This is a genomic window from Fervidicola ferrireducens, from assembly GCF_001562425.1.
In the GTDB taxonomy this organism is placed as follows: domain Bacteria; phylum Bacillota; class Thermosediminibacteria; order Thermosediminibacterales; family Thermosediminibacteraceae; genus Fervidicola; species Fervidicola ferrireducens.
On record NZ_LOED01000002.1, the window covers coordinates 1 to 57671 of the forward strand.

Consider the following 57671-nt stretch of genomic DNA (forward strand, 5'->3'; position numbering starts at 1 on the left):
TTTTATGATTTGGTGTTGTTTGGGGTGGCGAGGTCTTTTTTTCTACGTTTCTATGCCTTTTCCCTTCTTTTCCTACCTACTTAAATTTTACACTGCCTAGCAGACCTAACGACTTTTTCACCTCATTTACCAATTTTACAAACTCGAAATACTTTTCCTGAATTCCTTTTACAGTGAGGGGCCTACCGACGGCTACAAGACCTATTCTCCGAGAAAGAATTCCCCCTACTTTTGTTTTTAAATTCACCAAAGGAATCGTGTCGACAAAGAAAATATCCTTCGTCTCAATTTCGTTGTTCTTTAGGAAACTCAATATTGCATTTTTAACAAGCTGCCGCTGGTCGGTCATTCCGATTATGTAGATCTCGGCTCCTTTTTCGTCTTTTCCCATAAAAAAAGGAGTTCCAATTTCGAACGAATCGGTCTTATCGTAATGCGGCAGGTTTTCAATCTCGTGAACTTCAGGAACTCTGTCCTCAGGAAGCCAGCCGAGATGTATGGCAGCTGCCACCACCGACGAATGAGCGCTGCCGTAACAACAGTAAAATATTTTCATACCATCACCTTTTAAACCGACTTCTTAATACTTTCCACTAAATCCTTCAGTTTTCCAAAACTTTTTCTGATTCCCGCCATCAGGAAGAAAGTACCCGCGCGTTTAAAGTTCAACCTCCGCAACATAAAACATCCCGCTGCAAAAAAGAGGTTTCCGAAGGGCAGCAAATCAACAAACACCACTGACGTTTCTTCCATATTGTAAATTTGCGCAAAACCTTTTAACGCCTTTTCTACAACCCTGCCCGCTTTTTTCGAGCCCATTATGTAAATTTTGCGCCCCGATTTATCTTCTCCAACAAAATAAAGCTTCCCCCATTGGTCTTTCCCTAAATTTCCGAAATAAGGTAAATTTGTAATTTCCCCTGAATCGAATTCCTCCATGAGACCAAGATGCAAGGCGGCAGCTACCGCTGCAAGGTAGCTGCCGTAATAACAAGAGTATATCACATTATTCAAAAGCCATTCCTCCATTAGTGTCTCACTATCACGTACGTACCGTTTTCCAGATCATGTACCATGCCCGAAAGTATGCGAGCAAGATTAAGCGCTATTTTTTCTCTTTCCTCTTCATCTTTAGCGTAAAAAACAGGAACTCCTGAAGCCGGCTGCGTTCCGTCAACCGTCACGATGGCCAGTATAACTTCCGACAACCCTATATTTTCCACAAAACCACCTCTAATCCGCCGCTTCCCTTCCGGCTTTAGATTTAAGGGGTTTTCTTCTCGTACTTTCGAGAACTGGTACCATTTTTACCGCCTCAATTAGCGTCTCCATATCCTTTTCCATTGGGACAATTACAAGGCCAACTCTACCGGTTTTCAAATCTATTCTTACAAGCGGGGTGAAATCTATTTCGTTCACATCCCTTTTCACCCCTAAAAGGGCCGCCACGTCGTGGGCAATCGCCTGTCTCTGGCCGATATTGGAAAGTGAAGCTCTTGCATTGTCATCCTTCGGTTCGATCATCACTGCAAGCCCTTGTTCCAGAAAAATTTTTCTCGAATCCGGGTGACCCACGTTCATAACCTGGATGTTTTCGATGCATAAAATCGAACCATTGAAAAAAATTTCAGCAGGTCTTACAACGGCAATATCTTTGAGTCTTTTTCTCTTTGTAAAGAAGCTCAAAAGAAGAATCACCGTAAATCCTGCGAGAATACCCCAAACCGGATTTTTGGAAAATTCCACCACCGTGCTCGTAATTAAGGCAGTCAGCATAGCAAGGTAATTCCTCGATTCAAAGGCCTTTGCTATGTCCTCTATATACGCCGCCCCGCGGGGAACCAGCTCAGTCACTTCTATATTCCTAAGACTTTCCCTCTCCATATCCCTAATTTCTCTGAACTGTTGGGCGGCAAGGGCAAGGAAGGTAACCGCCGTATACTCCTCTGCCAAAAGGGCGGGGATGGCTACGGCACCAAGGAAAGCTGCGATGAAGCCTAACGCCAGGTGGACCATGTAGCCCTGGGGATAGCTGGGGTACTGCCTGTAGTCGACGCGCAAAAGGTATAATCTACCTATGGTCCCCATCACAAGGCCAGTTAATATTACAGCTACATATCCGCCCATATATCAGCTTTCGTCCCTCTTACCACCATTGTCGTCATCTTTTTTGCCGCGCCTTATGTTTCCCAAGAAGTTAGCAAATTCGGAACCCATAAAACGTTCTATCTTGCTGGAAAGCTCCTTCCATCCACCGGTGCTGATGAGCATATAACCTATAAAACCTACCGCTCCGATGACTACGATGCCGAGGATACTCCTCAAAGCACTTCCTCTTTCTCCGGGAACCTGGGTGGTACTTTCACCTCCCGGCGCGGCTTTCTTCTGATAATCCGTCCCGTAAAGAGTTGTGGCTATAACATCGGCAAGTATTTGCACTCCATCCTGGGCTTTTTCCCTGTAATTCGTGTAGGTACCTGCTTCGATAAGGATGGTCCGCGGAAAGAGGTCCTGATTGTAGTTCCCTTTTCCGTAAAAAATCCCTTTTATCAAACCGGGATATTTTTTATCGGCCACAGCTTTTATCTGCCAAGCAAAATTGTTTATGGTCTTCATCTGAGGATTCTGCCGCCCCACGACCAGCTGGACTTTGGCCACTGGTTGGCCGTTTACATGACCTGCATATTCGTCAGCAGGAACGGCGTCCCTGTGTATATCCAAAATGGCATCGGGATTTTGCTTCAACAGTTCCATAGCAGTCCGGCGTGACCTCTCGTATGCAGCAGCATCGTGGGGATCGTGCGGACGTTCGGAATGTATTACGGTAATTCCTCTTTCCTCCAGAGCCTCCTTTAACGCCTTGCCTACCTTAAATATTCCACCATTGTAAGGTATGCTGGCCTTTCCATCGGTGGGCACGTAAGATTCATCGCTGTGAGTATGGTAAATAGCCACCATTCTTTTTTGCTCGGCGTGGGACGTGGCGAGAGCGCTTTGGTGGTCGGACGTCTGCAGTTCTTTTAAGGCTCTTTCAAGGTCCACTTTCTCCTTAAATACAGCATAAGCTTTGTCGCCTTCAACCCTTACGATTTCGTAAAGATTGTTTTTTTCATCCAAATACTGGTCTCCGATGCTGATCACCCTTGCCGTGGCAAATATCTTCTTGTTGGTTTTTTCCTCGTAGACGGTAAAGTAGCCGTCTGTCCTTTCATCGGTGGCAAGACAAACCTGGGAAAATAGCGTCGAAAACAGAAAGATTAAAAACAAAGCAGTGAGCCCGCGAGCTTTCATTTTTCATCACCTTCTTTTTCTTTGTCAGCTTTTTCTGTGCCTCCCTGAAGTCTTTCTCTTGTCTCCCCTACCAATTCGCACAAAGCAACTCCTATAACGCCCGCTATTATCGCTGCATCGAATACTCCCGCTCCACCTATAGAAGTCTTTACGGGCCGAGTGGTAAGGCCCAGAGCATAAATAATGTCAGAAATCAATATACCCATTACTCCTGCTACGAAAGCTCCCCGCCTTGACCTGCCCAAGATATACGCTATCAATCCCGCAAGAATCGAAAAAACTATCAAGGGGTCCATTAACATGGTCTCCGGTTCGGCAGGTAAAAGCCTGCCCCCTGCATATACCGCAAGCCCTGTTAGCAAGGCTGCTATGATGGCCCTAACTTTTTCTTCATTTTCGTCAGCGGTAGCTATAAGGTAAACAGAAAGGCCGATCGGTACAAGACCGCCTCCTATGTTTATTGAAAGACCCATGCCGAGTGGTATATTGGGCAAAAAAGTACCTACGGCCATGGCTCCTATGAAAAAGAGGGCCGTCTTATCGGACAAATGCATCCTGTCCAGGATTCTTTGCAGGAGCCCGAAATATATCAGTACTGCCAGCACCAGCAGCAAGGTCACCCCTACCGGCATCCATTTCACCTCTTTTAAAATTTTTCTTTTTTATCTTTACCCAAGCTCTCTTCATTTATTCTGAAGTACATCAAAAAAGCAGCCTGTTCGGCTGCTTAAAGTTAATCGTTCAATTCTTTTTTCTCGCCCGTAACGACGTATATTATCCATTCTCCCAAATTTGTAGCATGGTCTGCAATTCGCTCCAAATACCTGCCTACGAACAGCAGTTGGGTGGCCTGCAAAATGGTATTCGGATCTTCCATCATTATGGCCAAGAGTTCCCTGAAAATCCGCGAGTAAAGTCCATCTATTTCGTCGTCGGCATCGCATACTTTCTGGGCTGCCGCTATGTCTTGATTAATATAGGCATCCAGCGCGTTTTTTACCATCTCGCATGTAAGCTCAGCCATCTTAAGTATATCTATCAATGGTTTGATGTATTGCTGGTTTAAAAGCCTTATCGTGGTTCTGGCAATATCAACGGCGTTGTCCGACATTCTTTCCAAATCCGTAGCTATTTTTACTCCAGTAAAGACAAATCTGAGGTCCTTTGCGAGTGGATGTTGCCTTGCAATGAGTTTGACACACTTGTCTTCAATCATATATTCCATGTTATCTACAATGTCGTCATCCTCAATCACTTTTTGTGCCAGCTTTTCGTCCTTTTTTACCAGGGATTCCACAGCATTGTAAATCTGCTGTTCCACCATACTTCCCATTTTCAGGATATCTTGCTGGAGTTCTTCTAACTCCCGATCAAAGCCGGGCCTCATCGTCGCCATTTGTCCTTCCCCCTCAGCCTTAGTTAAGCTTTTTTTAAAGTAAAGATGAATTTACTCCCTTGATTTACCTTGCTTTCGACCCATATATCCCCGCCAAAGGCTTTTACAAGATGCTTTACAATGGCAAGCCCCAAACCACTTCCTCCACTTCCAGCAGAGCGGGTTTTATCCACCCTATAAAACCTTTCAAATATTCTCGGAAGGTCTTCCTCAGGGATGCCCGCACCGGTGTCGCAAACCCTGAACTCTACCACATCTCCTTTCGATTCCGCTTCAATCCAAACTTTTCCGCCACTTGGAGTGTACTTTACGGCATTGTCCATAAGATTGACGAAAATCTGTCTCAGCCAATCAGGGTCGGCTTTAACTTTTGGAAGGTTTTCCTGGAATTTTTCATAATAGGTCAAATCCTTTTCCTTCAGCCTGTTTTCAAAAATTATCATGACTTCCCTTATAATTTCTTCTGCGGAAACGTCTTTAATGTTAAGCTTTAATTGATTCGTCTCTATTCTGGAAAGGTCCAACATATTGTCTGTTAGCCTGCAAAGTCTCCCCACTTCTTTCTCTATTATCTTCAAAAATCTTTTCGCCAGCGTCGGGTCCTGATAGGCCCCGTCAATGAGAGTTTCTACGAAACCTCTTATCGACGTGAGGGGAGTTCTAAGCTCGTGGGAGACGTTAGCTATAAAATCGGTGCGCATCTTCTCAATACGTTTTATTTCCGTCATATCCTTCATCACGATGATACAGCCGGCAATTTTTTCTTTTTTGTTCCTGTAAGGTGTTATGCTTACTTTTAAGGTCTTATCGCTGGGAAGCAAGGTTATCTCTTTGTAATTAGGGATCCCTCGATTTATGGTTTCCTTTACCGCTTCATCCAGTTCGTAATGCCGGATCACGCTGATAAGTTTTTTCCCCTCCGCTCTTTTTGTGTCCGCACCGACAAGTTTGCAGGCTGAGGCATTAACGAATACTATCCTGGTTTCAACATCGACCACCACAACTCCGTCTTCCAAGCTTTTCAGCAATTCACTCATTAAGGTTTTGTTTTCTTCGTTCTCTTCCAGGGTCATCCTGAGTTTCTTCGCCAGCAGATTTAACTCCCTGCTCAACTTGCCGATTTCATTTTGGGAATTGACGTGAACCGTCCGGGTAAAATCCCCCTGGGCAAAATTCCTGGTCACATCAACCATAGTTTCAAGGGGTTTTATCAAGGAGTTGGTCCTTTTCCACATAAAAGTAGAAAATAGCACTCCCAAAAAAGTTAAAACAAAAAATAGCAGATTTATTGACAGGATTTTAGCGATATCTCCGGGCAACAGCCCTACCACAACAGCCAAAGCCGCTCCGTTTTCCAATACAACGGGCACTGCCGCGCGAAATCGGCGGAAAACTCCTATTCGAACCACATCTTTATCCACATACTTCTTGCCATTTAAGACGTCTTTCAAAGGCAAATCCTTGAGCTTGATTTCTCCCGATGAAGCTATTACGTTTCCCCGCCCATCTACTATTGCCAGAGCTTTTGAAAACCGGGAACGAAACGTTGCCGCCACGTTTTGCACTTCCTGATATCTTCCAGAATCCAGGGCTACTTTTATAGATGAGGAGATAAAAGATGCCTCGGCCATCAGGTTCCGCCCCAAATTTTCAACGTAAAAACTGTTTAATGTACAAAAAGCTAAAAACAACAGAGCCAAAACCAGCACCGTTAACAGCCAGTTCCAGCTGAAGTGACTTTTTAGCAAAAAAATCACTCCAGTTCATTAAATTTATAACCGACGCCCCTCACCGTTTTGATGTATTTAGGATCTTCAGAATTTTTCTCTATCTTCTGTCTGAGATGCCTGATGTGCACATCAACCGTTCTCGTATCTCCTAAGTAGTCGTAACCCCATACGTTTTCAAGGAGATATTCTCTGGAAAAGACCTTGCCCGGATTGGAGGCTAAAAGCTTTAATAGCTCAAATTCCTTGGGCGTAAAATCCTTTTTCTTGCCGTCTACAAACACTTCGTGCCTATCTACATCTATCACCACAGGCCCTGCTTTTATTAATTCTTCGGACCTCGCTTTCTTATCGGTTCGCCTAAGTACTGCTCTCACTCTTGCCACGAGTTCACGTGGGCTAAAGGGTTTGGTGATGTAGTCGTCAGCCCCCATTTCAAGCCCCAGGACTTTGTCGATTTCGCCTGTTTTGGCAGTAAGCAGTATGACGGGTATATCTCTGGTTTCTCTCTTAAACCTTAAAGCGCGGCAGATTTCCATTCCGTCTATGCCCGGCAGCATTATATCCAAAATTATAAGGTCCGGGTGTTCCTTTTCAATAAGTTTCAATGCCTCATGGCCATCCGATGCAGTAATTACTTCATATCCTGCACTTTCGAGGTTGAACTTCACAAGCTCTACTATAAACGGCTCATCGTCGACGACCAGTATCTTTGCTCCTGCCATATAAACACCCCTCATTTTAATTCGATTACTGCCGCAAGGCTTCCTGTCACACCCTTATCCCGCCTGTATGAATAAAAAAGGTCGGGCCGGCAATGGGTGCAAAATCCGCTCACCGTAATGTTTTCCGGTTTCACTCCCACATCTTCGAGCTGCATTTTATTGGCTTTTACCAGGTCCAGCAGCCAGCGGCCGTTGCCCTTATATTCCACCAGATCCTCCCAGTACTCAAAAGCATTCTTGAATTTCTCCACCACGGGGTCATCTACTTCATAACAACTGCCGGCTATACAGGGTCCTATACCGCAAAGCAATTTTTCCACTGGAGTTTTGAAAACCTCTATCATTTTTTTCACGGTTTTCATTCCTATCTTTTTTACCGTCCCGCGCCACCCCGCGTGAGCGAGTCCCGCAGCGGGAGTCACCGGGTCCAGGAAGAACAGGGGAACGCAATCCGCATAGTAAGTCACAAGAGCAACTTTTCTTTCTCTTGTTATGAGTGCGTCCTTACCCGTTATATCGGATTTCTTCAAAATTCCCTTACCTCTATCCTCTTTTCCTGCCACGTAAATCTCGCTCTCGTGAACTTGATGGGATGCCACCAGATTCTCCATTTCAATGCCCACCGCATCGCAAAAGACTTGATAGTTTTTAAGTACCGTTTCCCTGTCGTCGCCTTTGTTGAATCCTAAATTTAGCGTCTCGCAATGGCCTACGCTAAATCCACCCCTGCGGGTTGAGAAAGCGTGCCTTACAAGACCCGTTGCTTCAAATGAAGGAATTATTAAATATTCCACGTCGCCTTTTTTCCTCAATTCAAAACTCATTGCAATCACCTTACTTTGTACATATTCTGCATACCCTGCATATTTCCTCTGTACACCTTCGCGTAGTTTTTCCTTCAATTGCTTTTTGGTATTCTCTTATAAAGTACTCCTTAGACAGTCCGATATCTATATGGTCCCAAGGAAGCACCGCATCGAGGGGAAACTCCCTGTGAGCGTAGTATTCAACGTTTTTCCCTTCGACTTCAAAGCGTTTCAATGCCGTCAAATTTCCGCCCGACCGATAAACCCGGTAGAGTAACGTGGCGGTGTCACGGTCCCCACGGGATAGCGCCGCCTGCACCTGGGAAATTCGCGGGCTTTCGTATAACATCCTTATTCCCTTAGGCTTGAGATGGTTCTGAAGCTTTTTTATTTTACCTTCCAATGAAGTCAGATTCTCCATTCCGAGCCACTGAAAGGGGGTGAAGGGTTTTGGAATAAAGGGATTTACGCTTACCGTAAGAATGCCATCTTTATTTTTTCCTTCTGCCATTTTTTCCTTGACCTTTATCAAAAATTCAATCATTTCTTCGATGTCTTCATCCGTCTCCGTTGGCAATCCGATGATATAGTAGAGCTTTATATTTTTTATTCCGTAAATTCCCGCCAGTTTTACAGCATCAAGTACGTGTTCCTCAGTTATGCCTTTATTGATGACGTTTCGAAGCCTCTGAGAACCTGCTTCCGGAGCTACAGTAAGAGTTTTATGGCCGCTGGACGAAAGCCCTTCTATGAGTGATTCGCTTAAAGAGTCGGCCCGCAAAGATGACACTGAAAATTTAATGTCATTTCTGACAAGCTCTTTTACCAATTCATCTATTTTGGGATAATCAGATACGGCAGCGCCTACCAACCCTACCTTTTTGCCAAGTCGTGCTGCAAATTTAGCCCTCTCCAATATCCTTTCCATTTTTCTAGCTCTGGGAACGCGATAACAATATCCTGCCATACAAAATCTGCAATTTCGACCGCATCCCCTTGAAAGTTCAATGAGAAACATATCCTTAAATTCGGTGTTCGGCGTAATTACTGCCGTCTCGGTGCTGAAAGCATCAAGGTCTTTTACCCATCTTCTTTTTATTTTTAGGGGGGCAGGAGGTACGGCCTTAAATTCTTCCACGTCTCCTTTATTGCCGTATTTAACCTCGTAAAAAGACGGAACGTAAACACCGTCAATTTGGGCCATCTTTTCGAGAATGTATTCCTTCGACCTTCCCGTGTTCTCTCTAAAGGTGTCCAATATCTCGTGTATAACTTCTTCCCCTTCCCCTATAACGAAAAAGTCGACAAAAGGGGAAAGGGGCTCGGGGTTGAATGTAATCGCGGGTCCTCCGGCTATGACAATCGGATTATCTCTTTCGCATGCAAATAGGGGAATGCCCGCATCGTCCAAAATTTTTAACAGATTGAGGTAATCCATCTCGAAGGACACCGAAAACCCCACTATATCGTAGCCGGATAGCGGCTTTAAAGCTTCAATGGTGTATGGCGGGAAACCTTTAAATAAAAACGCCCTGTGACACAGTGAATCCCTCCTGGAATTGATCTCGCGGTAAATGGCCTGAAATCCAAGGTTGGTCATCCCAAGTTCGTAGGCATTGGGAAAGACCAATGCCACGTTTACCGGCACCGAACCGAAGCTTTTTTCCGGAACGAAGTTGGTCTCCTGCTCTTTTAACTTTTCCATCTTGAGGCGCAATTTCCAGTTCATATCGTCCTTTTTCCTCCCTCTACCCAAAATTATAATGTTTTTTGAAAAAAATAAAAAGGCTTGTAAAAGCCTTACTCAGAATTCTTCTCAGATCCCCTTTTTCGGTTCGGTAAACTCCGAAAGCTCTATCAGTATCACGTCGCTTCCGATCTTTTTTATTTTTTCCCACGGAATCACGTAATCTCCGCCCTTGCCGAAAACGCTGAAGATTTTGACCGGAGCCGGCACGATGATCGCCCGTATGCGACCTTCTTCCACGTCTATGTCCAGGTCGTTGATGAAGCCCAGTCTCTTCCCGTCGGCTATGTTTATTATTTCTCTCTGCCTGAGGTCCGAAGCTTTTATCACCGCCATCACCCCTCTCACATTATAATTTATATTCATCAGTATTAAAAAATGTAAAAAAAACAGGGCCTAAGAAAGGCCCTATCAGTTTACTTTCATTATCATTTTCCTGACCCGTTCTTCTTCCATCACGAGTTTCAGAGGTTCTTCATGATTAACGTAAACAAGGTTTTTCATATTATAAGCCACAACGGCTTTGGTGCCCAAGAAATAGTAAAAACAGAAAAGGAACGCTACTGTCAATATCACTATAAATATCTTCTTTGCCGTTTCCATAAAAGTTCACCCCAAACTAAATGTATTTTCTCAGATGCTTTAAAGCAGCCTTCTCAAGCCTCGAGACCTGTGCCTGAGAAATTCCTATCTCCTGGGCTACTTCCATTTGAGTTTTTCCTTCAAAAAATCTGAGGGTCAGTATCATCTTTTCCCTTTCATTCAATTTCTGCATGGCTTCTTTTATTGCAATGCTGCTTATCCAATTTTCATCATTATTCTTATCGTCACTTATCTGGTCCATGACGAATATAGGGTCCCCGCCATCATGATAGATTGGCTCGAACAGCGATATGGGCTCCTGAATCGCATCCAATGCCATAACAATTTCCTCCGCGGGCATGTTCATCTCTTTCGCTATTTCATCAATGGAAGGTTCTCGAGAATTTTTGTTTACCAGCGAATCCCTGACCTGGAGCGCTTTATACGCCACATCCCTTAAAGATCTGCTGACCCTTATGGGATTGTTATCCCTGAGATACCGCCGTATTTCTCCTATAATCATCGGAACGGCGTAAGTAGAAAACTTTACGTTTTGACTTAAGTCAAAATTATCTATGGCTTTCATCAAACCGATGCACCCGACCTGAAAAAGGTCGTCGACGTATTCGCCTCTATTGTTGAATCTCTGAATAACGCTCAGCACCAATCTCAAGTTTCCGTGTATGAGCTTTTCCCTGGCTTCCTTATCTCCCTGCTTGACTTTTATAAAAAGTTCTTTCATTTTGCTGTTGGATAGAACAGGCAGTTTGGAGGTATTAACACCACATATCTCTACTTTGTTCAAATTCATAAAATATCCCCCTGTCTTTCCAGTACCTCATTTAAATTTTTGCCACAGGGGGAAGTTTTTATTCGCTTTTTTAAATTACATCATGCGAATTATTTCCTTTTTTAACCTTTTAATAATCCTTTTTTCTAATCTGGAAATATATGACTGTGAAATCCCCAGGAGTTCGGCCACTTCCTTTTGAGTTTTTTCTTTTCCATCGTTCAACCCGAACCTGAGTTCCATTATACATCTTTCCCTCTTAGATAGACGCTTTATGGCTGCATCCAAAAGCTCTTTCTCCACCTCCTCTTCGATGCACCTGTAAATCATATCGCTATCGGTTCCTAAAATATCGGAAAGCAGAAGTTCATTCCCATCCCAATCTACATTTAACGGTTCGTCAAAGGATACCTCGCTGCGGTTTTTATTGTTTCTCCTTAAATACATCAAGATCTCATTTTCTATGCACCTTGAAGCGTATGTCGCAAGCTTAATCTTTTTCCGGGGATCGAAAGTATTAATGGCTTTTATGAGGCCGATTGTCCCGATAGATATGAGGTCTTCTATACCCGCACCGGTGTTCTCAAACTTGCGGGCAATGTAAACCACTAGTCTTAAGTTCCTCTCTATTAATACGTTTTTTACCGATTCGTCTCCCCTTTCCAATTTGCTCAACAAAATGGCTTCTTCCTCGCTGGAAAGGGGAGGTGGCAGGGTTTCGCTGCCTCCTATGTAATATATGACCCTTTTTTCAAGTATTCCAAGCTTTTGTAGTATTTTTATAATCATTACCTTAAAACTAAATTTTCCCCACATTTATTCTCCCTCCATTAAAATTTTTATCTGATTAAAAATTCAGGGTTCAACAAAGCTTCATAATCACCGCAGGGGGAAAGCGCCCTGTTGCAAATTCCAAGCACCACGTTATCAGCTTCATAAACCTTTCCATCCAGCCAGATATAAACTCTATCTGCTTTTAATCCCGCCATTATACCTTTATTTTTTCCGATAGAAGTAAAGGGAATGATTCTAATACGCGTCGCCCACTGGGAATGTAAAACTGATTGTTCCAATTCCTTCAGGTTTTCTATAACTTCGCCTTTCAGGCATTGTTTTATTTTATCGGGCAAGAGTTGTTCCACAGCTGAATACTCCACTATCATCACCGGACTTCCGGAAACCGGGTCTTTTAAATCATTGCCCGTATCAATCAAGGCCCTTATTTTTAATTGTTCCCCGGCGATACCCACTGTTACCGGTACCACGAGGGAATTGGTCAATAACCTTCTAGAAATCATCGACCACACCAATCTAAAGAACGCAAACAAAAAGGTAAAAGAAACGAGTAATATCCACCATGGTACGGAAATATTATTTACTAGAAGGCCCTGCGAAAATGCATCCTCGGTATTTATGAGGTAGAATACGGCAAAGGCGCCACCTCCTACCATGAAAGAAACAAAATAAAACAGGCTTAAAGCTCTTAAAAACTCCGATAAGGTCATGGGATAAAATGCCGCCAAAACCATTAAGACCGATGCAACGATTTTACCAGGAATCGTATTTGAAAACTCACCGTTTAAAAAAAACATATCAAGGAGGAAGAGGTTTCCTAAAAGAGCTGCCATTATGAACCTAAACCTTTTCGACCTTAATTTTAGTATTAATTTTACCAGCCAGAGTATCGCAAGATTCATTATAAAATTTATCGCAAACACTACATCCAAATATATTACCATATAATTCCTCCGGCCATTTCCAGCCTAAATAAATTTATATTCAGCTAATTCTTTTTTTATGATTCAATTATAACGCGAGCCGTTACAAAAAAATGTCACTTCCTGATTAGTCCATAAAAAAAGAGCGCCATTTTGCGCTCTCATTTTTTCCTGCTTTTTCTCAGAAACGCCGGTATGTCAAAATCTTCGTCGTCAAAAGGTTCAATTTCAAAGTCGTCTTCCTGCTTTGCCGGTTTCTCCTTTTGTTCAAAACCTGTCGCTATTACAGTTATCCTTATCTCATCCTGTAGCTTTTCGTCGATAACTGCGCCGAATATTATATTGGCATCCGGATCTGCGGCCGCGGCGATGAATTCGGCCGCTTCGTTTACTTCCAGGAGTCCCAGGTTTGAGCTGCCCGTGATGTTCAAAAGAACGCCTTTCGCACCTTCTATAGACGTCTCCAGGAGCGGACTCGAAACCGCTTGTTTTGCGGCTTCAATAGCCCTGTTTTCACCGCTACCCCGGCCAATTCCCATATGCGCCAAACCGGTATCCATCATAATGGTCCTCACGTCGGCAAAGTCCAGGTTAATCAGTCCGGGAACGGCTATCAGGTCCGAAATTCCCTGCACACCCTGCCTCAAGACGTCATCGGCAATGCGGAAAGCCTCTATAATCGAAGTTTTCTTTTCTGCAATGGTAAGCAACCTGTCGTTAGGAATTGTTATGAGAGTATCCACACAATTTTTCAGATTGGCTATGCCCATTTCCGCGTGGGCCATTCGCTTTTTGCCTTCGAAGCTGAATGGTTTTGTCACAACGCCAACGGTTAGTATACCCAGGTTTTTGGAGATTTCCGCCACCACCGGGGCCGCTCCAGTTCCCGTCCCGCCTCCCATACCGGCGGTTATGAATATCATATCCGCTCCTTTCAGTGCTTCTTCTATCTCCGTGCGGCTTTCTTCGGCTGCTTTTTTCCCGATTTCAGGGTTAGCACCGGCACCAAGACCTTTTGTTAGTTTTTCCCCTATCTGAATTTTTTTATCGGCCTTTGACAAGAAAAGGGCTTGGGCATCAGTATTTACAGCTATAAACTCTACTCCCTTCAATCCCGCCTCTATCATACGATTTACGGCATTGTTTCCTCCGCCACCTATCCCGATGACTTTTATGTTGGCGAATTGTTCCATTGCCACATCAATATCTAGCACCTTATGACCCCCTTCCATCATCCTAAAAAGTATTCGCGCAATATTCGCTTCGCCCTTTCGAAAAAACTTAAAGCGCTTTTATCCCTAACTTCATCCCTATCCCCGAAAGACCTGTTTTTTGAGCCGTAGTAAAGCAGTCCCAGCGCTACCGTAAACGTATGGTCGAAGCCGTACATGTCAGTCTTTGCCGCTCTCACCGGAATCCCCAGCATCTTCTGAGCTATTTCAAGAGCCCCCCTCATATGTAAAAGGCCACCGCCACACAGGACTATTCCCGCAGCCAGCATTTCTCTGTAGTTTACTGTCTTCAGTTCTTTGTGAATAAGCGATATGATCTCCTGAACCCTAGGTTCGATAATCAAAGCCAATTCCTTCTGAGAAATTTTTCTTGGAGAAGCTTCCCCGATGCTGTGTATCTCTATATCGGGTTTGTCGGAGGCAAGGCTCGCTGCGGCGCAGGCGTACTTTCTCTTTATCGCTTCCGCCTGGGAATAAGGCAAGCGAAGGCCAATAGCAATATCGTTGGTAACGTAATCACCTCCAAGCGGGATGAGATTGTAAAGTTCAATATTTTCTCCGCGAAAAACTGTGATTTCAGTGGTCCCCGCACCTACATCGACTAAGGCCACGCCCATATCGACTTCGTCATCGCTGAGAAGTATCTCTTTAGCAGCCAACGACTTTAATATCAAACCCTCCACTTCCAATCCGGACTTTTGCACACATCTTACCACGTTTTGAATTGTCGTGAGCTGCCCTGTTATTATGCTCACTTCAACTTCCAGGCGGGTACCTATCATGCCGACGGGATCCCTTATTCCATCGCATCCGTCTACTATAAACTGTCTTGGAATTACCTCTATGATTTCCCTGTCAGGAGGTATGGCTATAATTCTTGAAGCCTGAAGCACCCGTTCCACATCGTGAGGCGTGATTTCTCTGTCGCTCCGGGGTATGGCAACAACGCCCCGGTTATTCACTATGGTCACGTTAGGACCCGAAACTCCAACTAAAACGCTGTCAATTTTGGCGTTGGACATCTGCTGCGCCTGCAGGACCGCTTCGCTTATACTTCGCACCATTGCCTCAATATTTACTATGTTGCCCTTCTTTATCCCCGTACTAGGTGCCACTCCGTAACCTATTATATCTATTTCACCATTTCGGGAAATTTCACCAACCATGCAGCATACTTTGGAACTGCCCAAGTCAAGACTGGCCACTATGCTGCTCCTCGCCAAAGCTCCACCTCCCTCCCGCGGGCGGGTTCCAATTATAAATTCCACATCCAAGCGTAAGATTCCTTTTTTTTCTACAAATTTTTTATTCATTACTTTTTAAAGAGTCTGTCCAGCATAAGACGCCGGATAATAGCCAGGTTCTGGAATATCCTCACGCCGAATGCAAAAATAGCCGCCATGTATATGGGAATACCCAATTTATCGCCAAGAAAGGCAAGGAAACCTGCAAGAAGGGCATTAATGAAAAAACCAGTTATAAAAATATTTACGTCAAAGTGCCCTTCTCCCAAAGCCCTCAAGCCCCCGAAAACCGAATCTAACGCGGCAAGGATAGCAATCGAAGCATAGGGAGCATAACTTATGGGTATATCTACGGGAACCAACAATCCCACCAAAATGCCTAATATAAGTCCGATAATGGGTATCAGCAATTCATTCACCTGCCTTCACAGGCTTAAAGTACTCAAATTTGATAGGTCCGGTATAGGCCGGCATATCTATTTTGTCCTGCTTTTTTATACTTACCCGAATACCGAATACTTGCAAAGATTCTATTATGCCACCTCTCATCCTCAGCGAACTCTCCAGGTTTTCGGGATTTCCTATTGCCTGTATTACGAAGGGCGGAGCCATCCTCACCGAGTTTATCATTATAGTGGGGCCCACGCATCTTATCTCCGAGGTCGCAATAATTCTCTGGCCGTTTACCGATACGGCTTCGGCACCAGCGGCAAAAAGCTCATTTACAACTTTCAGAATATCTTCATCATGGATTAAAAACAAATTGGGGTCCTCTCCCGGCTGTTGCGGCAAATTGCTGTCGTTCAGCGTTATTACTACTCCCGGTCCGGTGCCTTCCACCAGTCCTGCGGCTATACGGACTTTTTCCAGCTCCCTTTTCATCGCTTCGGTAACCTGACTCACGTCCGCCGCCGAACTTTCATATTCTTCCAGTCTCTTTCTCATTTCCGCTAGCTCTTCCCTCAATTTTTCCCTCTCGTCCATGACAGTTTTCAGCTCTGTCGTGAGTTCCTGTATTCTTTGCAAAGAAGTCAAAGCACTTCCACTTTTTTGAGTGCTTCTAAACTGAGCCACCAGCATTAGGCCTAATAAAAAACATACAAGTGCAATAACAAGGTGGCCTTTTAACTTGTTGTTCATCTGTGTTTCCCCCTTTTTTCACATCAAAAGGCTTTAAATACAGGCGCCTCCTTGCTCAAATCTATTAGCCCCTTACCCATACCCCTTTTTCTTAAATCTTCCAGCACTGATTTCATTAGCAAAAACTTTTCTTCTTCTATATCGTTTTCTTCTAAGTATATTTGAAATCCATCAAGAGTATAAATAAAAAAAGATACTTCTCCTTCCTGGTAATCTAAATGGATTTCGGAAAGCTCTGCTCTCATAGGTGAAAGGCATTTCAATGCTTTTTTTAAATCTTCCAGCAAATCTTGTTTCCGATTTATTGCAATGGGCTTTGCTTTTTCAGGCTTGGTTATCTCTATACCCGTTATTATCGGAATCCTGAGGCCTTCTAAATCAGGTTGCATTTTTACTACATAACCATCCGGGTCAATTAAAACAAATCCTCCAAGATAGGGCAAGGCAGCCATAACTTCCCTTTCCTCGACTTTAATAACCATCGTCCCTGGCAGCCTCAACTTCACCGTGGCTTCCTTTACCGGAAGCGTTTGCTTTATTTCTTCGCTTATTAATGCTGGTTTAATCATGAAAGTGTTTCTGCCCAAATGGTGATTTACCACCCGCAGGATTTCTCCATCGGGTATGCTGCTGTTGCCTTCGACCTCAATCTTTTTCAATTTAAAAAAAGAACTAGTAGCGGCCAGCATTATTGTAATTATACATAAAAAGGCAGACAACCTCAATAGTGCTTTATTATCAATTTGCCTTTTTTTGCCATAATCAAATCGCTTTGTTTTCTTCGCATAGACCAACATGTCCAATCTTCCCCGACAAAAAAAGGATTTCTAATTTAATCGTTCTATATTCGCACCCAAAGTCCTGAGATTTTCGGAAAACTTTTCGTATCCTCTATCGATAAAAGACGTCCCTTCTACTACGGTCTTGCCGACCGCCGCAAGGCCAGCGATGACAAGGGCTGCGCCCGCTCTCAAATCTTTTGCTTCCACCACAGCCCCGGTCAATTTTTTAACGCCCTTTATTATCGCCGTATTTCCGTTTAATTTGATGTCCGCTCCCATTCGCCTGAGCTCTTCAGCATGTTTAAAACGATTTTCAAAAACGGTTTCTGTTATTATCGAGGTTCCTTCTACCGTAGAAAGCAGAGCCATCATGGGAGCCTGCATATCGGTGGGAAACCCCGGGTATGGAAGAGTCCTAAGGCTATCAAGGGCCCTTAAAGGTTTTTCTACCCATAGCTGAACCTTATCTTCCAACGTCTTAATATCGCAGCCCATTTCTCTGAGTTTTGCGAGTACGGGTTCAATGTGTTCTATTATAACGTTTTCCAAGACTATATTTCCCCGGGTTGCAGCAGTGGCGGCAAGATACGTCCCCGCTGCAATTCTGTCCGGAATTACCGAGTAATCATCGACTTCCTTCAAATCTTCTATCGAACAACCTTCTATCTTTATGGTATCAGTCCCCGCCCCTTTTACGTGGCATCCCATTTTGTTCAGATAATTTTGAAGGTCTACTATTTCGGGTTCCTTTGCCGCATTTCTTATTGTAGTCCTGCCTTCTGCCAGAACCGCCGCCAGCATCAGGTTTTCTGTGGCACCCACACTCGGAAAATCCAGGTGTATATTTGCACCTTTCAATTTGTCCGCTTCTGCGTAAATAAAACCGTGGCTTTCGCTTATATTCGCACCCAATGCCACAAACCCCTTCAAATGAAGGTCAATAGGCCTTGGACCTATTTCGCAACCGCCTGGATACGACACCTTAACCTTTTTGTATCGTCCCAGAAGAGGACCCATTAATATGATGGAGGACCTCATTTTTCTCATCAAATTCTCGGGCACTTCCCAAATACTGACCTTGCTCGAGTCTACAGCCAACTCATTTCCGGAAAATGAAACTTCCGCACCTAAAACTTTCAATATATCTATCATAACGTGGACGTCTTTTATATCCGGTACATTTCTAATGCGATTTTTACTGCGATTCAGTATGGTGGCCGCCATAATGGGAAGACTTGCATTTTTAGAACCCTGGACTTTAAGGCGGCCGGAAAGTTTTGACCCCCCCACAATCACATAAGCCCCCACAAAAAATTCACCTCCGGTGTTTTAACCGGGTCGGACATCTTTAGTCTTCAACTTTTTCACTATCTCGTACGCCACCTGGTATATATCACCCGCCCCAATCGTCAGAACGTAGTCGCCTGGTGAAACTTTTTGGATTATAAAGTCCGGTATTTCATCCTTATCATGGATGTAAGTAACTTTCTTTCCCCTGTCTTTTAAAGCATCGACTATAAGCAAAGATGAAACCCCTTCTATCGGCCTTTCTCCGGCACTGTATATGTTCGTTACCACCACTTCATCGGCATCGTCAAAGGCCAATCCAAATTCCTCCGCAAGAATCTTTGTCCTGGTATAGCGGTGCGGTTGAAATATGGCGTAAATCCTTCTGGGGTTTTGCAATTTTGCGGCCTTGAGGGTGGCTTTAATCTCCGTAGGGTGGTGGGCGTAATCATCTATAACTTTGATGCCGTTAACCTCTCCCATAAGTTGAAACCGGCGCTTTGCCCCGCGAAAGACTTTTAACGCTTTTGCAACATCTTCCATTTTCAACCCGAGCCTGTGAGCTACGGCAACGGCTGCAGTCGCATTATATATATTATGCATTCCGGGAACATTGAGTTCCAGTTCAACCAAAGGCTCTTTTCGGTAGTGAACTTCGAATGTGGAACTTGCCCCATTTATGCGTATGTTTTTAGGCATGTAATCCGCGGGGTAATCGATCCCGTAGGTGAAGTAAGTCACATCTAAGCTCTCCAATATGTCCCTTACGTTTTCGTTGTCGGTTCCCAACAAAGCAAAACCGTCTTTTTTAATGCCGTTTACAAAGGTTTTGTAAGCTTCTTTCATCGTATCCATGTCCTTGTAGTAATCCATGTGGTCGTTTTCTATATTCGTTACCACCGCTATATAAGGCTTGAGCTTCAAAAAAGAACCGTCACTTTCGTCAGCTTCAGCCACGAGATATTCCCCTTTACCGAGGGTCGCGTTACCTCCTATGTCGTTCAGCTCTCCTCCTATCACGACTGTGGGCTCAAGACCGCTCTTTTCGAGAACCAGCGAAATCATCGAGGTCGTGGTGGTCTTCCCGTGGGCACCTGTTACCGCTATTCCTTTCTTCCCGGCCATCAACAAGCTCAACACATCGGCCCTGTGGATAATGGGTATTTTTTCTTTCAGGGCCTGCAAGTATTCAGGATTATCCTGCGGAATAGCGGATGACACAACCACAAGATCAGCTCCCTTTACATTTTCTGCATTGTGACCCAGGAAAACCGTGGCCCCCAATTTTTTCAGCCTGTTTATAACTTCAGAAGGCTTCAGGTCCGAACCGGACACATCATATCCCAATTCTCTTGCTATCCTTGCTATTCCGCTCATTCCCGTGCCACCGATGCCTATAAAATGAATGCGTTTATAATTGCCCAACAAGTTCGGTCTCTCCTTCCGATCTTCCTAAATCGTGCTTTATCAGGAATACTATATATTATGCTGAGAATTTATAAAGTGCTACTACGATATCTATATTACCACAGGCCTCATGTTAGAAAAATAGGTTTATTAAAGGATAATTTTAGTCCATTAGGGAGACAATTTCTCTCAATATTCTATCCAGAGCATCAGGCCTTCCCAACTTTTTGCTGGCTGCAGACATCTCGATAAGTCGATTTTTGTCAGAGATCAAACTGCGGATCATCTCGTATAACCTTTTTCCGCTGAGTTCCCGATCTTTTATTATAACGGCTGCACCATTTTTTTTCATAAACCCGGCGTTATAATCCTGGTGCTGGCCCGCCGCTGTCGGCAGAGGCACCAGGATTGCGGGTTTACCCGCCGCTGTGAGTTCGGCTATTGTTATGGCGCCCGCCCTGGAGACCACAAGGTCTGCGGCGGCTATGGCATAGTGCATTTCGTAAACATAAGGCCTTACTTTAATATGTCCTAGACACAATGGATTTATTCCTTTATATTCCAGTTTGCTTATGAAATCATCGTAATTCTTTTTGCCCGTAATGTGAAAAAGCTGAAAAGTACTATCTTCCTTTATTAAATCGATGAGCTCCAATACCGCTTCGTTGAGCCTTAAAGCACCCTGGCTTCCTCCAAAGGATAAGACCAATGGTTTTTCCGCGTCCAAACCAAGCTCCTTTATTGCCTTCAATTTTTCGGTAAGTACAATTTCCTGCCTTACCGGATTGCCGGTCACGACAACTTTGCTTTTCGGAAAGTACTTTGCAGAATCCGGGAAGCTCACTGCCACTTTATCCACAAAGCAGGACAAGATTCTATTGGTAACACCGGGTTTCACGTTTTGTTCGTGGATGAAAGTCGGAATTTTCAGCATCGATGCAAAAAAAACTATGGGGCCTGCCACATAACCGCCGGTTCCGACAACCAAGTCTGGCTTTTCTCTTTTTAATAAAACCAGGGATTCTATTCCACCTAGAGCTACCTCTTTCAGAGTTGAAAGGTTTTCCAGCGATAACTTTCTTTTGAAGCCTTTTGCCCTGATTTTCTTGAGTTCAAAACCGGCTTTCGGCACGAGGTCGTTTTCCAGTCCCTTTTCTGTGCCCACGAAAAGTATTTTTATATCCGGAAATTTCATCTTCAACCCCTGAGCTATTGCGATAGCAGGGTATATGTGTCCACCCGTTCCGCCTCCTGCGATTATAACCTTTTTGGGCATATCATTTAGCCTCCAAGTATCTGGTTATATTTAACAAAATGCCAACTTCGGCCAGCGTTATCGTCAGCGAAGAACCCCCATAGCTTATAAAAGGCAGCGGCATCCCTGTAACTGGCATGGATGCCGTTACCACCGCTACGTGAATTAGAAATTGAAGGGCGATCAGGCTCGTTATGCCGGTAGCCATAAATTTTCCGAATAAATCGGGGGCATGTAAAGCCGCCCTGTACCCCCGCCATATAAAAACGGTGAACATAAAAATGACAAAGACCGCCCCTAAAAAACCCAATTCCTCTCCTATTATAGCAAAAATAAAGTCCGTCTGAGGTTCAGGGAGGTAGAAAAATTTTTGCCGGCTCTGCCCCAGCCCAACCCCCAGAAGGCCTCCGGCCCCGAGGGCATAAAGCGACTGGACTATATTGTAACCGCTGCCGCGGATATCTTCCCAGGGATTCATAAAAGACAACAACCTTACCATCCTGTACGGTTCCACAATAATAAGCACCACCACTAGAAAAAGTCCCGCCCCTCCCAGCGACAGCATCTGGGTAATGTTGGCTCCCGCCACGAACAACATAACCATCGAGAGCATGCCTATAAGAACAGCCGCACTGAGGTGCGGTTCGATCACGATTAGTCCGCAGGTGACGGCGGTCACCAGCAACACGGGAAGCAGGCCTTTAAAAAAGCTTTTTATATCGTCCTGTTTTCGCTCCAGAGTGCACGAAAGGTACACAACCATGCCGAGCTTTGCAATTTCCGAAGGCTGTACGGTAAAAGAACCTACTCCAATCCATCGCCTTGCCTCATTTATCTTTAAACCAATTCCCGGAATTAATACTGCTATAAGAAGGACGTACATGAAAATTAGGATGGTTTTTTCGTACTTTTTTACCTGCCAGTAGTCGTAATTCATGAAATATACCATGGCTGCAAGTCCCAAAAAAGCCGCTACCAGTTGTCTTTTCAAAAAGTACAGGCTGTCTTTATGAACGTAATACGCCCACACGCTGCTGGAACTGAAAACCATTATTATTCCAAAGCACAAAAGCACCAGCACGGTAAACATGATGACAAAGTCAGGGGGATTTCGGTATCTCACAATTTACACCCCTTTTAGGCTTTTAGCAAACGCACCGCTTCTTTGAAAGCCCTTCCGCGTTCTTCGAAATTCGAAAACATGTCCCAGCTGGCACATGCCGGTGAAAGCAGTACCGTATCTCCCGGCTCGGCAGATTTTTTGGCTATTTTAACCGCTTCGTGCATCGACGAGGCCTTCTCCACTTCGTAAAAACCCTCTTCCTTGGCGGTCTTTTCTATTTGGTCGGCCGTAGCCCCAATCAGCACGACTTTTTTGACTTTGCCAAAAAACGCCCTGACAAAAGGTCGAAAGTCTACCTTTTTGTCGTAACCCCCGGCTATCAAAATTACGGGACCTTCTACGGCCTCCAAAGCCTTCAGAGCCGCATCGGGATTCGTTCCTTTCGAGTCGTTGATAAACTTCACGCCATCTATGGTATCCACGTATTCCAGCCTGTGCTCGACTCCTTTGAAATCTTTAAGGGTTTCGGCCAGGTTATTCAGATTCGTTTCGGTAATCCATGCCACCGCCACTGCGGCAAGGGCGTTCTCCAGATTGTGCGCACCTTTAATACCCAGATCCTTTGCCTCCAAAATCGGATAAATAAAGCCGTTTTCCCTTATCACTATAACGCCGTTTTTAACGAACACGCCTTTAGCAAGCTCCTGTTTTCTGCTGAAAAATACCACCCTGCTCCTTGCTCTTTTTGCCAGCCCTGCCACGACAGGGTCGTCATAATTGAGCACTGCAAAATCATTTTCATCTTGATTTTCCAAAATCCTTGCTTTAGCTTCAATGTAATTTTCGAAAGTCTTGTGCCGATTGAGGTGGTCTTCGGTTATGTTCAGAATTACGCTCACCTTCGGCTTGAAGTACAGTATGTTCTCGAGTTGGAAGCTACTCACTTCCACGACGATGTAGTCTTTCTGGCCATTTTTGTCGGCCTCCTGTATCAATGGCGTTCCTATATTCCCGGCAACGGATATATTTTTTCCGTCATTTTTGAGTATCTCGCCTATAAGAGTGGTGGTGGTGGTCTTTCCGTTGGTCCCCGTAACCGCAATTATCGGAGCCTTGGTATACCAGTATCCGAGCTCAAGCTCGCTCACTACCAGGATACCTCTTTTCCTGGCTTCTTCTATGAGGGGAATATCGCTGGGAACCCCCGGACTTATTACAACGAGGTCGGTACCCTCCAGAAGTGCCAGGGGATGGCCGCCAAAAAATAATTCGATTCCTCTAGGACTTAATTTGTCCACAACCTCTTTCATTTCTTCTTTTTGCCTTATGTCGTTGGCTATAACCTTCGCCCCCATGCCCGAGAGTTCAATGGCAGCGGCCACACCGCTTCTCGCAAGCCCCACTACCAAAACCTTTTTGCCCCTTAATTCCATTGCTTGCCCTCCTTCCTCTCAGAAGATCTCTGTTGACAAAAATACTGCAACGCCGGTTAAAGCCGAAACGGCCGCAATCACCCAGAAAACCAGGACCACTTTGAATTCGCTCCAGCCGCCTAGCTCAAAGTGATGGTGCAGAGGACTCATTCTGAAAATTCTCTTACCCGTGAGCCTGAAATAAATTACCTGCAAAATTACGGAGAGGGTTTCCACTATGAAAATAAAGCCGATGAGCGCCAGATAAAATTGAGTTCCTCCCAGCACGGCCAGGGCGGATATAGCCCCTCCAAGTCCCAGGGAGCCCGTATCGCCCATGAACACTTTAGCCGGATGGCGATTATAAAGCAGAAAACCGAGGCAGGCGCCGCTGAGGGCTGAACTGAACAGGGCCAGGTCCTGCAGGCCCAGAAAAAAATAAATTACTGTATATGCGAACCCTACTATTACTGAAATGCCCGAAACCAACCCGTCCAGTCCATCGGTAAGATTAACGCTGTTTACCGTTCCGAGTATGACAAAGATTGTAAACGGGATGTAAATCAGCCCGAGGTCGATGCCGTTTCTTATGAAAGGAAAGAATACCGTCGTTGTGCCGGGATAGACTCCCGAGCCAAAAAAAGCGAGTAAAATGGAAAGTATAATTTGGAAAAGCAACTTTTGACTGGCTCTCAACCCCAAAGGCCTTTTTTTGACCACCTTTATGTAATCATCCACAAAACCTACGAGGCCAAATCCGGCGGTGGATAAAACGGCTGCCAGCGCATAGGGGCTCCCTTTGTAAAAAAGCAGCGTGGAAAATACTATGGCCGGTATTATCATTATTCCACCCATTGTGGGTGTTCCCATTTTTTTTAGGTGCCTCTTTGGGCCGTCGTCCCTCACCGTTTGACCAAACTTCAATATTTGCAAAATAGGTATTACCACGATTCCGGATAATGCCACTATCGCAAATGCGGTCGCTGCTGCAAGAAATGCGGTTTTCATTGTTACGACCTCCCAACTAAAAAATCAACTATCTCCTCCATCTTCATACCTCTTGATGCCTTAACCAAAATTATATCACAATCTCCCACGAGCTTTTCCATGCAAGCCATAGCTTCATCCTTCTTTGAGAAAGTATAAATAAAGCGGCTGCTCAATCCCCCTTCTAAGGCTCCTCTTGCCAAATCTTCAGCGTGCTTTCCTATACAAACGAGAATATCGGTCACCGCCGCCGCGTACTTCCCTACCTCCCGGTGGGCGTCGGCAGCATAATCCCCCAATTCCAGCATATCGCCGAGGACAGCTGCTTTTTTCTTACCTTTTCCGAGCTCGCTCAAGACCTTCAAGGCCGCTTTCATGGAGTCAGGGCTTGCATTATATGAATCGTCGATAACGGTAGCACCGGTGCGTGATTTTTTAAATTCCAATCTCATTTTGCATGGTTTTGCATCAAGCAACCCTCTTTGTATCTCTTCGACGCTTAATCCAAATTCCAGCCCCACCGCTACGGCAGCCAGGGCGTTATATACCTGATGGATGCCGACGAAGGGAATTTTTACCGGAAAATCAATTCCATTGCCGATAACCCTGAACGTCATCCCGTCCTGTCCTAGAGATACTATATCCTCCGCCTTGAGGTCACCTTTTTCGATACCGAAAAACAAGGTCCGGGGGAGCAGCTTTCCTTTTTTCGCATAAAGTTCGGGGCTATCAGCGTTTAACACCATCAGGTCCTTTTCGGATAATACCTCGGCAATCTCCAGTTTTGCCTTGGCTATATTCTCCTTACTCCCCAATTTCTCGATGTGGGAGACGCCAATATTGGTTATCACTCCCACCTTCGGCCTTACTAAAATGGAAAGGCGCCGTATCTCCCCGAAGCCGCTCATGCCCATTTCCACGACCCCTATTTCGTGGTCGTCCAGCCGAAAAATGGTAAGGGGCAAGCCGATTTCGTTGTTAAAATTTCCCTCATTCTTCAGCACCTTATACCTTTTTCCAAGAACTGCTGCTACCATTTCTTTAGTTGAAGTCTTTCCCACGCTGCCTGTAATCGCGACAAAGGGAATATCAAAAAGCGAGCGGTAATATTTGGCAAGTTTAAGAAGGGCTTCTTTTGTATCTTTTACCAGAATCAAAGGTTTTTCAAATTCCAAATCCGAAATTTTGTATTTTCTATCTTCCGAACAGAGAGACGCCCCAGCTCCCCTTTCGAAAGCCGTCTTTATAAAATCGTGGCCGTCGAATTTCTCTCCTATCAACGGGACGAAAAGTTCTCCGGGTTTTATCGTCCTCGAATCGGTAGAAACGCCGGAAATCTCGCCCTCAATATTTTTTTTCATCCGGCCTCCAGTAGCTTTGACAATTTCTTCGTAAGAGATAGGTTTCACCGCATTCTCCCCTTCTCTTTCAAGAATTCGCGAGCCACTTCTCTGTCATCGAACGGGAAAACTTTGTCCTTTATTATCTGATAATTTTCATGCCCTTTTCCTGCAATCAAAACTACATCTCCTCTTGACGCCATCTCGATAGCCCTCTTTATTGCCGCTCTTCTGTCGACTATTTTTTCGTATTTGCTGTTTTTGTCCAAACCTTTTTCTATGTCGTTTATAATCGCTTCCGGGTCTTCGCTCCTGGGATTGTCGGAAGTTATTATGAAATAATCCGAGTATTCGGAAACGACCTTTCCCATAAGGGGCCTTTTGGACCGGTCCCTGTCTCCGCCCGCACCGAACACGGTTATGACTTTACCTTTTGCAAAGGATTTTATCGTGTTTAACACGTTCTCAAGACCATCCGGCGTATGGGCGTAATCAACTATAACCGTGAAATCCTGCCCTTCATCCACCGGTTCAAACCTTCCCGGTACACCTCTCACCTTTTCCAGGGCCTTTGCCATCGTATCAAGGTCTATTCCGAGGAAAAGGCCCGCGGTGATGGCTGCAAGCGAGTTATATACGCTAAATTTCCCAGGCACCCTGTAAACTATCTTTTTTCGCTCACCATCGAAACATACGTTAAAAGTTACTCCGCTTGAATCGATTCTCACATCTTCAGCCTTTACGTCGGCCTTTCCTTCAATAGCGTAAGTCAAAATAGGTATGTCTAATTCCTCGCACAGACGCCTCCCGCTCGGATCGTCGATGTTAATGGCTGCCTTTCTGGAGAGGTAAAACAATTTCTTCTTGGAAGAATAGTAGTCATCAAAACTCTCGTGGAAATCCAGGTGATCCTGGGTTAAATTTGTGAAAACTCCCACCTCAAACCTTACATCGTCTACCCTGTGAAGTTTGAGGGAGTGGGAGGAAACTTCCATAGAGACGTACTTTACTCCTTCATCCGACATTTCCGCAAAGATGCGGTTTAATTCCAGTGATTCGGGCGTAGTGCGTTCTGAAGGCAAAAATCTATCTTTTATGCGTATGCCCACGGTGCCGATAACCCCGGTGGGGAAACCCGCCTCGTCGAGGATGGCCTTGATGAGATAAGTGGTCGTCGTCTTTCCGTTGGTCCCGGTTACGCCTACGATTTTTAGTCTGTCCGCCGGCCTTCCGAAAAACGTTGAAGACGCTTCCGAAAGCGCCTTTCTGCTGTTCTTTACCCTTGCGTAGAGGACCCCATCCGGCAAATCCATTTCCTTTTCACCTATTACCGCAATAGCTCCCTTTTCTATAGCATCTTCTATGAAATCGTGCCCATCCAATCTAAATCCCCGAATCGCCACAAATAGGCTTCCCTTTTCAACCTTTCTTGAATCGTAAGCGATACTTTTTATATCGATGTCTTTCGGTCCCCTCACGCTTATAATTTCGCTCAAATTTTCCAATATATGTATGGCTTTCATGACTTTATTCCCTTCCTTCCAGATCTTGAATTCCCTTGTAAGTCAACTTTTACTCGCTGCCACCGGTAGACCCGGGCGGTTCAAAAAACACCTGCACCACGGTGCCAATCTCCACTTCCGCACCGGGCGGAGGATTCTGTCGAACTGCAAAGCCGCTGCCCTTGATATCTATTTTTAACCCCACGGCGTTTAAAATTTCGCTGGCCTCTCTCATAGTCCTCCCCGTTAGGTCCGGGACAGTAGCGGGATTCTTATCGGTTTTTGCATCGGAAACCTTGAGCAGAACGGTAGAACCAACCGGAACTTCCGAATCCGGCGCCGGCACCTGTTCGTAGACTACAAGTCCCTGTCCCTCTACCCGCACCGACAGCTTATGCTTCATGAGAACCTGCCTGGCATCTTCTACGTATAGATTTCTGACATCCGGTACTTTTACAGCCTCTTTCGGCTCGCTGTCGGAAAGCTGCGGTTTTACACCCTTGTACTTTAAAATATCGGCCATTACCTTTTGAAATATGGGAGCGGCTATTTGCCCGCCATAGTATATTCCGGTGGACGGTTCATCTATGATAACCAAAACGACAAACTGCGGGTCGTCGGCCGGCGCAAACCCCACGAACGACGCCACATATTTACCGTCCGCGTATTTTTCCGCAGTGCCGGTCTTTCCGGCCACTTTATATCCTTCAATTTTTGCTCTGCCACCCGTTCCGTTTTCCACGACGCTTTCCAAAAGACTTTTCAATTCCCTTGCGGTATCTTCCGATATTACCTGCCTTATGACCCTGGGTTTGAACTCTTGGACTACATTGCCTTCCTTGTCCACCAAAGCTTTGGTTACGTGAGGTGCGGTCATCTTTCCGTCATTGGCCACCGCAGCTACAGCCGTGATTAATTGGATCGGGGTGACCGAAATTCCCTGGCCGAAAGAAATGGTGGCAAGCTCTACCGGTCCTACCTTATCGGGATTAAATATGCCTCTTGCTTCTCCGGGAAGGTCTATGCCCGTAGTCTCTCCGAAACCGAAACCCTTTATGTATTTAATAAATTTTTCTTTTCCCAATCTGGATGCAACCTCGACAAAACCCGGGTTGCAGGAATTCTGCACAACCTGGGCAAAAGTCTGGCTGCCGTGGCCCCCAGCCCTCCAGCATTTTATCCTGACACCCGATACAACCACGTAACCGGGATCGTAAAATTTATCATCGGGGCTGACAACACCTTCTTCAAGGGCGGCTGCCGCCGTCACTATCTTAAAAGTCGAACCCGGTTCGTATACATCGGATACGGCGCTGTTTCTCCATATCGAAGAAGGATAGTTTTTATAATTGTTAGGATCGTAATCGGGTTTGTTAGCCAGAGCTAGAATTTCTCCTGTATTTGGGTCCATTACTATTATTGTACCCTTTTTGGCGTTATTTTCTGCAAGGGCTTTTTCCAGTTCCCTCTCAGCTATGTGTTGTATCACCTTGTCGATGGTGAGTACCAGGTTCAATCCTTCTTCAGGAGGTATGTATTTCTCCAGCCCAAAAGGTAGTTCCCGGCTCAAAGCATCCTTTTCTGATATAATCCTTCCCGGAATGCCTCTTAAATACTTGTCGTAAATCAGCTCCACACCCTCTAGTCCCTGACTGTCAATACCGGTAAATCCCAACACGTGGGATGCCAGATTTTTTTCAGGATAAAATCTTTTGCTCTCTTCGGTAAAATAAATCCCCTTTAAATTCAGTTTTCTGACGGCTTCCGCTTCCTCATCGGTAATTTTCCTTTTTATAAATATAGAGCCTTTTTTCTTTTTTTTCGCTTCTTCAAGGGTTTTAATCAGCACTTCTTTGTCTATATTCAAAGCTGGAGACAGCAAAGAAGCGGTTTTTTCCACATCCTCGATATCGGGGGGACTTGCCATAACCGACTTTACGCTGGCACTAATGGCGAGCGGGTTCATGTTTCTGTCGTATATGGTTCCTCTTTTCGGTTCCACCGGCGAATCTCTTGTCCACTGTTCCTTCGCCTTAGACCTCAACTCGTCACCGCGGACAAACTGAATATAAAAAACCCTTCCCATGAGAGCTATGTTTAGCGCAAAGCAAATTAAGAGCAGAAAAACCAGTCGTTTTTTAACTGTTTTGCTGCCGTGGGCCATGGAAAATCCCCCTGAAAAATAGCTTACCTTTCAAGGTATATTATCTGTTCGTCGTCAGGTTCCTGCATCTTCAAATTGGCTTTTGCAATCTTCTCTATCCTCTCAGTAGACTTTAAGTCGGCTATTTTTACTTTTAAGCTTTCGTTTTCACTGGCTATCTTGGCAACTTCAGCTTTTAATTTTTCAACTTTATATTGAGTTTCGATTATGAATGCGTACCTTGTAAGAAGCAGCAAGGTGGCTAAAGTTACCACAACAACACCGAGAATGTAACGACCTTTTTCCCTGGCTCGAGCTTTCGGCCTGGTTTTTGCCTGTTCCATCTGGCGGGGTATATATTGCTGCATCCCCCGATAAGAGGTTTTCGGAGCTACTACCACTTTATTCACTCCCCTTGTTATTTAGAACTTAGCTTCTCCCCGGCTCTCAATTTAGCGCTTCGCGCTCTTGGATTGGCCTCTACCTCATCCCGGGACGGCAATATGGGCTTCGGGGTGAGTATCTTCAGTTCTTTTTCTCTATTGCATGTACAAATGGGACTGCCTTTAGGACAGATACAACCTCTCGAAAGTTCTTTAAAAGTATGCTTTACTATTCTATCTTCCAGCGAGTGAAACGTAATAACGCATATTCTGCCGCCCGGTTTTAAGAGCTCCACGGCATCCTTTAAACTTTGGGATAGAATCTCCAGTTCGTCGTTTACGAAAATCCTCAAGGCCTGAAAAGTCCTTTTGGCAGGATGAGGGCCCTGTCTTCGGGCCCTGGCAGGAATGGCAGCTTTTATAATGTCCACCAACTCTCCCGTTCTTTCGATGGGCTTAATTTTTCTTCTCTCGCATATGAACTCGGCTATTTTATCAGCCCATCTCTCTTCTCCATATTCCTTTATTATTCTTGCCAACTCCTTTTTCTCCAGGTTATTCACCACATCCCTTGCGGTAAGCTTCTGGCTTTTGTCCATCCTCATGTCCAGGGGGGCGTCCTGCATGTAAGAAAAACCCCGGCTTTTCTCTTCCAGCTGATATGAAGACACCCCTAGGTCGAATATCACGCCGTCCACACCCTGAAAACCGAGGTTATGGATTATGCGCTTTATATTCTTGAAATTATCGTGGATTATAACAGCGTTGGGAAAAGCCGAGAATTTATCCCTCGCATTTTTAACCGCATCTTCGTCCCGGTCGATTCCTATTGCCTTCCCGTCAGCCCCTATTCTCTTCAGGATTTCCGAAAAGTGACCGCCTCCCCCTAGGGTGGCATCCACGTAAACTCCTCCGCTTTTAGGGTCGAGAAATTCTATGGCTTCTTTTAACAATACCGGTTGATGAAGATAATCCATTTTACATCACCTATATACCTAACTCTACCATGTTTTCGGCTATTTCTTCATAAGAATCCTCTGCTTCTTTGCTGTAAGCTTCCCATTCCTTGGCGCTCCATATTTCCGCTCTATTGGAAACTCCTATTATCACCACTTCCTTTTCTATCCGCGCATATTCTCTCAGCATGGGGGGGATTAATATTCTGCCCTGTTTGTCTAATTCCACTTCCACAGCCCCTGAAAAGAAAAACCTGATAAAAGCCCTGGCTTCCTTTTTTGTCATGGGAAGCGCTTTTAATTTCTGTTCCAGCACCATCCACTCACTTTTAGGATACACGAACAAGCAGCGGTCTAAACCCTTGGTGAGAATAAAACTTTCCCCCAGCTGTTCCCGGAACTTCGAAGGAATTATTAATCTTCCCTTTGGGTCCAGCGAATGCTGGAACTGTCCCATTAGCATTTTTCCGCGCTCCCCTTCGGAGGACTTTCCCTCCACTTTCCACCACTTTATACCACTTTAACTATTCTACGGAACGCTTTTAAATTCCTCCCTTGCGACAAAAAAAAACAATAAAAATAAGTGAGGCTTTTGCCCCACTTTTTTCGTCAAAAAGTGCTATTTTTTACACATTATTTCGGATACACCGTCGATACCGCCATTCGGTCAAAATCAAAAAATTCGCGTAGCCTTCTTTCTGCCTCTTCGAAGGTTATCCGTTTTAATACCTCGGGATAGTCGAATATATTTACATTTCGGTGGTAATATGATACGAACGAATTAGCGATGAATTCCAGAGAATTAAATCCCTGGATATAGTCACCCAAGTATTTTTTCCTTACCCTTTCAAAGTCCTCCTCTTTCAGACCTCCTTCCTTCGCCTCATCTATACTGGTTACCAACATATCCTTCAGTTTCTCCGGATCTTTGGTCTCTCCACCGATGGTGCAAAAGCCGTACCCTTTTTGTCCTTCGTATCCGAAACTGAACCGGTCATCTATAAGCCCTTCTTCATAAAGCTTTTCGTAGGCGAGAGAGCTCTTCCCGAAAATAATTTCCAGCAATATGTTCGTAATAATTTCTTTTTGCAGGAGCTCTATTCCGTCATAACCCACATCGTTATCTTTAAATCCCATCAGAAAAAGCGGACGGCTTACCGACAGTTTTACATCTATGCGGGGCTTATTTACCGTATCGGGTTCTTCAGGATAAATTCTTTTTATTTCACCTTGAGAAAGTTTGCCTCTTTTATTTTCCCGTTCCTCGATAATATCAAAAACTTTATCGGCATCTACCGCACCGGCTACGAAAATCACCATGTTGCTCGGATGATAGAAGGTCTCATAACACTTGTACAGAGTATCAACATCTATATTCTGAATCGACTCCACGGTACCTCCTATATCATCTCTTACCGGATGCCGGTGGTATAGAGCTTTAAGCAGATTGAGCATAACCTGCCATTCCGGGTCATCTTCATACATTCTGAGTTCCTGCGTTATGATACCCTTTTCCTTTTCCACACTTTCTTTCGTAAAGTAAGGGGTTTCGACAAATTCCAGCAAAAGCCTCATACTTTCTTCAAAAGCTGAAGTTGTAGAAAAAAGATAGGTGGTATTGGTATAATTGGTATACGCATTCGAAGAAGTTCCGAGCTCGGCATATTTATCGAACACGTTGCCGTAAGGCATCTCGAACATTTTATGTTCGAGAAAGTGAGCTATCCCTTCCGGAACCTTCAACCTCTCTCCCGTTGTCGGCACCACGAATTCATTGTCTATGGAACCGTATTTGGTGGAATAAACGGCGTATACTTTATTGAAATTTTTTTTCGGCAACACGTAAGCTTTAAGTCCGTTGTCAAATTTCCTGTATAACAGATTTTCTCCGATAAAATTCATAGGCTTTCACCCCGACTACTTTTTGTTGAGAAAATATATGGTATCCAGCTTTACTTTTTGAGCCACCTTCACCACATCTTCCTTCGTGACATTCCGGATTTTTTCAATGATTTCCTGTATCGACTCCTCGATACCGTTTATGATGCCATCCAGGTAAAGACTTATAATCATGGCCGGGCTATCCTCTGCTTCCTTTAGAGAGTTCACAAGAGACTTTTTGGAGCTTTCGAATTCATAATCGGAAATACGCCCATCTTTTATATCCTCTAGCTGCTTTTTTATTATTTCTACGGTCTTTTCCACATTATCAAAATCAATACCGCAGCTTGCCAGCATCAAGCCCTTGCTTTTTTCCAGCCGCGAAAAAGCATAATACGCCAGGCTTTCTTTCTCTCTTACATTTTGAAAGAGCTTAGAATGTGGGCCCCCGCCGAAGACGCTGTTGAACACCATCAAGGCGTAAAAGTCTTCGTCGCCGTATCGCGTGCCGGTTCTGAAACCTAAAGAAAGCTTGCCTTGATTCACATCTTGCTTTTCCTCTACAAATTTTTCCCTTTCAACTTCTTTTACTACAACAGTACCGGCAATTTTCTCCTCACGGCGCTCGTTTGAAAAAAGGTTGTTTAACTTCTCATAAATTTGCCCTTCATCCACCTCTCCCAGAACGAAGATGTCCATCGGCCTGCTTTTTATGATCATTTTATAAAAATCGTAAAGGTCTTCGCTTTTTATTTCCGGCAAATCCGAAACGCTGCCGTACTTGTACACGCTGAAAGGCTCCCCCTTGCACATTTCCTGAAAGCATCTTTCTATGGCGTAGTTAAATTTGTCATTAAATAGAGCCTCAATGTTCCTCTTTAAGACATCTTTCTCCTGTTCCACGAAATCCTTTTTAAAGGCGGGCCCTTCGGTCAGCGGATTTAAGATAACATCCTTAAAGAGCGCAAGACCTTCATCTAAAATTTTATCCTCAGAAGCGGTGTATCTAGGATTTACCATCTCTATGAAAAATTGAATTATTTGCCTTTCACCTTTTTTTATTATATCGGCTCCGAAATCGGCGCCGTAAAGTTCTTCAAGGCAAAGGCTGATATACCTTGAACTTGGAAATTTATGGCTGCCTCGTTTCAATACAAAAGGTAACAGTGCGGTTCTCGTGGCTGTACTCTTATCCAAATTCTGGTGTATAAAAGCACAAACTGTTACAGTTTTAAATTTGTCGGTGGAATGGATATAAAGATTTATCCCGTTGTCTAAAGTTTTGCGTTTAAAGAGTCTGTCCAAACTCCCTACCTCCTCCAATAAAAATAAACTTACTTCCTTTTATTTCTCCTTTTATTAAAAAAATCCTCTTATACATTACAATTCAGGATCTACTTTTAGTTTATGCCATATCTTGATGAGTTAGTTGATTGAAAAAAGGGTTTGAAAAAAATCTAGGTTTATAGTATAATAATTGTCGTCGGGACGTAGCGCAGTTTGGTAGCGCGTTCGGTTCGGGTCCGAAAGGTCGTGGGTTCAAGTCCCGCCGTCCCGACCATTTTTATTTTACGCAATAACCTCAGAAAAAAAGGTAAGCAACAAAACCGGGTTGCTTACCTTTTTTGTCTTTATCGCTCATGTTTATTCAAAAAGCTACTTCGACAGTATGGAACTCGCAGCCGATTTTATGGCGTTCAGAGTCATACCCATAAACCCTCTATATCTAGTAAAGATATCCTCCAAGGCGTCAATCACCTGGTCAATATCCTCTTTCGTCACTATCAACGGCGGCTCCAACCTTATAACATTGGGATTATTAAGGGTGTATGCGGTGATTATCCTGTGCTTGTTGAGCAGCTCTCCAGCCACCAGTGCTCCCGTGAATTCTTCGTACAGCTTATTTATGACTCCGCCCGTTATCCTGTTTATGAACCCCTTTACCGGAGGCTCGAACTCGATACCTATCATCAGTCCCCTTCCGCGAACTTCCTTTATTATGCCAAACTTTTCCTTAAGGCCTTTCAATCTGTTTAGGAAATAGTCTCCCAGTTCTGCGGCTCGTTCGGCCAGTCTTTTTTCTTTTATGGCATTGATGGAGGCTATACCCGCAGCACACGCTAAAGTGTTTCCGCCAAAAGTCGATGTGTGCAGCAGACATCTTTCCATCCCGGAATAAGCTCTTTCCCAAACTTCATCGGTGGCGATGAATGCTCCAATAGGCATCACTCCGCCCCCTAACGATTTTGCAACGCACATTATATCCGGTGCCACATCTTCTTGTTCGCAGGCAAACATGCTTCCCGTCCTGCCTAAACCTGTTTGTATTTCATCGACTATCAGCAAGGCTCCATATTTTGTGCAAAGGTCTCTTGCCCCTTTCAAATATCCTTTCGGAGGCACAATAATCCCTGCTTCCCCTTGTATCGGCTCCACTATGAACGCGGCCACGTTACCTCCTTTTAATTTTGCTTCAAGCGCATCCAAATCTCCGAACGGTATGGTCTCAAATTCCGGCACCAGGGGCAAAAAGGGGCCCTTGTATTTATCCCGTCCGGTAGCCGATAACGCACCTAAAGTCTTTCCGTGAAAAGCGCCATCGCAAGATATTATCTTTTGCTTTCGAGTAGCCGCCCTTGCCGTTTTTAAAGCCCCTTCCACGGCCTCTGCTCCGCTGTTGCAAAAAAAGCTGTGTTTTAAATTTCCGGGTGCTACTTTTGAAAGATTGTGCGCCAGGGCTGCCGCATACGGATTTATAGTCGCCTGCAGTAAATTGGGCTTTTGGCTCACTTTTTTTATAGCCTCCAACACTTCAGGTGGATTATGTCCCAAATTCAGCGCGCCGTAAGCCCCCAAAAAATCCAGGTATTTCTGACCTTCGGCGTCCCAAACATAACACCCCTGCGCCTTCACGTAGACCCTATCGAAATTTAAAAGCCCCATCATCGAAGCAAGTCCGGGATTTACGTGCTCGGAGTAAATTTTCTTTATGTCAGCCCGGCTCAAGTTTTCCACATCATCGATGGTAAAAAGCGCCATATAAGATCACACCTCGCAAAATAATTCTTAGAGTCAATTATATAAAACCTGAAAAAATAAGTCAAAAAATAAAAATGCTGCAAAAAGCAGCATTTAAAAGAACACCTATTCAGCTTTAACGGATGCTCTGTGATAAGCCAAAATGAGCTTATCAAGCTGCAAGCTCAAAGCGTAGACTTCGTTGGCCAAAAGGTTTTTTTCTCCAGCTTTTCGTTAAGCTCCCTTTTTAGCCTTACAATCTCCTGGTTGAGTTTAGTCAATGCAGCTGCCATGATGATTTCCCCTCTGTATCGATTTACTAGGCCATTTTATCACAGTTTAAGGGCATTATCAACGACCGTATTTTCCGATTATGTCCGCATTTTTTTCAGCAGTTATATTTTGCTTCCATTTTTTATCTCTTCTTACACGAATCACCATATTTTGTGATTTGGTATTATTGTAATTGCTAGAAAATTGTCGCTTTTTGCACTTCATCAACACAACAATCTGTTTTTTTCACTTTGCATTCCAGCCTTTACAGCAAGGTAAAGCGCGTACTCGATTCTTTTTTTCTGCAAACTGCAGGATATTTTATTGGGTAAATTTAAATCCCCGTTCATCTCGTAATTGTTGGCGCTGCAGCCACCGCTGCAGAAAAACTTGGCCCAACACGATACGCAATCAGGTTTTGCAAGGACGTGGGTATCTTTTAGCTTTTTTATAACATCCTCATCAAGAGTTTTTTCAAAAACGTCGCCCAGAACAAACTCCCTCTTGCCTATGAACTGGTGACACGGGTATATCTCTCCGTCCGGAGTAACTGCGAGGTATTCCCTGCCGGCACCGCACGCCGAAAGCCTCTTTTGCAAGCATGGACCTTTATAAATGTCTATATTGAAGTGATAAAATCTAAACGGATTTTCCCCCGACGTTTTTCTTTTGATGTATTCTCTTGCAATTTCATCGTACTGTCGGTATACGGTTTCCAAATCCCCTTCATCGATCAGAAAATCCCCTTCTTTTCCAACAACCGGCTCGATGGAAATCTCCTCAAAACCGAGGTCAGCCATGTGAATGACATCTTTTGCGAAGTCCAGGTTGTACTTTGTGAATGTGCCCCTGACGTAGTAATCCTTGCCGTCCCTTTTTCTCAGCGCCACCAGTTTTTTTATATTCGAAACAACCCTGTCGTAGCTTCCCGAGCCGTCGGCCCGCACCCGCATCCTGTCGTTTACCATCTTTCTCCCGTCCAAACTCATCACTATATTGTCCATGTTTTTATGCAAATAATCCATTATTTCATCGTCGAGCAGAAGACAATTGGTGGTAACCGTAAAATGGAATTTTTTGTTATATTTGTCTTCCAAACTTCTCGCGTAGGAAACCACATATTTTATGGTATCAAAAGCCATCAAAGGTTCTCCGCCAAAAAAATCCACCTCCAAATTTTTTAGTCCCCCTGATCGTTGTAAAAGGAAGTCTATAGCATTTTTTGCCACCTCTTTGCTCATCAACTGCCGCGCTCCATCGTAATGTCCTTTCGAGGCAAAACAATACCTGCACCTCAAATTGCAATCGTGAGCCACGTTTAGGCAAAGAGCTTTTACGTATTTTTTTTCGTTTAAAAGTTCTACGGCCGGATCAAGGTTCGCTCCCGAAAAAAGGAGGCCCTGAGCTTTTAAAATGTCCAGTTCTTCTATGGCCTCTTCGATTTCCGATTCCGCATATTTCTCCTTTAATTTAGCGATGACATCCTCCGGGGAAAGTTCTTCGTAAAATTTAAGTACATCGTAGACCAGGTCGTCTACTTCGAACACGGAACCGCTGTTTACGTCGAGCACCATTTTCGTGCCCCATATCTGGAACGCATGGACCATTGGCCTTACCAACACTATACCTCTCCCTTCAGAAATTTATTTTATGACGACTTGACAAAGGGAAAAAACCGTTGTATATAATCTCTTGTGAACTCGTGTAAATGTTGCTATAGAGGAGGTGCTACCAATGCCACTTTACGAATACAGGTGTGAAAGGTGCGGCGATTTTGAACAGGAACAGGCTATAACTGAATCCCCTTTAGAAAAATGCCCGACCTGCGGAAATCCGGTTAAGCGTCTGATTAGCCGAAACGTGGGTCTGGTTTTTAAAGGCTCGGGCTTCCATATAACCGATTACGTCCGAAAGGGTTCTGGTGAAACTTCATCGGAAAGCAAGTCCTCCGGTGAATCTTCGGAAAAAAAGGCCGAGTAAAACTTAAAAACTCAAGGCTCAACGCCTTGAGTTTTTCATTTTTATTCAAGGATGAGTAGGTCTGTAAGCCGAGTTCTGTCGAGGATGGTCATCTATCTTGGGTGACAGTTGCCTGACACCTCTAGCGACCACACCCGGGAGCGCGGCGGGCCACCGCATATGCTCCCCTATTTGGTCTTGCTCCAGGTGGGGTTTACATAGCCGGCCAGTCGCCTGACCGCTGGTGAGCTCTTACCTCACCTTTCCACCCTTACCCGGTAAAAGCTTTTACCGGGCGGTATATTTCTGTTGCACTTTCCTTGAGGTCGCCCTCACTGGGTGTTACCCAGCACCCTGCCCTGTGGAGCTCGGACTTTCCTCGGGCACAAACCCGCGACCATCCGACCTACTCATCACCTTTTTGCCGGAAGGACATTATAACATGACTTCGTTTAAATGTCAATAACCTCTTCATCGCCAAGGGCCATGTCAATGCCTTCGTTGGCGAGCTCATCAGCCCTTTTATTGTATTCTCTCCTCACGTGATTTATGCTGAAACTCCTGAACTCTTTCATCAACTGGACCACCTGGGAATAAAGGCGCTTTATCCCTTCATTTTTAATCTGGTACTGTCCGTTTATTTGTTTTACCATGAGCTCGCTGTCGGAAAATACTTCGATTTCTTCGCAGCCCATCTCGAGCGCCTCTTTCAGGGCAATGATAAGAGCCGTGTACTCAGCTATGTTGTTCGTTGTTTGCCCGATGTAGTCGCTCATTTCTTTAACCACGTTACCGTTTTCATCCAACATCACTATGCCAATCCCTGCATCTCCCGGATTTCCCCGGGAAGCTCCGTCTACGTATACTTTTAACCTCTCCATAATACCTCCTGTTACTTATTACTTATGTTGATATGTATTTTACCGCAAATCTCACGATATACTATGCACCTATGGGCGCTCACCCCCTGAAAGCATTGACACAAGCTTGTTGGCGGTTCTTTTTTTATTTTATCAATTTCGGTTATATTTTTCAATCTCTAGGGATTGTATTGTTTTTATATTTTTCTGATTTGAAGATGATTTTCCAGCTTTTATCGTTTAAACAATTTTTATTGGGTCGCCTTCATCATAAACCTCTACCGAAACGTCACTTTCCAGCTCCGCCAGTTCCTTCTTCAAATACTCGGCCAGGAAATTCAATATTATCTTTTCCGTAGAGTAATGCCCGGCATCTATCAAGGCTATACCGGAAGCTTTTGCTTCCTCAGCTTCGTGGTACTTTATATCTCCCGTTATGTAAGCATCGGCCCCCGCAAAAACCGCTTTCGATATAAGACTTCCTCCTGCTCCGCCGCATAAGGCAATTTTAGAAACCTTCCTATTGGGCTCCCCTACCACCCGCAAAAACTCTACTTCAAGTTTTTGTTTGACAATACGGCAGAGTTCCCCTAAGGTCACGGGAGTTTTAAGGTAGCCTATTCGGCCTAATCCGAAAGCACATCCTTCATTTTCCACAGGATAAATATCGTAAGCCACTTCTTCGTACGGGTGGACTTTCAACATTGCATTTAATATTTTTTTGACCCGGGATGCGGGAGCAATGGTCTCGACCCTAACTTCTTCCACCCTTTCCAACTCGCCTTGCCGCCCCAAAAAAGGATTCGAACCCTCTAGAGGTTTGAAAGTCCCGATACCCGAAATATTGAAACTGCAATGGCTGTAATTCCCTATATGTCCGGCACCGGCATCACCCATAGAGTCCCTTACCACTTCCTCGTATCCTTTAGGAACGTATACCACAATCTTTTTTAACGGTTCCTCGAAGGTCTTTTCCAGCACCTCTACCTTTTCAAGTCCTAATTTTTGCGCCAAAAGGTCGTTAATCCCTCCTTTTGCCACATCCAGATTCGTATGGGCAGAATAAATCGCTATATCGTGCTTTATTGCCTCTATAATCATTTTCCCTACTGGTAAATCCTGCCTTACGGAATTCAAAGGTTTGAAAATGAAAGGATGGTGTGAAATAATCAGGTCCACGCCGCTTGAGGCGGCGTATTCTACCACCCCGGGCGTCACTGTAAGGACAACGAGAATCTTTTTTACTTTCGCCGAGCTTGCTCCCACCATCAAACCTACGTTGTCCCATTCTAAAGAAAGCTTTTTGGGAGCGAACTTTTCTATCAAATTAATCACAGTCTGAATACTGATCATTCTTCCAACACCCCTTTTAACAATTCCATCTCCCTAAGCATGGATTCCCTTGCCTTTTTGGCATGCTCGCTGTTTTGGCCTTCCAGTTCCCTCAATTTAATAAAAAGTCGATTGAGGCGCGCTTCAATATATTCAAGTACTTCCGGAGTTCGCTTCTGCTTCAATACGGGACCCAGTATTACATCCTCTTCGCTGAAAAAGCAGGAAGTCCCCTTTTTTACCACCATTATTTCGAAGTACCTTCCCTTGCTGCATACCACGCGTTCTTCCGTTATTTCAAAACAATTCTCAAAAAGGGCCTTCCTCAATCTGTGCGCATTTTTCATGGGCTGAAGTATAATTGCGTAAAGAGAATTCACGATGTCGGGAGATTTTTCCATTATGCTCCATATGGTTTCACCCCCTAAGCCGGCTATAATTGCCACATCAACCTCGCCTGGCTTTAAAGGTTCAAAGCCATCCCCCAGCCGGACATCTATAAAATCGGAAAGACCTGCCTTCTTAACATTTTCTCTGGCCCTCATCCAAGGCCCGTATCTTGCCTCGACTGCAATAACCCTTTGAGCAATACCGTTTTTGACCAGATATATGGGCAAAAGCGCATGGTCGGTTCCAACATCCGAAACACAACTGCCCCGAGGCACCAATCCGGCTATTTCCAGCAATCTCTCGCTCAACTTCATTTTTTTCACCTTTAAGAGCAAATAGTAGAAAAAAGCGGGATTACCCCGCTTTTACTCAAGGAAGTCCTTTAATTTTTTGCTTCTGCTCGGATGGCGCAGTTTTCTCAAAGCTTTGGCTTCAATCTGCCGTATCCTCTCGCGAGTAACGCCGAAAACCTGCCCCACTTCTTCGAGGGTTCTGGGCTTTCCATCGTCGAGTCCGAACCGCAGCCGCAGTACCTTTTCTTCCCGCGGAGTCAAGGTTTCCAGGACATCTTCCAATTGTTCCCGCAACAGCCTGTAAGCCGCGGCATCAGCCGGTGCCTGGGCTTCTTCGTCGGGGATAAAGTCTCCCAAATGGCTGTCTTCCTCTTCTCCTATAGGCGTTTCGAGGGACACGGGTTCCTGGGCTATCTTCATTATCTCCCTCACCTTTTCGACAGGCATTTCCATTTCTTCGGCAATTTCCTCCGGGGTCGGGTCCCTACCCAGTTCCTGCAGGAGCTGGCGCGATACCCTTATCAGCTTATTAATCGTCTCCACCATGTGAACCGGAATTCTGATGGTTCTTGCCTGATCTGCAATGGCTCGGGTTATGGCTTGTCTGATCCACCAAGTCGCATACGTGCTGAATTTATATCCTTTGCGGTAGTCGAACTTTTCCACGGCTTTTATGAGGCCCAGGTTTCCTTCCTGGATGAGGTCCAGAAAAAGCATGCCCCTTCCGACGTATCTTTTTGCTATGCTGACAACAAGCCTGAGGTTTGCTTCTGCAAGACGCCTTTTGGCCTCCTTGTCGCCCTTTTCTATGCGTTTTGCCAGCTCAATCTCTTCTTCCGGCGTGAGGAGCGGTATTTTGCCGATTTCCTTTAAATACATCCTGACAGGGTCATCTATAGCCACACCTTCGGGAACAGACAGGTCCAGCTCTTCCGGGGGAATATCTTCAAGCAAAGATTCCGGTATATCATCGTTATCGTTTATAATCTCGATTCCCATTTCCTCGAAGGATTCATATATCTTATCTATTTGATCGGCATCTAGATCTTCAAAATCCGCCAAGGTGTCCATTATTTCCTTGTAAGTTAACGCTCCCGTCTTTTTACCTTTTTCAATGAGTTCCTTTACAGCTTTCATCTTATCGGCCTTTTTACTCTGCTTCGTCTTTTTTTCCTTTTCTCTCTCTTTCTCTTTTTCTTTTTGTTGTTCCTTATCCTGTTCCTTTACCTGGTCCTTTTCCTCTTCGACCTTAACCTTTTCGGTTTCCTTTTCCGTTGCCATCAGATTCCCCCCTTCCTAGTAAGGTCTGACTTAAGTTGTTCTATTTCGTGCTTTAACCGGTGATAGGTTGAAAGAAGGTTAAGAGCTTTTTTTATTTCTCCCACTTTCTCCGCCCGTTGGATTTCACTCCTTATCTTCTTTATCGCTAATTTTAAGTAATTTTCCTTTACCCGGTTGATCAACTCGTCTACCATCTCTTCATCCTGCTTTTCGTTCGCCATTAGTATGTTGGCCAGTTCTGCCGCAGCGTCAGGATCATCTTTCAACTTCACGGCCACATCTTTAGGCGTTACGGATTCGTTTTTCTGGACCATTTCGAACACCGCGGCAGCAATTTTTCTGTGCCTCAAATCTATGAAATTGTAAGCTGTCAATCTCTCCATAACCTTCTCCCTTACTCCATCATCCTCTATCATCATTTTTAAAAGATTTCTTTCCACCTTGTGAAAACCCGACATAATTTTTATTTTTGTCAATTCTTTATTATTATCCCTTAATTGGCTGTTTTTATACTTTAAGCCAATGTTTGGCATAACCGATTGGGTTCTTATTTTATTTACATCTTCATAAAGTGCATTCTTGGGGATATTTAGCTCCCCGGAAATCTTTTGAACATAAAGCTCTCTTTCCACACCGTCTTCTATTTCCGCCAAAATTAATACGGCCCTCTTTATAAATTTTAGTTTTCCATCTTGAGATTTTAAGTCAAGGCCCTTTTTTGCCGAATTGAGCCTGTAATCGATAAAATTTTGCGCTGATTTAACTAACTCTTCAAAAGCCTCTTTCCCTCTCGCTTTTATGAACTCGTCGGGGTCCTTGCCTTCGGGTAGGTCTATCACTTTTACCCGCAATCCCTCTTTTACAAGAACTCCGATACCCCTCAGCGTTGCAGCCTGACCCGCCGCATCGGAGTCGTACGCAATAGCGACCTCATCGGTATATCGTTTCAAAGTTTTTGCCTGCTGTTCGGTCAGCGACGTTCCAAGGGATGCCACTGCCTGCGTAAATCCATGCTGGTGCAGCGTTATGCAGTCCATATATCCTTCTACCAAAATGATAGGCGATTGTCCTTTATTTATCATGGGCAATCCGTAAAGATGTTCTCTCTTGTTAAAAACAGGAGTTTCAGGCGAATTAAGGTATTTCGGTTCCCCTTTATCCAAGATTCGCCCCCCGAAACCCACTACACTTCCCGTTACATCTTTAATAGGGAAAATAATCCTGTCTCTAAATCTATCGTAAAAGCCCTTCCCGGAACTTTTCGGAATTACCAATCCGGCTTTTAAAAGCGCGTCCTCTCCTATTCCCTTCGAGCGCATGAAATTTATAAGCCCGTCCCAGGCCGGTAAAGCATAACCCAAATTGAACCTTTCTACCGTCTCCGCAAGAATCCCTCGACTTGACAGGTAATGCCTTGCCCTTTCCGCTTCCGTTGTCTTCAGGAGGTTGTAATGGTAGTATTCGGCAGCCATTTTGTTTATCTCTAGAATTTCCCTCTTTAACTTGAAGGCTTCCGATACCTTTCCTAACGTTTCCTCCTCTGGCAGCTTTATTCCCACCCTTTCTGCCAGCCACCTCAAAGCCTCCGGGAAGGTCCAATTTTCCTTTTTCATCAGGAAGGTAAAAACATTGCCTCCCACTCCGCAACCAAAACAGTAAAAAAGCTGTTTTTTAGGACTTACATTAAACGAGGGCGTCTTTTCTGAATGAAAAGGGCACAGCCCCACGTAATTTTCGCCGCGTTTTTTAAGCGAAACATAATTCGACACTATTTCGACAATATCTGCCCTGTCTTGAACTTCTTTTATAATTTCTTCGGGATAGAGGCCCATCGTGCCCACCTGCCTAATTCAAAAAAAATCTCCCCCTGTCTTTTTTAAAACAGCACAATCCGGGGTAAGACCCATTAAAAAAGCCGTTTTATGGAAAAAAAATAATATGAGCTTGGCTTTTGCATAAAGATTATTCTACATCAATAGGAGATATTCCTTCTTTTTAACCAAAAATTAATTTTTTCTATTTATTTACTAGCATTTATGGGCCAGGATGAGGGCACAAAAATCTCCCTGAACTTGTGAACAGCGAAGCTGTCGGTCATCCCTGCAATGTAATCGCATACCCCCCGCTCGATTCCCTCTTTTTGAGCAATCGCGACGAATTCTTCCGGCATCGATTCGACATTTTTTGAAAAGTACTCGAAAAGCAACTCCAGCATTTTTTGAGCCTTTATTTCCTGGGATTTGGCACTGGACCCTACGTATACCCTTTCAAAAAGAAAGCTCCTCAACTCCACCGTCGCCTCGTAAACTTCCTCGCTCATTTTGACAAAAGGTTTCCCATAACTTTCTTTAATTATATCCTTTATCATCGTATCTATGCGCAGAGCATGACTCTTCCCGAGGACACCTATCGGTTCTCTGGGCAAGTCGGTTTCTCTGAGTATCCCCGCCCTTATCGCATCATCAATATCGTGATTTATATAGGCTATCCAATCGGCTATTTTTACCACCTGTCCTTCCAGCGTCGCGGGATTTCCCCGGCTGTTGTGATTTCTTATACCGTCCCTCACCTCCCAGGTCAGATTCAGTCCGCTTCCGCGCTCAAGAACATCAACCACCCTCAGACTTTGTTCTTCGTGCCTGAAGCCATCTTTCATGAGCCTGTTTAACACGTATTCCCCCGAATGCCCGAAAGGGGTATGGCCCAGGTCATGCCCCAAAGCAATTGCCTCGGTCAGATCTTCGTTCAACCTCAGCGCCCTCGATATAGTTCTGGCTATCTGTGCAACTTCCAGAGTATGGGTTAATCTGGTTCTGTAATGGTCTCCTTCTGGGGATATGAAAACCTGGGTCTTGTGTTTCATTCGCCTGAAAGCCTTGGAATGGAGAATCCTGTCCCTATCCCTTTGGAACTCGGTTCTGACGCTGCACTTTTCCTCCGGCACCAGTCTCCCCCTGCTTTTGCTGCTCAGCGTTGCGTAAGGAGAAAGCGTTTTAATTTCCTGTTCTTCGGTCATCTCTCTTATATTCATAAAGACGCCCTCCGTTCTAATTCAAAAATAAACCTTTTCAAACATTATTTTATTAAAAAAATTAAAAAAAGAGGAGCTTTAAAGCCCCTCAAAAGAGTTTCATTTTTTCTTGAGCACCGCGTGAGCCGCCGCCAGCCTTGCTATCGGAACCCTGTAAGGTGAACAGCTCACATAATCCAAACCTATCTCGTGACAGAATTCTATGGAATTAGGCTCCCCTCCGTGTTCTCCGCATATTCCCACCGCAAGGTTTTCCTTCACTTTCCTCCCCAGCTCCACTGCTGTCTTCATAAGGGTCCCAACCCCTTTCCGGTCAAGGACGATAAAGGGGTCTTCCTGCAGGATTTTCTGGTTTATATACTGAGGAAGGAATTTGGCTTCCGCATCGTCTCGGCTGAAACCGTAAGTTGTTTGAGTCAGGTCGTTGGTTCCGAAGGAGAAAAAGTCGGCGTATTCGGCTATTTCATCGGCGGTAATGCAAGCCCTTGGTATTTCTATCATGGTCCCTATACTGTACTCTACCTTTACTCCCTCTTCGTCCATCACCTGAGAAGCTACGTTTTCCACGAGCTTCCTCAACTGCTTTAATTCGTTGGCATTGCTGACCAACGGTATTTCAACTTCGGGTATAACCTTGACGCCTTTTTTGGCCAGATTGCACGCCGCCTGGAAAATCGCTCGAACCTGCATTTCGTAAATTTCCGGATATAAAATCCCCAGCCGGCAACCCCTCAAGCCCAGCATGGGATTGAATTCCCTGAGCGCTTTTACCTTTTTCAACATTTCCTGCTTTTCCTTAAGGCCATCCATATCGCCCTTAGCCTTCAGCTGTGCAATTTCATCGACAAGTTCTTCGGCATCCGGCAAAAACTCATGAAGTGGCGGATCCAAAAGTCTTATCGTCACCGGCAAATCGTGCATAGCTTCGAGGATGCCTTCGAAATCCTGCCGCTGGAAAACGAGAAGTTTTTCTAATGCTCTTTCCCTTTCTTCCCTAGTAGTTGCCATAATCATTTGCTGAACAATGGGCAGGCGATCCTGTCCCATAAACATATGCTCGGTCCTGCAAAGGCCGATGCCTTCAGCACCGAAATCCCGGGCGAGCTTTGCATCTTGCGGCGTATCGGCATTAGCCCTAACGGAAAGCCTTCTTATTTCATCGGCCCACTTTAAGAGTTCTCTGAATTCTTCCGAAAGCACGGGGTCAATCATGGGCACCTCTCCGAGCATAACCTTGCCCGTAGAACCGTCTATCGAAATTATATCGCCCTTCTTTACAACCAGCTCGCCTACCCTGAATTCCTCGTTTTTGTAATCTATCGAAAGCGCCTCGCAACCGCATACGCACGGCTTACCCATGCCGCGCGCAACCACCGCCGCATGGCTGGTCATGCCTCCGCGGCTTGTCAACACTCCCTGAGCCATGACTATACCGTGGATGTCGTCGGGAGTTGTCTCCGTCCTGACCAAAATCACCTTGTGGCCCTGCTGTCCTAAAGTTTCGGCTTCGTCGGGTGAAAAGACCACCTGACCTGACGCTGCTCCCGGAGAGGCGGGCAGCCCTTTGGCTATCACTTCCACTTTAGCGTTGGGATCTATCCGCCTGTGTAAAAGCGAAGTCACATGCTCGGGCGACACCCTGAGTACGGCTTCTTCTTTGGAAATGAGCCCCTCTTTTACCATGTCCACGGCAATTTTTACCGCCGCCTCTGCCGTTCTCTTGCCACTGCGGGTTTGAAGAAGGTAGAGTTTGCCTTTTTCCACGGTGAACTCAATATCCTGCATATCCCTGTAGTGCCTTTCGAGGAGGCTGCAAACATCTTCCAACTGCTTGTAAACATCGGGCATGATGCTTCTTAGTTCTTTTATATTTTTAGGCGTCCTAATCCCCGCCACCACATCTTCTCCTTGTGCGTTCAGCAAAAACTCCCCGTAAATTTCTCTTTCCCCGGTGGAAGGATTTCTGGTAAAAGCCACGCCGGTCCCCGAATCTTCGCCCATGTTTCCGAAAACCATTGCCTGGACGTTAACTGCGGTACCGAGGTCGTCCGGTATTTTGTTTATTTTCCTGTAAACAATAGCCCGCTGGTTGTTCCAGGAACGAAACACCGCTTCAACGGCCATCACGAGCTGATCTTTCGGGTCCTGGGGAAATTGGCGGCCTGTATGTTTTACTACCAAATTCTTGTATGATTCCAAGACCTCTTGCCAGTCTTCGGCCGTAAGGTCGGTATCGTAATTGATGCCCTTTTTATTCTTGACAGAACTTATAATTTCCTCGAATCTTTCATGTTCTACATTGAGAACCACATCGGCGAACATCTGTATGAACCTCCGGTAACAGTCGTAGGCAAAGCGCCTGTCACCGGTTGAACGGGCGAGTCCCTCCACTGTGGCATCGTTCAGTCCCAGATTGAGTATGGTATCCATCATACCCGGCATCGAAACCGGCGCTCCCGACCTGACCGAAACCAAAAGAGGATTGTCGGAGCTACCGAACTTCTTGCCGGTCGTTTCTTCCAGACTCTCAAGAGCTTCGAAAACCTGCTCGATGACCTCTCCGGGAATTTTTCCTCCTTCCTGGTAGTACCTCGTGCATGCCTCGGTCGTCACGGTAAAACCTGGCGGTACGGGCAGGCCGATGTGCATCATTTCCGCAAGATTGGCTCCCTTTCCTCCTAGCAGGTTCTTCATCGAAGCCCTGCCTTCGTTGAATTTATAAACGTATTTGGTCATCGGTCTTCCCCTCTCCTTATTATCTCGAGTATTCTGGCCGCCACTTCTTCCACCGCCTTGTTGGAAACATCTATCCTGTGGCAGCCTATTTTTTTCATTATTTCGTCGGCATACTCCAATTCTTTCAATATCCTCTCCATACTCGCATAGGTGGCATCGCTGCTTAACCCCAGAGCTTTCAGCCTTTCCTGCCGGATCTTGTACAGTATTTCGGGTTGTATGGTAAGACCCACGACGTTTTTGGGGTCGAGCTGAAACAATTCTTCAGGAGGAGATACTTCCGGAACAAGCGGTAGATTGGCTACTTTAAGCCTTTTGTGGGCGAGGTACATGGAAAGTGGCGTCTTTGAAGTCCTGGAAACTCCGATAAGCACCACATCGGCTTTTGCAAGCCCCCTCGGGTCCTTGCCGTCGTCGTACTTTACCGCAAATTCTATCGCTTCTATCTTCTCAAAATAATCTTCGTCCACCCTTCTTACCAGACCCGGCTCTAGCTTCGGCTTTATATTGGTTATCCTGGAAACTATATCCATCATGGGCCCCATTATGTCCAAAATCGGTATGTTATTGGCTTCGGCAAGCTCCAACAATTTTTTTCTAATTTCCGGAAGCACCATGGTGCATACTATCGCGCTATTTTTATATTTTTTTGCCTCCTCCACTACTTCCACCACATCTTCTTCTTCGGTTACATAAGGGTACCTTCTGATTTCCACATGACCGGAATTGAATTGCACGGTGGCGGCTTTTGCTACTAATTCCGCCGTTTCTCCGATAGAATCTGATACGGCAAAAATAACTGGTCCTTCCACCTTAACTATTTTGAATCCCCCCTTTAAATTATTAATCTTTGCCAAGCTCTACGAAAAGCTTAGTGATGGTTGTCTTCGTAACCTTTCCCACGACTTCGTACTTTTGCTTGCCGTCGACTTCCTTGGGCCTTATCACCGGCAGAGCATCCACCTGATGTTCGACGATTTTTCTCGCCGCATCGTAGGCACTTTCATCCAACGTCACAGTAACCAAATTCGGCATCCTCGTCATTACCACGCTTACGGGTACCTGCTTTATGTCCGCATTTCCAATGGCTATCTTCAAAAGGTCTTTCCGCGAGACCACGCCGCAGAGGCTTCCATCTTCCTGGACCACGAAAAGGGTCCCCACGTCCTCCAAAAAAAGCGTTACTATTGCATCATATACCGAAGTTTCTTCTCTTATTACCACCGGTACGGCTTTTATCTCGCTGACCTTTATGCTTCTTATTTTCTCCGAAATCAGGCCTTTCGGATTTTTGCCCGCATAAAAATATCCCACTCTCGGCCTTGCTTCGAGAATTCCGGCCATGGTAAGTATTGAAAGGTCAGGCCTCAAAGCTGCCCGTGTAATATTGAGCTTCGCTGCAATTTCCTCACTTGTAATAGGTTCGTGTTTCTTCACGATATCGACTATCAACATCTGTCTTGGTGTTAATTCTATTTGTCCTCCCTCCCTTCCAACATATAACCGAAAAAGTATCTCATATTAGGAATGTCACTAATAAAGTATATCACATTTGCCTTAAAAAGTATATATTATTTTATCTGTAAAACGGGCTCAAGATTAAGGGAGTCACAACCGCTTCTATAAGTGCAGCTATTAAAAGCACCGGAATCAAGATGCCGAGAGCTAGAATACCTTCCTTTAAATTTTCCTTCAGTATCTTGATCCTGCTTTTCCCCTTTGAAAACAAAAGCTCCGCCCCGGTCTTTAATCCGAAAGCGGCACCCGTCAAAATAGCAGGGAGTTCCAAAATCCCGTGGGGGAGCATGCCGGCCAGGAAAAAATAAAGCGACTGGCCGTGATAAAAGTTCAGGGCCAGCACCACTCCCACCACAAATCCATTGAAAACCAAGGCAGAAAAGGGAACTATTCCAAAAGCGATGCCCCCGAAAATCATGACGAGAAGCGCCCTTGCGTTGTTCTGGAAAATGTATCCCGCTACAGAAAGTTTGCTGGCTCTTTCCATCTTCTCGCTAATTTCAAGCAGGTTTCCCAGTAACTTATCCAGATTCTCCAGAAAGAATACCGGATTTTGCCAGAATACCAGCCATCCCAGAAAACAGCCCGTCAAAAAAATTAACGATGCAAAAAACACATAAACGGCTTTTCCTCTAAACGAATCCAAAACGGCTTTCAAAATATATCCTCCCCTATTTCATAGTATGGATATATCTTCCAAAAAGCTCAAAGTTCGGGGTTTTCGCTCCAACTGATGCAAAACGAAATTTAAAATTACTTCTTTCAACTCATTTTTTACGTCTTGAGTCACTTTAAGTTCAGCTAATTCCTCAAATCTTTTTTTTAAAATGTGTTTCATCACCGACAGTGTTTCATTTGAAATTCTAATTGCCTTTTCATCCTTATTTTTGCACTTTTCGCAAAGGATTCCACCTGAAAGCGAACTGAACCACACCTTTTCCATTCTTTTTTCACCGCAATTTACACAACAAAAAATCTGAGGCTTAAACCCCTGCAGGGCCATCAGTTTCAGTTCAAACACCCTTGCCATAACCTGCAGGTCTTCCCATACCTGCAACAAAAACAGCGTCTTTAAAAAAAACCGAAAAACTTCTTCGCTTTTATCGCATTCCCGGGTCGATATGCGAAGGAGTTCTGCAAAATAAGCCCCGTACGCCATCCTGTCCAAATCTTCCCTTATTTTAAAAAAGGATTCCTTAAGCTCGCACTGGCTTACGGAATCCAAATTTTTCCCTTCAACCAGGAGAAATTTGCTGTAGGAAAAAAGTTGCGTGCCGGCCAGCAGGGGACTTCTAGGCCGCCGAACCCCTCTTGCCACCGCATGTATCTTGCCCCTTTCCGGCGAAAAAAGGGTCAATATCCTGTCGGCTTCCCCCAAATCCCTGTAACCGACCACAATGGCTTCGGTAGTATAAACGCCCATTCTGGTTACCTCTCTTTTAGTTAAGGTTCAACTTTATTTCGGCCTGAACCGGCAGTATTTGAATCCAGGTGTTCCCCGGCTTTAGCTTTAATTCTCTACCATCTTCTGTGGTGTACCTAGTCTTTGCAAACCGGGAAGCTTTTTCCCAATTGATATAAGTACATTTTCCATCGCTTATGTAATAGCCCGTACCTGAACCCGTCGTTTTTATCGCAAGCCTGCCTTCCGAATCAATTACGCGGGTATCCATAAACTGTACGATGACATTTTTAACGGCAATGGGGTCGCCGGTTTTCCGGTCGACATGAGGTTCATCGTTTATGTACCTTATATACGCCCGTTTTTCTTCATCGTACGCGTACTTTACCCTGTAATTCCGGTAATAATCAAGCTCAAATTCCCGGAGAGGGCCGGGAGCGCTATTTTCTTCGCCGATAAAATCCCACCCGTCCAGTTTAACCGTTCTGAGGTATCCGCGTTTTTCGGCGGTTTTCATGATATTTTGAGTGCTGGTGTACGCGTTGTGTGGGGGTTTGCGGGTCCTGTCCCTCCAGAAGGTGACGTTGTCGTATATGCCATCTATATTGTCGATATTGCCGTATTTTTTCAGGTCGGAGTAAGCTTGAGGGCTCCCTCCGTAATGGATGTAAAGAGCATCATATTCCATAGCAAAATCTATAAAATAAGGGCGGGCACTCCTGACCGGCCCTATTTCTTCGGCATCCTCACCCAGGTAAACGGCGAGAAACCTGGTGATGCCGCCTTCCGTTAAGATTTCGTATACTACATCGGCTTTATCTAGGCCCGATTGGGGCCTTGCGCTTTTTTCGTTTTCTACCATAACTGCGAATGGCCTCCTGCCCTCTCTCTCCTTCGCCATCGAAAGGCCCGTCAACGGGTTTTTGGCCGCAGGCGGTGCTGTTACCGACTGGCGTATTTGTTCCCCTGCTTTTTCATTTTTTACTTCCCTCGTCTGGGTCTTGCTGCAGCCCGGAAGCCAAAGAATAAAAAAGGCCAAGAGCAGGGTCAAAATCTTCTTATTCATTCAAAGACCCCCATTCCCGTATGGGACTGGCTACCGCCCGAGTATCAGCCTTTGAATTCCCAAAAGGAGGTTATAAAGCTCGTCGAAAAAGATCACATAGCCTATTATAATGGCATTTAACACCGCAACCAGCACCGCCCCCGCCGCCACATTCTTCGCTATTCTGGCCAGCGGGTGGAACTTCTCCGTTATCATGTCGACGGCGGTCTCCACGGCCGTATTTATCATCTCCGCAATTATGACCAGAGCCGTAGCGAAAACCACCGCCACCATTTCCATTTCCTCGAGGTTGAGATACTTGCTAAAAATCATTACCAGTAAAGCCGCCAAAAAGTGGATTCTCATGTTTCTCTGGGTTTTCAGGGAATAAATAACTCCCGAAATGGCGTATATGAAACTCTCGAAAAGGGTCCTGCTCTTTTTCATAGCCCGGACTCCTCGCGGGGAAGCCCTAAAGCTCTAAGAGTTCTTTCCTCCTTTTCCCTCATAACTTTCCTTTCCTCTTCATTTTCGTGGTCGTAACCCAGAAGGTGCAACGTGCCGTGCACAATCAGGTAAATGACCTCCCTTTCAAAAGAATGGCCGTAAATGTTTGCCTGTTCTTCGGCCTTTTCGAGGGAAACCACGATATCGCCGAGTAATCGTTCGATTTCCTCGTTTTTATCCATAAGGCTTTCCTCACCAATAGGAAAGGACAATACGTCCGTCGGCGCATCTTTCCCCCTGTAGGTTTTATTTAATTCGCGAATATAAGCATTATCCACCAAAGCCACGCTCACTTCTACTTTAGTATCCGCCCCTTCCAAATTCAGCGTAAGCTCGACTGCTTTTGTTATCAATTCTTCCAATCCCCGGTCGACTTTTATTTTATCCTGCAGGTCGTTTATAATCACTTGGGCCAACTTCAACCCTTCCTTTCTAGTTCTTTCAATTTTTCCGGATATTCTATGCGGGTGTGGAAAATGCCGGTTAGAACTTTGGAAAAGGCTGCGGCAATTTTGTCGAGGTCCTTCAACGTCAGGTTGCTTTCGTCCAACTGACCATCGGCCAGTTTCTCTTTTATTATCTGCCTTATCAGTCCCTCTATTTTCCCAGGGGTTGGTTTGGTCATGGAGCGCACGGCAGCTTCCGCCGAATCGGCCAGCATCACAATGGCGGCTTCTTTGGTTTGCGGCTTGGGACCGTCGTAGCGAAAGCTGCTCTCCCCTATTTTTTTCTCCTCATGATTGTCCAGGGCTTTTTTATAAAAATAAGTTAAGAGCGAAGTGCCGTGGTGCTGAGCTATGAAGTCCTGAATGACCGGCGGCAATTTATACTGCCGGGCTATTTCAAGTCCATCCTTCACGTGGGAAGTGATTATGAGGGCGCTGAGCGTTGGATTCAACTTGTCGTGAGGATTATCTGAGGTCAGCTGGTTTTCTATGAAAAAATAAGGTCTTTTTAGCTTGCCTATATCGTGGTAGCTCGCTCCAACCCTCGCCAGCAGAGCATCGCCCCCCACGGCTTCAGCAGCGGCTTCCGCGAGATTCCCCACTATTATGGAATGGTGATAGGTGCCTGGAGCCTCCAGCAGCAGGCGGCGAAGAAGGGGTTGATTGGGGTTGGAAAGTTCCAGAAGCCTTACGGATGTTGTTATGCCAAAAGAATTTTCCAGAAAAGGAAGTAGACCTATGGTTAAAATTGAAGACAAAAACCCGTTCGCTATTCCCCAAAAACTTTGCCTCGCAATGTCAAGGAGCGAATTGTTGTTCAGAAATCCAAAGCCGAAGATTATGAGGAAATTGGCAAGTCCCACCAAGCCGCCGGCTTTGGTCAAATCGCCCCGCTGCATGACCTTTTTTGTGAAATACGTCCCCATAAGGCCGCCTACCAGGGCGACCAGCGCGCTGGCAAAGTCGTTTCCCAGGAGCACGCCGACGGCTATTGACATCACGAAACTTGCCGTAACGGCGATATGCGGATTTATCAGTATGGATATCAGCATGCTCCCCGCCGAAACGGGCACGAGAAAATTCGATATCGTCTTGAAAACCGTCGATATGAAAAGGGTTGTTATTATGACTATAGCCAGCAATCCCAGGTACGGCACGTTTTCGAAAACGTCTCGGTGAAAGAGGTATATTTCAACGGCCAAGATAAATTCCAGAATCAATACAAGTACGGCAATCCCAAAGGCCATTTTAAAGTATGAGGAATTGTCCTGGGAAAGAAGCCCCAATTCTTTCAAAAGTTCCAGCTGCTCCTGTGTCACCGGTTTCCCCTTTTCGATAAGCACCTGCCCTTTCGTAATTTTCACCGGCGCAACAGTTTCCATAGCCGCTTTCTGTTCTCGCTCCGTGGCTTCTTCGTCAAAAATCATATTGGGCCTTATCACCGAAAAAGCTATATCTTCCCCCGCGCTCTTTACGGGTTCGGGAAGGCTTACTTTTTTGAATTCTTCTATGATCAGCGCTTTTGCCCTATCGATAGATTCTTCCTTAATCCCGTCATTCATGACAGTTTCAATAACCGCTTTGGTGACGGTCTCCAGCTCCCTAAGTTCGGAATCGCTCAAATTTAGCATTACCGAATAGGTTTCATCGGAAAAACCGTTGGATATCACTGCCTTTAACATCTTTATCTTGTCTGATTCGCCCATGTCTCTGGCCCTTACATCCCTTACGCCGGTGAATATCTCCGCAACTTTCCCCTTGACTTCTTTCGTCACGTTCTGGTCTAAGGTGTACTTTTTGGGCACGGAATTGGCCGCAGCCACCTGGAGTTTGCGGGTCGCAACGGTGTCAATGGCATCTTTGTGCGCCACGATATCTTCCTGAACTATATCGCCTACTTTCAGGTCGTATTTTTTCGGGAATGTATTTGCGAGCATGAGAGCAACCATTGCCAAAAAAAATGCGACTCCCACCATTGCTCTTTGGAAGGCGCAGTTAGAAAGTAATTTATTATTCTGTTTTATTGTCCTCATTCTAGACCAGCCGCGTCTTAAAACAACCGACACAGGACCAGCCCCTCACTGAATTTTTCGGCTTTCCTCGTACCTTTCGTAAGCCTTTATTATCTTCTGTACCACTTCGTGGCGCACCACATCTTTGTCGGTAAGGTAAATGAATTCTATCCCTTCGATGCCCTTTAGTATGAGCTGAACCTCCTCCAGGCCCGAATATACTCCTTTTGGGAGGTCCACCTGGGTTACATCGCCCGTAATCACCGCCTTAGAACCGAAACCGAGGCGGGTAAGGAACATTTTCATCTGTTCTGAAGTGGTATTTTGAGCCTCGTCCAAAATTATAAAGGAGTCGTCCAGGGTCCTCCCCCTCATGTAAGCCAAAGGTGCTACCTCTATGATTCCCTTTTCCATATACCGCTGAAAAGTTTCCACCCCTAATATATCGTAAAGGGCATCGTAAAGGGGTCTTAAATAAGGATTCACCTTTTCCTGAAGGTCTCCCGGCAAAAATCCCAGTTTCTCCCCAGCTTCCACCGCCGGCCGCGTGAGAATTATGCGGCTGACTTCCCTCTCCTTCAGGGCCGTAACCGCTAGTGCCATGGCGAGATAGGTTTTACCCGTACCCGCCGGGCCGATGCAAAATACTATATCGTTTCGCTTCACCGCCTTAACGTATAGCTTTTGACCTATAGTTTTGGGCTTTATCGGCTTTCCGCGGTGGGTTACGCAGATTACATCGTCATAAAGGTCGGTAATCTTTTCCTCCTGCCCTTCCTTCGCAAGTTTTGAAAAGTACCTGATGTCGGACGAGGTCAAGGAATTTCCTCCCTTTAAAACTTTTATCAGCTGGAAGAGAAGCTTTTCTACTGCCCCGACATTTTCTTTTTCGCCCAATATAAGGATTTCTCCATTTCTTGTTATTATTCGCACATCAAACTCTTTTTCAATGAATTTAATATTTTCATCCCTGCTCCCGAAAAGCTCCGCAACGGTCTTTATATTGTCTATGGAAACTTTGGCCTCGGCCAGATTTTTACCCAATAAAACATCCTCCTTTATTTATTCAATCTCTTTTTCAATTCCAATGTCCTCTATGACTTCCAGCGTCAAAGTTCCCACAACCACCTGTTTTTCCGGATTTAAAGTGAATTCCACCTTTTTTTGAACTATCTGAACTCCCCCGGGAAGTATTTTGAGCTTTTCCGCTAGCCTCCTGTTCGCCTCCTGTGAAGCTCCCTCCACTCCAAGAAATCGCTTTTCCTCCTTTACTTCCCTGTAAAGGACCGGGTTAAAGCTCACACTTCCGAAAGCCGGAGGAATGATGTATCTCACCTTCAAGTCTTCCTCCTCGTAACTTGAGAAGTTCACCTCTCCCAGTTGAAAATATAACTCCCTATTACCCAATCTAATTTTATATGCTTTTTTGACCCTGCCGGTATACGTCTTTACAGATTCCACCAGAGGCACTTCCACCGATTCCCTATACCACACCCTGGCTTTTACAATGCCCTTTGCCCTCACAAGCAGCTTCTTTTCCTCACCGTCTCCTCCTGCCAGGGATACGCTGCCGGATATCAGCACATCCCCTTTGCTTACAGTATCTCCAGGCTTTACCACGGCCTCTCCCCTCAAAGGGAGCACTTCCTCGATTATACCGTCCTTCGCAGCTACGATGTGGCAGGGAGTACCTTCTTCCACTTCGGGCGGCATTTCCCTTTCTACTACTTCCACTATTACCCTGCTACCCCTTATTTCTATTTCCGCCCAGGAAACGTTTTTATAGTTAAGGAGTATTTTATCAAGAAAATATTTTTTGTCAAGATTGTGTTTAAATATACCGGGCTTCAGCCCCCATCGTTCTAAATCTTTTAAAACCGAATTTTTTAGCGTTTCATTCTGAGTGTTTACCTCCACGCTCCATACTATAGACGAGAGCATGTAAATTGCAGCAACAAAAAATATAATACCCAGCAATAATACCTTGCGCTTTCTTAATCTGTTCAAGGAGAAATACAGACCCCTCTTTTGCAAAATATAAATCCTGCACCTGGTTTTTCGCGCAAGTGACCGGAGTTTAAAAAATCCGCGGACGCTGACCTTCGCCAAAAGCGTATTTTCTTCAAGCCGCCTTATGTCCCAAAGATAAAGGCCATGAAAGGCCGCTTGGTTTATCAGTCTTTCTCCGTACCGCCCTACTATTTTTATAATAACATATCCCCGCAAACAATTCCATAACTTTATGATCAGCACCTTTTTCCCTCCGAGGTCATTCTTCAAACTCGACGGCCCTAACTTTTCCCTCCACAAAAATCTCGTCAGCCAACACGTATTTTATAAAGAGTCCCTCTCCTCTTATCACGAGAAGCCCGATGGAAGTATTTATTGAAACTTTTTCCGGACCGTATTCGATAATTCCTCTGTGATTTTCTATCAATACGCCGATCTTTCCGGTAACGGTGACCCGAGGAAGGTCGAGAACCACATCCTTTGGAAGGTCGAGAGCTTCTATAAATTTTGACTTCAGTCCTTCTTTTTGACTCCTTTTCATAAGCATCCTTCTCAACAATAATTTCTTTTTAAAATTTATTCTTGAAAGATACGTTTAATTACAAATCGAAGCCCGCACAAAAAATAAATAACCCGGCTTTTGCCGGGTTATTGGCTTTGAAGCAGCTTTTTCACTATGGCGTTTACGGCCTTGCCCTCGGCCCTCCCTTTCACCTGCGGAAGAACTGCTTTCATAACCATCCCCAAATCCTTTAAATCTTT

The 57671-nt window shown here is 45.0% G+C and carries 58 protein-coding genes, 1 tRNA gene and 1 other RNA gene (1 of these 60 running past the window's edge); 2 read left to right on the forward strand and 58 right to left on the reverse strand.

Features of this window, described 5'->3' with window-relative positions; all coding sequences use genetic code 11:
* Positions 1 to 76: 76 nt before the first annotated feature.
* The 35 genes from AN618_RS01055 to yfmF all read right to left on the reverse strand — a co-directional run bounded on the left by AN618_RS01055 (position 77) and on the right by yfmF (position 34101).
* Positions 77 to 556, reverse strand: coding sequence for a DUF3189 family protein (locus AN618_RS01055; RefSeq protein WP_066351018.1), 480 nt, complete (start codon positions 554 to 556; stop codon positions 77 to 79).
* A gap of 11 nt (positions 557 to 567) precedes the next feature.
* Complete coding sequence (locus tag AN618_RS01060; protein WP_245628343.1) at positions 568 to 1005, reverse strand: DUF3189 family protein; 438 nt, start codon at positions 1003 to 1005, stop codon at positions 568 to 570.
* Between the two features lie 23 nt (positions 1006 to 1028).
* Complete coding sequence (locus tag AN618_RS01065) at positions 1029 to 1223, reverse strand: capping complex subunit for YIEGIA (RefSeq protein ID WP_083514977.1); 195 nt, start codon at positions 1221 to 1223, stop codon at positions 1029 to 1031.
* Positions 1224 to 1233: 10 nt separating this feature from the next.
* On the reverse strand, positions 1234 to 2127 hold the full coding sequence (locus AN618_RS01070) for a YIEGIA family protein (RefSeq protein ID WP_066351022.1): 894 nt from the start codon (positions 2125 to 2127) through the stop codon (positions 1234 to 1236).
* 3 nt (positions 2128 to 2130) lie between these two features.
* Entirely contained in the window at positions 2131 to 3291 is a 1161-nt protein-coding gene (gene spoIIP, locus AN618_RS01075) for a stage II sporulation protein P (protein WP_066351025.1), read from the reverse strand.
* The gene (locus AN618_RS01080) at positions 3288 to 3923 is read right to left on the reverse strand and encodes a DUF1614 domain-containing protein (RefSeq protein ID WP_066351027.1); all 636 of its coding nucleotides are present in this window, start codon (positions 3921 to 3923) and stop codon (positions 3288 to 3290) included. Before AN618_RS01080 ends, spoIIP begins: the two co-directional genes overlap by 4 nt.
* A 101-nt stretch (positions 3924 to 4024) precedes the next feature.
* The gene (gene phoU, locus AN618_RS01085; RefSeq protein WP_066351031.1) at positions 4025 to 4687 is read right to left on the reverse strand and encodes a phosphate signaling complex protein PhoU; all 663 of its coding nucleotides are present in this window, start codon (positions 4685 to 4687) and stop codon (positions 4025 to 4027) included.
* 23 nt (positions 4688 to 4710) lie between these two features.
* Positions 4711 to 6435, reverse strand: a complete 1725-nt coding sequence (gene pnpS, locus AN618_RS01090; protein ID WP_066351033.1) for a two-component system histidine kinase PnpS — start codon at positions 6433 to 6435, stop codon at positions 4711 to 4713.
* Between the two features lie 5 nt (positions 6436 to 6440).
* Positions 6441 to 7139 carry a response regulator transcription factor gene (locus tag AN618_RS01095; protein WP_066351034.1) on the reverse strand — a complete coding sequence of 233 codons (699 nt, stop codon included), beginning with the start codon at positions 7137 to 7139 and terminating at the stop codon, positions 6441 to 6443.
* An 11-nt stretch (positions 7140 to 7150) separates the two neighbouring features.
* Positions 7151 to 7963 carry a peptidoglycan editing factor PgeF gene (pgeF, locus tag AN618_RS01100; RefSeq protein ID WP_066351036.1) on the reverse strand — a complete coding sequence of 271 codons (813 nt, stop codon included), beginning with the start codon at positions 7961 to 7963 and terminating at the stop codon, positions 7151 to 7153.
* Positions 7964 to 7973: 10 nt separating this feature from the next.
* Complete coding sequence (locus tag AN618_RS01105) at positions 7974 to 9674, reverse strand: TIGR03960 family B12-binding radical SAM protein (RefSeq protein ID WP_066351038.1); 1701 nt, start codon at positions 9672 to 9674, stop codon at positions 7974 to 7976.
* A gap of 87 nt (positions 9675 to 9761) precedes the next feature.
* Entirely contained in the window at positions 9762 to 10022 is a 261-nt protein-coding gene (locus AN618_RS01110) for a YlmC/YmxH family sporulation protein (protein WP_066351354.1), read from the reverse strand.
* Positions 10023 to 10103: 81 nt separating this feature from the next.
* Positions 10104 to 10295 carry a hypothetical protein gene (locus AN618_RS01115; RefSeq protein WP_066351040.1) on the reverse strand — a complete coding sequence of 64 codons (192 nt, stop codon included), beginning with the start codon at positions 10293 to 10295 and terminating at the stop codon, positions 10104 to 10106.
* Between the two features lie 16 nt (positions 10296 to 10311).
* Positions 10312 to 11085, reverse strand: a complete 774-nt coding sequence (gene sigG / locus AN618_RS01120) for an RNA polymerase sporulation sigma factor SigG (RefSeq protein WP_066351043.1) — start codon at positions 11083 to 11085, stop codon at positions 10312 to 10314.
* A gap of 75 nt (positions 11086 to 11160) precedes the next feature.
* A complete protein-coding gene (gene sigE, locus AN618_RS01125; protein WP_066351045.1) occupies positions 11161 to 11880 on the reverse strand; it encodes an RNA polymerase sporulation sigma factor SigE in 720 nt (239 codons plus the stop codon).
* Positions 11881 to 11903: 23 nt separating this feature from the next.
* Positions 11904 to 12803, reverse strand: a complete 900-nt coding sequence (gene spoIIGA / locus AN618_RS01130; protein ID WP_066351047.1) for a sigma-E processing peptidase SpoIIGA — start codon at positions 12801 to 12803, stop codon at positions 11904 to 11906.
* 140 nt (positions 12804 to 12943) lie between these two features.
* Positions 12944 to 14014, reverse strand: a complete 1071-nt coding sequence (ftsZ, locus tag AN618_RS01135) for a cell division protein FtsZ (protein WP_425402666.1) — start codon at positions 14012 to 14014, stop codon at positions 12944 to 12946.
* Complete coding sequence (gene ftsA / locus AN618_RS01140; RefSeq protein ID WP_066351358.1) at positions 14014 to 15237, reverse strand: cell division protein FtsA; 1224 nt, start codon at positions 15235 to 15237, stop codon at positions 14014 to 14016. The genes ftsZ and ftsA overlap by 1 nt, the downstream gene beginning before the upstream one ends.
* An 89-nt stretch (positions 15238 to 15326) precedes the next feature.
* Entirely contained in the window at positions 15327 to 15668 is a 342-nt protein-coding gene (locus tag AN618_RS01145; protein ID WP_066351053.1) for a small basic family protein, read from the reverse strand.
* 1 nt (position 15669) lies between these two features.
* Positions 15670 to 16398, reverse strand: coding sequence for a DUF881 domain-containing protein (locus AN618_RS01150; RefSeq protein ID WP_066351055.1), 729 nt, complete (start codon positions 16396 to 16398; stop codon positions 15670 to 15672).
* A gap of 23 nt (positions 16399 to 16421) precedes the next feature.
* Positions 16422 to 17057 carry a cell division protein FtsQ/DivIB gene (locus AN618_RS01155; RefSeq protein WP_187694854.1) on the reverse strand — a complete coding sequence of 212 codons (636 nt, stop codon included), beginning with the start codon at positions 17055 to 17057 and terminating at the stop codon, positions 16422 to 16424.
* 168 nt (positions 17058 to 17225) lie between these two features.
* Positions 17226 to 18488 (reverse strand): UDP-N-acetylglucosamine 1-carboxyvinyltransferase, encoded by a 1263-nt coding sequence (gene murA, locus AN618_RS01160; RefSeq protein ID WP_066351061.1) that lies wholly within the window; start codon positions 18486 to 18488, stop codon positions 17226 to 17228.
* Positions 18489 to 18509: 21 nt separating this feature from the next.
* A complete protein-coding gene (gene murC / locus AN618_RS01165; RefSeq protein WP_066351063.1) occupies positions 18510 to 19895 on the reverse strand; it encodes a UDP-N-acetylmuramate--L-alanine ligase in 1386 nt (461 codons plus the stop codon).
* 142 nt (positions 19896 to 20037) lie between these two features.
* Positions 20038 to 21150 carry an undecaprenyldiphospho-muramoylpentapeptide beta-N-acetylglucosaminyltransferase gene (murG, locus tag AN618_RS01170; RefSeq protein ID WP_066351065.1) on the reverse strand — a complete coding sequence of 371 codons (1113 nt, stop codon included), beginning with the start codon at positions 21148 to 21150 and terminating at the stop codon, positions 20038 to 20040.
* A gap of 1 nt (position 21151) precedes the next feature.
* Positions 21152 to 22219 (reverse strand): stage V sporulation protein E, encoded by a 1068-nt coding sequence (gene spoVE / locus AN618_RS01175; protein ID WP_083514987.1) that lies wholly within the window; start codon positions 22217 to 22219, stop codon positions 21152 to 21154.
* A 47-nt stretch (positions 22220 to 22266) separates the two neighbouring features.
* Positions 22267 to 23625, reverse strand: a complete 1359-nt coding sequence (gene murD, locus AN618_RS12990; RefSeq protein WP_066351069.1) for a UDP-N-acetylmuramoyl-L-alanine--D-glutamate ligase — start codon at positions 23623 to 23625, stop codon at positions 22267 to 22269.
* Positions 23626 to 23643: 18 nt separating this feature from the next.
* Positions 23644 to 24612 (reverse strand): phospho-N-acetylmuramoyl-pentapeptide-transferase, encoded by a 969-nt coding sequence (gene mraY / locus AN618_RS12995; protein ID WP_066351070.1) that lies wholly within the window; start codon positions 24610 to 24612, stop codon positions 23644 to 23646.
* Between the two features lie 2 nt (positions 24613 to 24614).
* A complete protein-coding gene (locus AN618_RS01190; protein WP_066351071.1) occupies positions 24615 to 26000 on the reverse strand; it encodes a UDP-N-acetylmuramoyl-tripeptide--D-alanyl-D-alanine ligase in 1386 nt (461 codons plus the stop codon).
* Positions 25997 to 27454 carry a UDP-N-acetylmuramoyl-L-alanyl-D-glutamate--2,6-diaminopimelate ligase gene (locus tag AN618_RS01195; RefSeq protein ID WP_066351072.1) on the reverse strand — a complete coding sequence of 486 codons (1458 nt, stop codon included), beginning with the start codon at positions 27452 to 27454 and terminating at the stop codon, positions 25997 to 25999. Before AN618_RS01195 ends, AN618_RS01190 begins: the two co-directional genes overlap by 4 nt.
* Positions 27455 to 27503: 49 nt before the next feature.
* On the reverse strand, positions 27504 to 29597 hold the full coding sequence (locus tag AN618_RS01200) for a stage V sporulation protein D (protein WP_066351075.1): 2094 nt from the start codon (positions 29595 to 29597) through the stop codon (positions 27504 to 27506).
* Between the two features lie 23 nt (positions 29598 to 29620).
* The gene (gene ftsL / locus AN618_RS01205; RefSeq protein WP_066351077.1) at positions 29621 to 29977 is read right to left on the reverse strand and encodes a cell division protein FtsL; all 357 of its coding nucleotides are present in this window, start codon (positions 29975 to 29977) and stop codon (positions 29621 to 29623) included.
* A gap of 17 nt (positions 29978 to 29994) precedes the next feature.
* Entirely contained in the window at positions 29995 to 30936 is a 942-nt protein-coding gene (gene rsmH, locus AN618_RS01210; protein WP_066351080.1) for a 16S rRNA (cytosine(1402)-N(4))-methyltransferase RsmH, read from the reverse strand.
* A 10-nt stretch (positions 30937 to 30946) separates the two neighbouring features.
* On the reverse strand, positions 30947 to 31378 hold the full coding sequence (mraZ, locus tag AN618_RS01215) for a division/cell wall cluster transcriptional repressor MraZ (protein ID WP_066351360.1): 432 nt from the start codon (positions 31376 to 31378) through the stop codon (positions 30947 to 30949).
* Between the two features lie 170 nt (positions 31379 to 31548).
* A complete protein-coding gene (gene yfmH / locus AN618_RS01220; RefSeq protein ID WP_066351082.1) occupies positions 31549 to 32817 on the reverse strand; it encodes an EF-P 5-aminopentanol modification-associated protein YfmH in 1269 nt (422 codons plus the stop codon).
* Between the two features lie 15 nt (positions 32818 to 32832).
* Positions 32833 to 34101, reverse strand: coding sequence for an EF-P 5-aminopentanol modification-associated protein YfmF (yfmF, locus tag AN618_RS01225; RefSeq protein WP_157081589.1), 1269 nt, complete (start codon positions 34099 to 34101; stop codon positions 32833 to 32835).
* A 179-nt stretch (positions 34102 to 34280) separates the two neighbouring features.
* On the opposite strand from yfmF, the gene AN618_RS01230 reads away from it, so the two are divergent.
* Positions 34281 to 34357: transfer RNA gene (locus AN618_RS01230), tRNA-Pro, on the forward strand.
* 95 nt (positions 34358 to 34452) lie between these two features.
* On the opposite strand, the gene AN618_RS01235 is transcribed toward AN618_RS01230, so the two are convergent.
* From AN618_RS01235 to scfB, 3 genes are all read right to left on the reverse strand, one after another.
* The gene (locus AN618_RS01235) at positions 34453 to 35835 is read right to left on the reverse strand and encodes an aspartate aminotransferase family protein (RefSeq protein ID WP_066351089.1); all 1383 of its coding nucleotides are present in this window, start codon (positions 35833 to 35835) and stop codon (positions 34453 to 34455) included.
* A gap of 105 nt (positions 35836 to 35940) precedes the next feature.
* Entirely contained in the window at positions 35941 to 36024 is an 84-nt protein-coding gene (locus tag AN618_RS14120) for a Spo0E family sporulation regulatory protein-aspartic acid phosphatase (protein WP_083514978.1), read from the reverse strand.
* 287 nt (positions 36025 to 36311) lie between these two features.
* Positions 36312 to 37694, reverse strand: coding sequence for a thioether cross-link-forming SCIFF peptide maturase (gene scfB / locus AN618_RS01240; RefSeq protein ID WP_066351362.1), 1383 nt, complete (start codon positions 37692 to 37694; stop codon positions 36312 to 36314).
* 127 nt (positions 37695 to 37821) lie between these two features.
* Here scfB and AN618_RS01245 point away from each other — a divergent pair, with 127 nt between their 5' ends.
* A complete protein-coding gene (locus AN618_RS01245) occupies positions 37822 to 38067 on the forward strand; it encodes an FmdB family zinc ribbon protein (RefSeq protein WP_066351092.1) in 246 nt (81 codons plus the stop codon).
* Positions 38068 to 38115: 48 nt separating this feature from the next.
* Here the strand turns inward: AN618_RS01245 and rnpB are convergent.
* The 20 genes from rnpB to AN618_RS01345 form a co-directional block, all read right to left on the reverse strand.
* An RNA gene (gene rnpB, locus AN618_RS01250) (RNase P RNA component class A) lies at positions 38116 to 38459 on the reverse strand.
* A gap of 39 nt (positions 38460 to 38498) precedes the next feature.
* Entirely contained in the window at positions 38499 to 38927 is a 429-nt protein-coding gene (locus tag AN618_RS01255) for a ribonuclease HI family protein (RefSeq protein ID WP_066351093.1), read from the reverse strand.
* Positions 38928 to 39146: 219 nt separating this feature from the next.
* A complete protein-coding gene (locus AN618_RS01260; RefSeq protein ID WP_066351098.1) occupies positions 39147 to 40259 on the reverse strand; it encodes a Nif3-like dinuclear metal center hexameric protein in 1113 nt (370 codons plus the stop codon).
* A complete protein-coding gene (locus AN618_RS01265) occupies positions 40256 to 40942 on the reverse strand; it encodes a tRNA (adenine(22)-N(1))-methyltransferase (protein ID WP_245628344.1) in 687 nt (228 codons plus the stop codon). The genes AN618_RS01260 and AN618_RS01265 overlap by 4 nt, the downstream gene beginning before the upstream one ends.
* Before the next feature lie 51 nt (positions 40943 to 40993).
* The gene (gene rpoD, locus AN618_RS01270) at positions 40994 to 42058 is read right to left on the reverse strand and encodes an RNA polymerase sigma factor RpoD (RefSeq protein ID WP_066351364.1); all 1065 of its coding nucleotides are present in this window, start codon (positions 42056 to 42058) and stop codon (positions 40994 to 40996) included.
* 143 nt (positions 42059 to 42201) lie between these two features.
* Positions 42202 to 44034, reverse strand: coding sequence for a DNA primase (dnaG, locus tag AN618_RS01275; protein WP_066351103.1), 1833 nt, complete (start codon positions 44032 to 44034; stop codon positions 42202 to 42204).
* A gap of 188 nt (positions 44035 to 44222) precedes the next feature.
* Positions 44223 to 45233, reverse strand: coding sequence for a deoxyguanosinetriphosphate triphosphohydrolase (locus AN618_RS01280; RefSeq protein WP_066351106.1), 1011 nt, complete (start codon positions 45231 to 45233; stop codon positions 44223 to 44225).
* A 99-nt stretch (positions 45234 to 45332) separates the two neighbouring features.
* Complete coding sequence (ppdK, locus tag AN618_RS01285; protein ID WP_066351107.1) at positions 45333 to 47969, reverse strand: pyruvate, phosphate dikinase; 2637 nt, start codon at positions 47967 to 47969, stop codon at positions 45333 to 45335.
* Complete coding sequence (locus AN618_RS01290; RefSeq protein WP_245628333.1) at positions 47966 to 48826, reverse strand: pyruvate, water dikinase regulatory protein; 861 nt, start codon at positions 48824 to 48826, stop codon at positions 47966 to 47968. Before AN618_RS01290 ends, ppdK begins: the two co-directional genes overlap by 4 nt.
* On the reverse strand, positions 48813 to 49424 hold the full coding sequence (gene ccpN, locus AN618_RS01295; RefSeq protein ID WP_066351109.1) for a transcriptional regulator CcpN: 612 nt from the start codon (positions 49422 to 49424) through the stop codon (positions 48813 to 48815). The genes AN618_RS01290 and ccpN overlap by 14 nt, the downstream gene beginning before the upstream one ends.
* Before the next feature lie 121 nt (positions 49425 to 49545).
* Positions 49546 to 50145 (reverse strand): stage II sporulation protein M, encoded by a 600-nt coding sequence (locus tag AN618_RS01300; protein ID WP_066351111.1) that lies wholly within the window; start codon positions 50143 to 50145, stop codon positions 49546 to 49548.
* Between the two features lie 18 nt (positions 50146 to 50163).
* Entirely contained in the window at positions 50164 to 50910 is a 747-nt protein-coding gene (gene recO / locus AN618_RS01305; protein ID WP_066351115.1) for a DNA repair protein RecO, read from the reverse strand.
* Positions 50911 to 50926: 16 nt separating this feature from the next.
* On the reverse strand, positions 50927 to 51955 hold the full coding sequence (locus tag AN618_RS01310; RefSeq protein ID WP_066351116.1) for a DUF3048 domain-containing protein: 1029 nt from the start codon (positions 51953 to 51955) through the stop codon (positions 50927 to 50929).
* A gap of 30 nt (positions 51956 to 51985) precedes the next feature.
* Entirely contained in the window at positions 51986 to 52381 is a 396-nt protein-coding gene (locus AN618_RS01315) for a diacylglycerol kinase (RefSeq protein ID WP_066351117.1), read from the reverse strand.
* Positions 52378 to 52857, reverse strand: a complete 480-nt coding sequence (gene ybeY / locus AN618_RS01320; RefSeq protein ID WP_066351119.1) for an rRNA maturation RNase YbeY — start codon at positions 52855 to 52857, stop codon at positions 52378 to 52380. The genes AN618_RS01315 and ybeY overlap by 4 nt, the downstream gene beginning before the upstream one ends.
* A 2-nt stretch (positions 52858 to 52859) precedes the next feature.
* A complete protein-coding gene (locus AN618_RS01325) occupies positions 52860 to 54836 on the reverse strand; it encodes an HD family phosphohydrolase (RefSeq protein ID WP_245628346.1) in 1977 nt (658 codons plus the stop codon).
* Positions 54837 to 54965: 129 nt separating this feature from the next.
* Positions 54966 to 55943: a PhoH family protein gene (locus AN618_RS01330; RefSeq protein ID WP_187694855.1), complete on the reverse strand. Its 978-nt coding sequence runs from the start codon at positions 55941 to 55943 to the stop codon at positions 54966 to 54968.
* Between the two features lie 18 nt (positions 55944 to 55961).
* On the reverse strand, positions 55962 to 57152 hold the full coding sequence (gene yqfD, locus AN618_RS01335) for a sporulation protein YqfD (RefSeq protein ID WP_066351370.1): 1191 nt from the start codon (positions 57150 to 57152) through the stop codon (positions 55962 to 55964).
* A gap of 16 nt (positions 57153 to 57168) precedes the next feature.
* Positions 57169 to 57450, reverse strand: coding sequence for a sporulation protein YqfC (yqfC, locus tag AN618_RS01340; RefSeq protein ID WP_066351122.1), 282 nt, complete (start codon positions 57448 to 57450; stop codon positions 57169 to 57171).
* A gap of 107 nt (positions 57451 to 57557) precedes the next feature.
* On the reverse strand, positions 57558 to 57671 hold the end of the coding sequence (locus AN618_RS01345; protein WP_066351124.1) for a GatB/YqeY domain-containing protein. It continues 336 nt past the right edge of the window; only the last 114 of its 450 coding nucleotides appear in the window; its start codon lies beyond the right edge, outside the window — the gene reads right to left on this strand; the stop codon is at positions 57558 to 57560.

Excerpts from the sequence above, each read along its gene's own strand:
- AN618_RS01055 (WP_066351018.1), bottom strand. The coding sequence starts at position 556 with ATGAAAATATTTTACTGTTGTTACGGCAGCGCTCATTCGTCGGTGGTG.
- AN618_RS01070 (WP_066351022.1), bottom strand. The coding sequence starts at position 2,127 with ATGGGCGGATATGTAGCTGTAATATTAACTGGCCTTGTGATGGGGACC.
- spoIIP (WP_066351025.1), bottom strand. The coding sequence starts at position 3,291 with ATGAAAGCTCGCGGGCTCACTGCTTTGTTTTTAATCTTTCTGTTTTCG.
- AN618_RS01080 (WP_066351027.1), bottom strand. The coding sequence starts at position 3,923 with ATGCCGGTAGGGGTGACCTTGCTGCTGGTGCTGGCAGTACTGATATAT.
- phoU (WP_066351031.1), bottom strand. The coding sequence starts at position 4,687 with ATGGCGACGATGAGGCCCGGCTTTGATCGGGAGTTAGAAGAACTCCAG.
- AN618_RS01095 (WP_066351034.1), bottom strand. The coding sequence starts at position 7,139 with ATGGCAGGAGCAAAGATACTGGTCGTCGACGATGAGCCGTTTATAGTA.
- pgeF (WP_066351036.1), bottom strand. The coding sequence starts at position 7,963 with ATGAGTTTTGAATTGAGGAAAAAAGGCGACGTGGAATATTTAATAATT.
- AN618_RS01105 (WP_066351038.1), bottom strand. The coding sequence starts at position 9,674 with ATGAACTGGAAATTGCGCCTCAAGATGGAAAAGTTAAAAGAGCAGGAG.
- AN618_RS01115 (WP_066351040.1), bottom strand. The coding sequence starts at position 10,295 with ATGGAAACGGCAAAGAAGATATTTATAGTGATATTGACAGTAGCGTTC.
- sigG (WP_066351043.1), bottom strand. The coding sequence starts at position 11,085 with ATGAATTTGAACAAAGTAGAGATATGTGGTGTTAATACCTCCAAACTG.
- sigE (WP_066351045.1), bottom strand. The coding sequence starts at position 11,880 with ATGTGGGGAAAATTTAGTTTTAAGGTAATGATTATAAAAATACTACAA.
- spoIIGA (WP_066351047.1), bottom strand. The coding sequence starts at position 12,803 with ATGGTAATATATTTGGATGTAGTGTTTGCGATAAATTTTATAATGAAT.
- ftsZ (WP_425402666.1), bottom strand. The coding sequence starts at position 14,014 with ATGGAAGGGGGTCATAAGGTGCTAGATATTGATGTGGCAATGGAACAA.
- AN618_RS01150 (WP_066351055.1), bottom strand. The coding sequence starts at position 16,398 with ATGAACAACAAGTTAAAAGGCCACCTTGTTATTGCACTTGTATGTTTT.
- murG (WP_066351065.1), bottom strand. The coding sequence starts at position 21,150 with ATGCCCAAAAAGGTTATAATCGCAGGAGGCGGAACGGGTGGACACATA.
- spoVE (WP_083514987.1), bottom strand. The coding sequence starts at position 22,219 with ATGTTTACCGTGCTGGTGCTTTTGTGCTTTGGAATAATAATGGTTTTC.
- murD (WP_066351069.1), bottom strand. The coding sequence starts at position 23,625 with ATGGAATTAAGGGGCAAAAAGGTTTTGGTAGTGGGGCTTGCGAGAAGC.
- mraY (WP_066351070.1), bottom strand. The coding sequence starts at position 24,612 with ATGAAAACCGCATTTCTTGCAGCAGCGACCGCATTTGCGATAGTGGCA.
- AN618_RS01195 (WP_066351072.1), bottom strand. The coding sequence starts at position 27,454 with ATGAAAGCCATACATATATTGGAAAATTTGAGCGAAATTATAAGCGTG.
- AN618_RS01200 (WP_066351075.1), bottom strand. The coding sequence starts at position 29,597 with ATGGCCCACGGCAGCAAAACAGTTAAAAAACGACTGGTTTTTCTGCTC.
- rsmH (WP_066351080.1), bottom strand. The coding sequence starts at position 30,936 with ATGGATTATCTTCATCAACCGGTATTGTTAAAAGAAGCCATAGAATTT.
- mraZ (WP_066351360.1), bottom strand. The coding sequence starts at position 31,378 with ATGCTAATGGGACAGTTCCAGCATTCGCTGGACCCAAAGGGAAGATTA.
- yfmH (WP_066351082.1), bottom strand. The coding sequence starts at position 32,817 with ATGAATTTTATCGGAGAAAATCTGTTATACAGGAAATTTGACAACGGA.
- AN618_RS01235 (WP_066351089.1), bottom strand. The coding sequence starts at position 35,835 with ATGGCGCTTTTTACCATCGATGATGTGGAAAACTTGAGCCGGGCTGAC.
- scfB (WP_066351362.1), bottom strand. The coding sequence starts at position 37,694 with ATGGTCCATGCGTTCCAGATATGGGGCACGAAAATGGTGCTCGACGTA.
- AN618_RS01245 (WP_066351092.1), top strand. The coding sequence starts at position 37,822 with ATGCCACTTTACGAATACAGGTGTGAAAGGTGCGGCGATTTTGAACAG.
- AN618_RS01255 (WP_066351093.1), bottom strand. The coding sequence starts at position 38,927 with ATGGAGAGGTTAAAAGTATACGTAGACGGAGCTTCCCGGGGAAATCCG.
- AN618_RS01260 (WP_066351098.1), bottom strand. The coding sequence starts at position 40,259 with ATGATCAGTATTCAGACTGTGATTAATTTGATAGAAAAGTTCGCTCCC.
- AN618_RS01265 (WP_245628344.1), bottom strand. The coding sequence starts at position 40,942 with ATGAAGTTGAGCGAGAGATTGCTGGAAATAGCCGGATTGGTGCCTCGG.
- rpoD (WP_066351364.1), bottom strand. The coding sequence starts at position 42,058 with ATGAAAGCTGTAAAGGAACTCATTGAAAAAGGTAAAAAGACGGGAGCG.
- dnaG (WP_066351103.1), bottom strand. The coding sequence starts at position 44,034 with ATGGGCCTCTATCCCGAAGAAATTATAAAAGAAGTTCAAGACAGGGCA.
- AN618_RS01280 (WP_066351106.1), bottom strand. The coding sequence starts at position 45,233 with ATGAATATAAGAGAGATGACCGAAGAACAGGAAATTAAAACGCTTTCT.
- ppdK (WP_066351107.1), bottom strand. The coding sequence starts at position 47,969 with ATGACCAAATACGTTTATAAATTCAACGAAGGCAGGGCTTCGATGAAG.
- ccpN (WP_066351109.1), bottom strand. The coding sequence starts at position 49,424 with ATGTTGATAGTCGATATCGTGAAGAAACACGAACCTATTACAAGTGAG.
- recO (WP_066351115.1), bottom strand. The coding sequence starts at position 50,910 with ATGGGCGTTTATACTACCGAAGCCATTGTGGTCGGTTACAGGGATTTG.
- AN618_RS01310 (WP_066351116.1), bottom strand. The coding sequence starts at position 51,955 with ATGAATAAGAAGATTTTGACCCTGCTCTTGGCCTTTTTTATTCTTTGG.
- AN618_RS01315 (WP_066351117.1), bottom strand. The coding sequence starts at position 52,381 with ATGAAAAAGAGCAGGACCCTTTTCGAGAGTTTCATATACGCCATTTCG.
- AN618_RS01325 (WP_245628346.1), bottom strand. The coding sequence starts at position 54,836 with ATGGTTGCTCTCATGCTCGCAAATACATTCCCGAAAAAATACGACCTG.
- yqfC (WP_066351122.1), bottom strand. The coding sequence starts at position 57,450 with ATGAAAAGGAGTCAAAAAGAAGGACTGAAGTCAAAATTTATAGAAGCT.